The 57,671-nt window shown below is 42.3% G+C and carries 52 protein-coding genes and 1 other annotated feature (1 of these 53 running past the window's edge); of the genes, 1 reads left to right on the top strand and 51 read right to left on the bottom strand.

What is annotated here, in order from left to right; all coding sequences use genetic code 11:
* The 12 genes from ACQKKK_RS14465 to ACQKKK_RS14410 form a co-directional block, all read right to left on the bottom strand.
* Nucleotides 1-181: the beginning of a Stp1/IreP family PP2C-type Ser/Thr phosphatase gene (locus tag ACQKKK_RS14465; protein ID WP_427616827.1), read on the bottom strand. It extends 569 nt beyond the left edge of the window; 181 of the gene's 750 nt are visible here — the first part of the coding sequence; it begins with the start codon at nucleotides 179-181; its stop codon lies off the left edge, out of view.
* A gap of 4 nt (nucleotides 182-185) precedes the next feature.
* Nucleotides 186-1,280, bottom strand: coding sequence for a 23S rRNA (adenine(2503)-C(2))-methyltransferase RlmN (gene rlmN / locus ACQKKK_RS14460; protein WP_427616826.1), 1,095 nt, complete (start codon nucleotides 1,278-1,280; stop codon nucleotides 186-188).
* Entirely contained in the window at nucleotides 1,280-2,632 is a 1,353-nt protein-coding gene (gene rsmB, locus ACQKKK_RS14455; RefSeq protein WP_427616825.1) for a 16S rRNA (cytosine(967)-C(5))-methyltransferase RsmB, read from the bottom strand. Before rsmB ends, rlmN begins: the two co-directional genes overlap by 1 nt.
* The gene (gene fmt, locus ACQKKK_RS14450; RefSeq protein WP_427616824.1) at nucleotides 2,619-3,578 is read right to left on the bottom strand and encodes a methionyl-tRNA formyltransferase; all 960 of its coding nucleotides are present in this window, start codon (nucleotides 3,576-3,578) and stop codon (nucleotides 2,619-2,621) included. The genes rsmB and fmt overlap by 14 nt, the downstream gene beginning before the upstream one ends.
* Complete coding sequence (gene def / locus ACQKKK_RS14445) at nucleotides 3,575-4,060, bottom strand: peptide deformylase (RefSeq protein ID WP_125161805.1); 486 nt, start codon at nucleotides 4,058-4,060, stop codon at nucleotides 3,575-3,577. Before def ends, fmt begins: the two co-directional genes overlap by 4 nt.
* A 94-nt stretch (nucleotides 4,061-4,154) precedes the next feature.
* A complete protein-coding gene (gene priA, locus ACQKKK_RS14440; RefSeq protein ID WP_427616823.1) occupies nucleotides 4,155-6,566 on the bottom strand; it encodes a primosomal protein N' in 2,412 nt (803 codons plus the stop codon).
* Nucleotides 6,567-6,572: 6 nt separating this feature from the next.
* Complete coding sequence (gene coaBC, locus ACQKKK_RS14435) at nucleotides 6,573-7,781, bottom strand: bifunctional phosphopantothenoylcysteine decarboxylase/phosphopantothenate--cysteine ligase CoaBC (protein ID WP_427616822.1); 1,209 nt, start codon at nucleotides 7,779-7,781, stop codon at nucleotides 6,573-6,575.
* Between the two features lie 263 nt (nucleotides 7,782-8,044).
* Nucleotides 8,045-8,251, bottom strand: coding sequence for a DNA-directed RNA polymerase subunit omega (gene rpoZ, locus ACQKKK_RS14430; RefSeq protein WP_061462359.1), 207 nt, complete (start codon nucleotides 8,249-8,251; stop codon nucleotides 8,045-8,047).
* A gap of 3 nt (nucleotides 8,252-8,254) precedes the next feature.
* On the bottom strand, nucleotides 8,255-8,869 hold the full coding sequence (gene gmk / locus ACQKKK_RS14425) for a guanylate kinase (protein ID WP_061462358.1): 615 nt from the start codon (nucleotides 8,867-8,869) through the stop codon (nucleotides 8,255-8,257).
* Between the two features lie 10 nt (nucleotides 8,870-8,879).
* Nucleotides 8,880-9,143, bottom strand: a complete 264-nt coding sequence (gene remA / locus ACQKKK_RS14420; protein WP_034313813.1) for an extracellular matrix/biofilm regulator RemA — start codon at nucleotides 9,141-9,143, stop codon at nucleotides 8,880-8,882.
* Between the two features lie 54 nt (nucleotides 9,144-9,197).
* Complete coding sequence (locus ACQKKK_RS14415; RefSeq protein ID WP_427616821.1) at nucleotides 9,198-10,073, bottom strand: YicC/YloC family endoribonuclease; 876 nt, start codon at nucleotides 10,071-10,073, stop codon at nucleotides 9,198-9,200.
* A 155-nt stretch (nucleotides 10,074-10,228) separates the two neighbouring features.
* Complete coding sequence (locus tag ACQKKK_RS14410; protein ID WP_427617057.1) at nucleotides 10,229-12,907, bottom strand: calcium-translocating P-type ATPase, SERCA-type; 2,679 nt, start codon at nucleotides 12,905-12,907, stop codon at nucleotides 10,229-10,231.
* A gap of 401 nt (nucleotides 12,908-13,308) precedes the next feature.
* Between ACQKKK_RS14410 and ACQKKK_RS14405 the strand changes: the two genes are divergently transcribed.
* Entirely contained in the window at nucleotides 13,309-15,030 is a 1,722-nt protein-coding gene (locus ACQKKK_RS14405) for an Rqc2 family fibronectin-binding protein (RefSeq protein WP_427616820.1), read from the top strand.
* A gap of 53 nt (nucleotides 15,031-15,083) precedes the next feature.
* On the opposite strand, the gene pyrE is transcribed toward ACQKKK_RS14405, so the two are convergent.
* The 39 genes from pyrE to mraZ all read right to left on the bottom strand — a co-directional run bounded on the left by pyrE (nucleotide 15,084) and on the right by mraZ (nucleotide 57,339).
* Nucleotides 15,084-15,719, bottom strand: coding sequence for an orotate phosphoribosyltransferase (gene pyrE, locus ACQKKK_RS14400; RefSeq protein ID WP_427616819.1), 636 nt, complete (start codon nucleotides 15,717-15,719; stop codon nucleotides 15,084-15,086).
* Nucleotides 15,713-16,429 (bottom strand): orotidine-5'-phosphate decarboxylase, encoded by a 717-nt coding sequence (gene pyrF, locus ACQKKK_RS14395; protein ID WP_427616818.1) that lies wholly within the window; start codon nucleotides 16,427-16,429, stop codon nucleotides 15,713-15,715. The genes pyrE and pyrF overlap by 7 nt, the downstream gene beginning before the upstream one ends.
* Nucleotides 16,401-17,342 carry a dihydroorotate dehydrogenase gene (locus tag ACQKKK_RS14390; RefSeq protein ID WP_427616817.1) on the bottom strand — a complete coding sequence of 314 codons (942 nt, stop codon included), beginning with the start codon at nucleotides 17,340-17,342 and terminating at the stop codon, nucleotides 16,401-16,403. The genes pyrF and ACQKKK_RS14390 overlap by 29 nt, the downstream gene beginning before the upstream one ends.
* On the bottom strand, nucleotides 17,339-18,118 hold the full coding sequence (locus ACQKKK_RS14385; protein ID WP_427616816.1) for a dihydroorotate dehydrogenase electron transfer subunit: 780 nt from the start codon (nucleotides 18,116-18,118) through the stop codon (nucleotides 17,339-17,341). Before ACQKKK_RS14385 ends, ACQKKK_RS14390 begins: the two co-directional genes overlap by 4 nt.
* Nucleotides 18,115-21,321: a carbamoyl-phosphate synthase large subunit gene (gene carB, locus ACQKKK_RS14380; RefSeq protein ID WP_427616815.1), complete on the bottom strand. Its 3,207-nt coding sequence runs from the start codon at nucleotides 21,319-21,321 to the stop codon at nucleotides 18,115-18,117. The genes ACQKKK_RS14385 and carB overlap by 4 nt, the downstream gene beginning before the upstream one ends.
* The gene (locus tag ACQKKK_RS14375) at nucleotides 21,300-22,406 is read right to left on the bottom strand and encodes a carbamoyl phosphate synthase small subunit (RefSeq protein WP_427616814.1); all 1,107 of its coding nucleotides are present in this window, start codon (nucleotides 22,404-22,406) and stop codon (nucleotides 21,300-21,302) included. The genes carB and ACQKKK_RS14375 overlap by 22 nt, the downstream gene beginning before the upstream one ends.
* Nucleotides 22,403-23,689: a dihydroorotase gene (locus ACQKKK_RS14370; protein ID WP_427616813.1), complete on the bottom strand. Its 1,287-nt coding sequence runs from the start codon at nucleotides 23,687-23,689 to the stop codon at nucleotides 22,403-22,405. Before ACQKKK_RS14370 ends, ACQKKK_RS14375 begins: the two co-directional genes overlap by 4 nt.
* Nucleotides 23,652-24,587: an aspartate carbamoyltransferase catalytic subunit gene (locus ACQKKK_RS14365; protein WP_427616812.1), complete on the bottom strand. Its 936-nt coding sequence runs from the start codon at nucleotides 24,585-24,587 to the stop codon at nucleotides 23,652-23,654. The genes ACQKKK_RS14370 and ACQKKK_RS14365 overlap by 38 nt, the downstream gene beginning before the upstream one ends.
* 202 nt (nucleotides 24,588-24,789) lie before the next feature.
* Nucleotides 24,790-26,079, bottom strand: a complete 1,290-nt coding sequence (locus ACQKKK_RS14360; protein WP_427616811.1) for a solute carrier family 23 protein — start codon at nucleotides 26,077-26,079, stop codon at nucleotides 24,790-24,792.
* A 178-nt stretch (nucleotides 26,080-26,257) separates the two neighbouring features.
* Nucleotides 26,258-26,803, bottom strand: a complete 546-nt coding sequence (pyrR, locus tag ACQKKK_RS14355) for a bifunctional pyr operon transcriptional regulator/uracil phosphoribosyltransferase PyrR (protein ID WP_427616810.1) — start codon at nucleotides 26,801-26,803, stop codon at nucleotides 26,258-26,260.
* Between the two features lie 193 nt (nucleotides 26,804-26,996).
* The gene (locus ACQKKK_RS14350) at nucleotides 26,997-27,914 is read right to left on the bottom strand and encodes an RluA family pseudouridine synthase (RefSeq protein WP_427616809.1); all 918 of its coding nucleotides are present in this window, start codon (nucleotides 27,912-27,914) and stop codon (nucleotides 26,997-26,999) included.
* Complete coding sequence (gene lspA / locus ACQKKK_RS14345; RefSeq protein WP_427616808.1) at nucleotides 27,907-28,377, bottom strand: signal peptidase II; 471 nt, start codon at nucleotides 28,375-28,377, stop codon at nucleotides 27,907-27,909. Before lspA ends, ACQKKK_RS14350 begins: the two co-directional genes overlap by 8 nt.
* Nucleotides 28,378-28,616: 239 nt before the next feature.
* Nucleotides 28,617-31,385, bottom strand: coding sequence for an isoleucine--tRNA ligase (gene ileS / locus ACQKKK_RS14340; RefSeq protein ID WP_427616807.1), 2,769 nt, complete (start codon nucleotides 31,383-31,385; stop codon nucleotides 28,617-28,619).
* Between the two features lie 87 nt (nucleotides 31,386-31,472).
* Nucleotides 31,473-31,715 (bottom strand) — a binding site (T-box leader).
* 63 nt (nucleotides 31,716-31,778) lie between these two features.
* Entirely contained in the window at nucleotides 31,779-32,294 is a 516-nt protein-coding gene (locus ACQKKK_RS14335) for a DivIVA domain-containing protein (RefSeq protein WP_061144556.1), read from the bottom strand.
* Between the two features lie 85 nt (nucleotides 32,295-32,379).
* Nucleotides 32,380-33,153, bottom strand: coding sequence for an RNA-binding protein (locus ACQKKK_RS14330; RefSeq protein ID WP_427616806.1), 774 nt, complete (start codon nucleotides 33,151-33,153; stop codon nucleotides 32,380-32,382).
* A gap of 134 nt (nucleotides 33,154-33,287) precedes the next feature.
* Nucleotides 33,288-33,554 carry a YggT family protein gene (locus tag ACQKKK_RS14325; protein WP_427616805.1) on the bottom strand — a complete coding sequence of 89 codons (267 nt, stop codon included), beginning with the start codon at nucleotides 33,552-33,554 and terminating at the stop codon, nucleotides 33,288-33,290.
* 6 nt (nucleotides 33,555-33,560) lie between these two features.
* Nucleotides 33,561-34,025, bottom strand: a complete 465-nt coding sequence (locus ACQKKK_RS14320; protein ID WP_427616804.1) for a cell division protein SepF — start codon at nucleotides 34,023-34,025, stop codon at nucleotides 33,561-33,563.
* A gap of 21 nt (nucleotides 34,026-34,046) precedes the next feature.
* Nucleotides 34,047-34,718, bottom strand: coding sequence for a YggS family pyridoxal phosphate-dependent enzyme (locus ACQKKK_RS14315; protein WP_427616803.1), 672 nt, complete (start codon nucleotides 34,716-34,718; stop codon nucleotides 34,047-34,049).
* A 2-nt stretch (nucleotides 34,719-34,720) separates the two neighbouring features.
* Nucleotides 34,721-35,548 (bottom strand): peptidoglycan editing factor PgeF, encoded by an 828-nt coding sequence (gene pgeF, locus ACQKKK_RS14310; RefSeq protein WP_427616802.1) that lies wholly within the window; start codon nucleotides 35,546-35,548, stop codon nucleotides 34,721-34,723.
* Between the two features lie 55 nt (nucleotides 35,549-35,603).
* On the bottom strand, nucleotides 35,604-35,873 hold the full coding sequence (locus ACQKKK_RS14305; protein WP_427616801.1) for a YlmC/YmxH family sporulation protein: 270 nt from the start codon (nucleotides 35,871-35,873) through the stop codon (nucleotides 35,604-35,606).
* Nucleotides 35,874-36,104: 231 nt separating this feature from the next.
* Nucleotides 36,105-36,884: an RNA polymerase sporulation sigma factor SigG gene (sigG, locus tag ACQKKK_RS14300; protein ID WP_061462336.1), complete on the bottom strand. Its 780-nt coding sequence runs from the start codon at nucleotides 36,882-36,884 to the stop codon at nucleotides 36,105-36,107.
* Between the two features lie 150 nt (nucleotides 36,885-37,034).
* A complete protein-coding gene (gene sigE, locus ACQKKK_RS14295) occupies nucleotides 37,035-37,754 on the bottom strand; it encodes an RNA polymerase sporulation sigma factor SigE (RefSeq protein ID WP_053345247.1) in 720 nt (239 codons plus the stop codon).
* A gap of 59 nt (nucleotides 37,755-37,813) precedes the next feature.
* Complete coding sequence (gene spoIIGA / locus ACQKKK_RS14290) at nucleotides 37,814-38,740, bottom strand: sigma-E processing peptidase SpoIIGA (RefSeq protein WP_427616800.1); 927 nt, start codon at nucleotides 38,738-38,740, stop codon at nucleotides 37,814-37,816.
* A gap of 531 nt (nucleotides 38,741-39,271) precedes the next feature.
* Nucleotides 39,272-40,429, bottom strand: a complete 1,158-nt coding sequence (gene ftsZ / locus ACQKKK_RS14285; protein ID WP_061462334.1) for a cell division protein FtsZ — start codon at nucleotides 40,427-40,429, stop codon at nucleotides 39,272-39,274.
* 44 nt (nucleotides 40,430-40,473) lie between these two features.
* Nucleotides 40,474-41,772 carry a cell division protein FtsA gene (gene ftsA / locus ACQKKK_RS14280; protein WP_427616799.1) on the bottom strand — a complete coding sequence of 433 codons (1,299 nt, stop codon included), beginning with the start codon at nucleotides 41,770-41,772 and terminating at the stop codon, nucleotides 40,474-40,476.
* A 265-nt stretch (nucleotides 41,773-42,037) separates the two neighbouring features.
* The gene (locus ACQKKK_RS14275; RefSeq protein WP_427616798.1) at nucleotides 42,038-42,403 is read right to left on the bottom strand and encodes a small basic family protein; all 366 of its coding nucleotides are present in this window, start codon (nucleotides 42,401-42,403) and stop codon (nucleotides 42,038-42,040) included.
* Nucleotides 42,403-43,113, bottom strand: a complete 711-nt coding sequence (locus ACQKKK_RS14270; protein ID WP_427616797.1) for a DUF881 domain-containing protein — start codon at nucleotides 43,111-43,113, stop codon at nucleotides 42,403-42,405. The genes ACQKKK_RS14275 and ACQKKK_RS14270 overlap by 1 nt, the downstream gene beginning before the upstream one ends.
* A gap of 42 nt (nucleotides 43,114-43,155) precedes the next feature.
* Nucleotides 43,156-43,848: a DUF881 domain-containing protein gene (locus ACQKKK_RS14265; RefSeq protein ID WP_427616796.1), complete on the bottom strand. Its 693-nt coding sequence runs from the start codon at nucleotides 43,846-43,848 to the stop codon at nucleotides 43,156-43,158.
* A complete protein-coding gene (locus tag ACQKKK_RS14260; protein ID WP_427616795.1) occupies nucleotides 43,835-44,617 on the bottom strand; it encodes a cell division protein FtsQ/DivIB in 783 nt (260 codons plus the stop codon). Before ACQKKK_RS14260 ends, ACQKKK_RS14265 begins: the two co-directional genes overlap by 14 nt.
* A gap of 140 nt (nucleotides 44,618-44,757) precedes the next feature.
* On the bottom strand, nucleotides 44,758-45,666 hold the full coding sequence (gene murB / locus ACQKKK_RS14255) for a UDP-N-acetylmuramate dehydrogenase (RefSeq protein WP_427616794.1): 909 nt from the start codon (nucleotides 45,664-45,666) through the stop codon (nucleotides 44,758-44,760).
* 359 nt (nucleotides 45,667-46,025) lie between these two features.
* On the bottom strand, nucleotides 46,026-47,132 hold the full coding sequence (gene spoVE / locus ACQKKK_RS14250; RefSeq protein WP_245406448.1) for a stage V sporulation protein E: 1,107 nt from the start codon (nucleotides 47,130-47,132) through the stop codon (nucleotides 46,026-46,028).
* Between the two features lie 155 nt (nucleotides 47,133-47,287).
* Nucleotides 47,288-48,640, bottom strand: a complete 1,353-nt coding sequence (murD, locus tag ACQKKK_RS14245) for a UDP-N-acetylmuramoyl-L-alanine--D-glutamate ligase (RefSeq protein ID WP_427616793.1) — start codon at nucleotides 48,638-48,640, stop codon at nucleotides 47,288-47,290.
* Nucleotides 48,641-49,618, bottom strand: a complete 978-nt coding sequence (gene mraY, locus ACQKKK_RS14240) for a phospho-N-acetylmuramoyl-pentapeptide-transferase (RefSeq protein WP_427616792.1) — start codon at nucleotides 49,616-49,618, stop codon at nucleotides 48,641-48,643.
* A gap of 90 nt (nucleotides 49,619-49,708) precedes the next feature.
* The gene (locus ACQKKK_RS14235) at nucleotides 49,709-51,181 is read right to left on the bottom strand and encodes a UDP-N-acetylmuramoyl-L-alanyl-D-glutamate--2,6-diaminopimelate ligase (RefSeq protein ID WP_427616791.1); all 1,473 of its coding nucleotides are present in this window, start codon (nucleotides 51,179-51,181) and stop codon (nucleotides 49,709-49,711) included.
* Nucleotides 51,182-51,338: 157 nt separating this feature from the next.
* The gene (locus tag ACQKKK_RS14230; protein WP_427616790.1) at nucleotides 51,339-53,261 is read right to left on the bottom strand and encodes a stage V sporulation protein D; all 1,923 of its coding nucleotides are present in this window, start codon (nucleotides 53,259-53,261) and stop codon (nucleotides 51,339-51,341) included.
* A gap of 113 nt (nucleotides 53,262-53,374) precedes the next feature.
* Nucleotides 53,375-55,531 carry a penicillin-binding protein gene (locus ACQKKK_RS14225; protein WP_427616789.1) on the bottom strand — a complete coding sequence of 719 codons (2,157 nt, stop codon included), beginning with the start codon at nucleotides 55,529-55,531 and terminating at the stop codon, nucleotides 53,375-53,377.
* A 2-nt stretch (nucleotides 55,532-55,533) separates the two neighbouring features.
* Nucleotides 55,534-55,890: a cell division protein FtsL gene (gene ftsL, locus ACQKKK_RS14220; RefSeq protein WP_427616788.1), complete on the bottom strand. Its 357-nt coding sequence runs from the start codon at nucleotides 55,888-55,890 to the stop codon at nucleotides 55,534-55,536.
* Between the two features lie 32 nt (nucleotides 55,891-55,922).
* Entirely contained in the window at nucleotides 55,923-56,855 is a 933-nt protein-coding gene (gene rsmH, locus ACQKKK_RS14215; protein ID WP_427616787.1) for a 16S rRNA (cytosine(1402)-N(4))-methyltransferase RsmH, read from the bottom strand.
* Between the two features lie 52 nt (nucleotides 56,856-56,907).
* The gene (gene mraZ / locus ACQKKK_RS14210; protein WP_053345229.1) at nucleotides 56,908-57,339 is read right to left on the bottom strand and encodes a division/cell wall cluster transcriptional repressor MraZ; all 432 of its coding nucleotides are present in this window, start codon (nucleotides 57,337-57,339) and stop codon (nucleotides 56,908-56,910) included.
* Nucleotides 57,340-57,671 lie beyond the last annotated feature (332 nt).

Below are 57,671 nucleotides of genomic sequence, written 5' to 3'. Positions count from 1 at the left end.
CTTCCCAGCCCTTTTTCAAAAGGTCTATCGTCATTGCACTCGCTACATCCCCGGCACGGTGGCCGCCCATGCCATCTGCAACGATGGCAAGGCGAACGCCTTCCGAGTTCTTAAAAATCCCGCCATTATCTTCATTATGCTGGCGGACTTTTCCACGGTCTGTTTTAAATATTGCCCTCATAGGGTCACCTCGTCTCTTCTTTACGCTCCTTGGCCCGAAGCTGGCCGCAGGCTGCGTCAATATCACTGCCTTGTTCCCTTCGGATCGTTACATTAATGCCGCGCTTCTTCAATGTTTTTTCAAACTCAAAAATTTGGTCCCGAGGTGTACGTACATAGTTGCGTTCCGGTACATAGTTAACCGGAATTAAATTGACATGGCATTTTATCCCGCTTATTAAATCTGCTAATTCTTCGGCGTGTTCCACTGTATCATTTTCGCCACCGAATAGACCATATTCAAAACTTACACGGCGCCCTGTCTTTTCTGTATAGTATTTGATGGCTTCAATCAAGTCAGGAAGTTTGTAGGCCTTGTTGATCGGCATCAATTTACTTCTCAATTCCGTGTTCGGTGCATGCAGGGAAACAGCAAAATTGATTTGCATGCTTTCTTCGGCAAATTTGTAGATTTTTGGAATGATTCCACTTGTGGAAACGGTAATATGACGTGCCCCGATGTTCAAGCCTTGTTCATGATTTATATTCTTCAAGAATGACATCATATTATCGTAGTTATCGAACGGTTCACCGATTCCCATGATTACGACAGAACTAACACGTTCTTCCACTTCATCAAGTGCTTGCTGCACTTTTACGACTTGGGCGACAATTTCTCCCGATTCAAGATTTCGCTTTAAACCGCCAAGTGTCGAGGCACAGAATGTACAGCCAATTCTACACCCTACCTGTGTTGTCACGCAAATGGAGTTTCCGTATTCATGGCGCATCAGCACCGTTTCAATCGAGTATCCATCATGAAGTTCAAATAAAAACTTCATCGTTCCGTCATTGGACGTTTGCTGAATCAAAGTTTTCAATGTTGTGAAGGTGAATTGTGATTCCAGCTTATCCCGTAATGATTTCGAAAGGTTGGACATATCTTCAAAACTGGAGACACGCTTTTTATAAAGCCAGTCATAAACTTGATCGGCCCGGAATGCCTTCTCGCCATTTTGAACAAGCCATTCTTTAATTTGGTGAAGCTCTAATGAGTAGATCGATGGTTTTTCTGGTGTTGTGTCTTTTTTTACTCTAGATGATTTTGTGATTTCTGCCATTACAGCACCTTCTTTCTAAAACTCGCAATAAAGAATCCGTCACTGCTAAAATATTGCGGAAAAACTTGCAGCGTATGACCCTCGATAAATGGCTGAACGCTTTCAGGCATTCTTGCAGACAGGGTCGCATCGCTTTCAAAATCCGGATGGCTTTCCAAAAATGCTGCAGCGACTTTGTCATTTTCTTCTTTATCCACCGTACAGGTACTATATACTAACCGTCCGCCTTGCTTTACGAGCGGGGCAGCAGCTTCCAATAATTGTTTTTGTATACTTGAGAGTTTCATTATATCATCTTTTGTTTTTGTATACTTTACATCAGGCTTCCGGCGCATGACTCCCAACCCTGAACATGGTGCATCGATCAGGACCCTGTCGAACCCTTCCTTATTAAAGTGTTCTTGCACTTTTCTGCTATCAAGGGCCATTGTCTTAATATTGTTTCTTAGTTTTAGGCGCTCCGCCTGCTCTTTAATGAGCTTGACCTTATGCTCATGAAGGTCAAGAGCATATACTTGTCCAGTGGTCAAGCCTTCTGCGATATGTGTCGTTTTCCCTCCAGGTGCAGCACAGCAATCGAGTACAGCATCATTTTCATTTGCACCCAATGCATGGGCTACAAGCATTGAACTTTCGTCCTGAATCGATAAATACCCCAATTTATAGCTTTCTGAATGAGCAAGATTACCTTTATAGCTGACGATGGCTTCGGGAACGACTTCACTTGCTTCAACATCATATCCTTCTTCCGTTAAAATGCTGATTAGTTCACTGCGTGAAATCTTCTTTAAATTAGCCCGTCCCGTCTGTAATGGTGCAGTCAAGTTGATTTCACACATTTCCTTGGTTTTTTCATAACCAAATTGCTCTACCCATCGCTTGACCAACCAAATTGGATGACTTACTTCGATTGAAAGCCGTTCCAGATCATCTTTGATATCATCAAAAGACGGAACCCCATTCCTTTGAATATTACGAAGCACGCCATTGACCATTGAAGAAGTCCCTTTATGTCCGCGCTTTTTTGAAATTTCGACAGCCTCAAAAATGATCGCATGATCTGGCACTTTATCTAAATAGACCATTTGGTAAACAGAAAGTCTAAGTAAATTAATGACCCAGCTTTGCGTTTTTTTAGGTTGTTTAATAAACGGGTTCAAATAGTAATCTAAAGTCATCTTCCGCTGTATGGTACCGTAGCTTATCTCTGTAAGCAAACCGCTGTCCACACCGGATAACTGATGCTTTTTAATCAAGTTGTTCAGTAATAGGTTACTGTAGGATTGGTTTTTCTCCACAGATTCCAAAATATCGAGAGCGATTTCACGTACTCCCTTTTTAGTTTGCTTCATTCTGTTCTCCTAACTTCATGCCTGCTTTAATGAACGACCCGGCCCCGCGCAAGTAATCTTTGGCCGGCATTTTTTTCTTTCCTGAAGGCTGCAATTCAGTAACTAGTATTGCCGTCTCGTTGCCTGTCGAAACGATGAAACCATCATTTCGTACATCAATGACAGTGCCCGGCACTGCACGATTGCCCTCTTCAAGTTTCTTTGCCTGCCAAATTTTTAAAATGGATCCGTCTAAGGTTGTATAGGCAACAGGCCAAGGATTCAGGCCACGTACTTGGTTATAGATGACTTCCCCTGATTTAGACCAGTCGATTTTTTCCTCCGACCGTTTAATGTTAGGCGCGAAAGTCGCTTTATCCTCATCTTGCTTGATCGCCCGTAAATCCCCATTTAAAAGTTTCGGCAGAGTCTCTGCAAGTAAATCTGACCCAATCTTGCTTAATTTATCATGCAGTGTGCCAACATTATCTTCTTCCCCTATGGCAACTTCCGCCTGAGTCAATATATCCCCGGCATCCAATTTCTCCGCCATATACATGATGGTGATCCCAGTCTTTTCTTTCCCCTGTAAAATGGAATAATGGATGGGTGCCCCTCCACGTAGTTCAGGTAGCAGGGAGGCATGTACATTAATACATCCGTACTTAGGAGCATCTAACAATTCATTCGGAAGGATTTGTCCGAAAGCAGCCGTCACGACTAAGTCAGGATTCAATGCAATGATCTTTTCAAGTTCTTCTTTTTCACGGATTTTTTCTGGCTGATAAACAGGAATCCCCTGCTTTTCGGCTTCGACCTTAACCGGCGGCGGCGTTAGCACCTTTTTGCGTCCTACTGGACGATCGGGCTGTGTGACGACAGCGATCACGTCATACCCTTCATCGATGATTCTTTTCAATACCGGCACTGAAAAATCCGGTGTTCCCATAAAGATAATTTTTGTCATTCTTCTTCATACCTTTCTAACTCTTCTTCCGAAATATAGCGAGAAACCTTACTCGTGAATAAAACCCCTTGAAGATGATCGATTTCGTGCTGAAGGGCCCTTGCGAGGAAATCTTCCGCTTCTAACTCGAAAAAAGATCCTTTACGGTCTTGTGCCCGCACTTTTACGCGGTATGGGCGAGTAACTTCACCATATAAACTTGGGAAGCTCAAGCATCCTTCAACACCAGTCTGTTCGCCTTCCATTTCCAACACTTCTGGATTAATCAGTTCGATTACACCTGATCCTTCCTCTATTTCGACGACAGCCACTTGCTTTTTCACGCCAACCTGAGGTGCTGCAAGACCAACGCCATCCGCCTCTACCATCGTTTCGTACATGTTATTTAACAGCTTTGCCAACTTTTTATCAAAACTTGTTATTTTATCGCATTTTTGTTGTAAAATTTTTTCAGGAAACATGACAATCGGTAAAATAGCCAAAATTAAAGATACCCTCCTAGATATGAAAAACAGCAATTCATTATATAAAAAACAAGCATTAACAGCTCGCATAAACCATCCATCTCTTAATCAATTACATCATGATCTGTGGATTTAAATCTATTGAAATCTGCAGAAGATTTTGAGCCGTTTCTTTTTGATAATGCTCTAAAAGTGTACGTAAATGCTGATTAAGGTCCGGCTCTCGTTTGTATTTTATCAGACATTGATAACGATATCTATTGTTGATTCGGCTAATGGGCGAAGCAACAGGACCGAGAACAATAGAATCCCGATTCAATCGAGAACCTAAATAATTAGTTATTTTCTCAGTAACACTCACCGTCTTCATTAAGTCTTCATGTGAAACGGTTATAAGGACAACGTAATAATAGGGAGGATAATGACTTTGCCTCCGTAGATGCATCTCCCGTTCATAAAAAGCATCATAATCCTGCAAGGCAGAAAGCTCAATGCTATAGTGCTCAGGTGTATATGTTTGGATGACCACTTCTCCCGGAAGCTGATGACGTCCTGCCCTACCGCTGACCTGTGTCAGCAGCTGGAATGTCTTTTCCGAAGAACGGAAATCAGGCAGATGAAGCATCGTATCCGCTGAAAGGACTCCAACAAGCGTGATATTAGGAAAATCAAGGCCTTTGGCAATCATTTGGGTGCCTAGCAATATATCAGCCTTTCCTTCGCCAAAGGCATTCAGCAAACGCTCATGTGAACCCTTTTTACTCGTTGTGTCGACATCCATTCGTATTACCCGTGCATCAGGGAGAATTTTTGCAAGCTCTTCTTCAACCTTTTGGGTGCCTGTACCGAAGAACCTTATATGTTCACTTTCACATTCAGGGCAAACGGAAGGCATTCCCTCTTCAAACCCACAATAATGGCATTTCATTATATCATTAAAGCGATGATAGGTGAGTGAAATGTCACAATTAGGGCAGTTGATGACCAAACCGCAGCTTCGGCACATCACAAAGGAAGAATGTCCCCGTTTATTTAGCATCAATACTGTTTGCTCTCCCTTTTCAAGCCGGTCTTTCAGCTTGGTGAAGAGCAGCTCCGAAAACATGGAACGATTTCCCGTCCTTAGCTCTTCCCTCATATCTACAATATCCACTGCTGGCAATGCATTTTTATTCATCCTCTGACTAAGGGTCAGTAATTTATAGACGTTTTTCTTGGCTCGCGCAAAAGATTCAAGTGTAGGAGTGGCACTACCAAGAATAACCGGACACTGATATGATTTCGCTCTTCTTATGGCAACATCCCTAGCATGGTACCTTGGCGTTTCTTCTTGCTTATAGCTTGATTCATGCTCTTCATCGATGATGACCAGTCCCAGATTTTCAAAGGGAGCAAACACGGCTGAACGCGCGCCCACCACAACTTTTACCTCTTTGCGGTGAATTTTCCGCCATTCATCATATTTTTCACCTACGGATAAACCGCTATGCATGACAGCGACTTGCTCCCCAAATCGTTCTTTAAACCTCTTCACCGTTTGTGGCGTTAAGGAGATCTCAGGTACCAGCATGATGGCTTCCTTCCCTTTTTCAATGACAGAGGCAATTGCCTGCAGATAAACTTCCGTCTTCCCGCTCCCGGTTACACCATATAAAAGGAAAACATCATGTTCATCATGATTTATTTTCTCATGGATGGGCTTCAAGGCAGCTGCTTGTTCTTCTGTTAGAGTAAAGGGATTGGATTTTTTGAACACACGATTTTCATAAGGATCACGGTATATTTCCTGATCCATTTCCGCCAAGGCTCCTTTTGACACTAGGGTTTTGACGGTACTGCTTGATGTGTTGATCAATTCAAGCAATTCCTTTAACGGAACTGGCTCTTGATGTTCAATAAAGTATTGAAGGAGTTCCTGCTGTTTTTTTGCATGGCTGGAAATGGCTGATGCCATTTCTTTCAGTTCCTTAGAGGAAAGCAGAGATTTAATGACACGGACGGTCTTCTTATTAAGTCGATTTTTCACATTATACACAAGCTCTAGATTGCCATTTTGTATTTCCTTTTGAAAAAGTGAGGCATTCTCCCCTTCAATCACTTCTTTCCAAGATAATGAATCATTCTTTCCGAAAAGACTTTGAATGAAGGGTGGGAGCTGATTCTTTTTATCTTCAATGACATTAATCACTTTTTCATACTTTGCTTTCATTGCTGCAGGGAGCATGGCCTGTAGGGCTGAAATTTTAAAACACATGGCCTCTTTGGTCAACCAGTCACCCAGCTGAAGCAATTCATCATTAAGGATGGGCTCCAAATCCATTGGTTCTTTTATATATCGTAATTTCGCAAAGTCGCTTTTAGCTTTTAATCCGGTGACGAACCCCTGCACCATTCTTGGACCGAATGGCACAATGACCCGCATTCCGGGCTTGATGACTTGGTTCCACTTTTCAGGTATGCGATAGTCAAATTCTCGATCCGTTTGTTTAGCAGGTACATCCACTATGACGGATGCAATATCCATAAGACATCATTCCTTTTGCATGCGAGATACTTCTGCCAGGATGCTTTTAGCTATATCCGCTTTACTCATTTTTGGAAGTTCCGTAGCACTTCCATTTTTATCATAAATGGTCACGATGTTCGTATCCGTTCCAAAGCCTGCCCCTGCGACGGTTACATTATTGGCAACGATCATGTCTGCATTCTTTTTCACTAATTTCCCTCTTGCGTATTCTTCAACATTGTTCGTTTCAGCCGCAAAGCCTACCAAAATCTGATGGGTTTTATTTTCACCGAGTTCCTTAAGGATATCCTTTGTACGTTCAAATTCAATTACATTTTCCCCTGGCTGCTTTTTCATCTTTTGAGCATGATAATTCTTCGGTTTATAGTCTGCCACCGCAGCCGTCATGATTACGACGTCACTGGAATCGAACTGATCGAAAACCGCTTCATACATATCTGCTGCCGATTCCACTGGTATTACTCTGGCCTTGGAAGGCGGCGTCAAGTTCACGGGGCCACTTATCAATATCACTTCAGCGCCCAATTCAATTGCCTGCTCAGCTAAGGCATATCCCATTTTTCCACTGGAATGATTCGTCACGTAACGCACCGGATCGATTGCTTCACGAGTCGGCCCTGCCGTTATCAAATATTTCTTTCCTTTAAGAAGCTGGGGCTGTGATTTCCGTTCACCAAAATAATGAATGAGATGTGCCACAATTGTTTCCGGTTCCTCCAATCGACCCTTTCCTACATAACCGCAAGCCAAATACCCTTCACCTGGTTCAATGAATTGATATCCGAACGTACGAAGTGTCTCCATGTTTTTCTGAACCGCCGGGTGGGCGTACATGTGCACGTTCATTGCCGGCGCCACCCAAACAGGTGCCACTGTTGCCAGAAGTGTGGTCGTGATCATATCATCCGCGATTCCATTGGCTACCTTGCCAATGACATTCGCTGTAGCTGGAGCTACAAGGATTATGTCAGCCCAATCAGCCAAGTCGATGTGGGCAATGACTGAAGAATCCTTCTCATCAAATGTATCTGTGTACACATCATTTCTCGAAAGTGCTTGAAAAGTAAGCGGCGTCACGAACTTACGTGCCGATTCACTCATGATCACTTTAACATGCGCACCTTCTTGAGTTAATTTACTTGTCAGGGCAGCAGCCTTAAATACAGCAATCCCGCCGGTGACACAAAGAAGTACTTTTTTATCGATAAGCATGCAAATTTCCCCTAACTATACATTCTATTTTTATTAATTATGAACGATAACAGAAGATATTTCATTTGAAATGCGCAATAACTTATGGATTTCCTTAAAACATTCCATATCTATGCCTGCTTCATCAACGGCATCGTTATCTTTGAGAAATCAAAACAAACAGGCCTGACACCTTGGCCGCAGGAAGGAAGCAACTTTCCAAATGTAACGCATCCTGTTTGCTTTAGGGTGTCAGGCCCGATAGGTCAAGCTTATTTGTTCTCTTAGTTTTCCTCGTAAGAATTATCGTAAGTCAATTTACCAGTATGAATTTCTTCTAGTGCACGACCTACGGATTTATGGGAAACCGGTTTGGTTATAAGGCAATTATCTTTAATTTGCATTTCCCTTGCACGTTTAGCTGCCACTGATACAAGCGAGTATTTAGAATCGATCTTAAGTAATAGCGAATCAATTGATGGATATAACATAGTTTATTCCGCCTCCAACATTTTTTTATATAAAACAGCAACTCTTTCCCGACGGCAATGCTCGGCAATTACAATTGCATTAATTCTAGCACATGCGGCATCCACATGATCATTTTCAACAACATAATCATAAAGATCCATAAGTTCTATTTCTTCCTTGGCCACTTTCATCCGTCCTTTTATCGCTTCCTCCGTCTCGGTTCCGCGAGTAACGATGCGGCTTTCGAGTTCGGTCAAGCTTGGAGGAGCAAGGAAAATGAAAAGTCCTTCAGGGAATTTTTCCCGGACCTGTTTAGCTCCTTGAACTTCAATTTCCAGAAATACATCTTTTCCGGAATCAATTGTTTCACGGACATAATCCACGGGCGTTCCATAATAATTTCCGACGAACTCTGCATATTCTAGCAATTTTCCTTCTGCGATCAATGCTTCGAATTCCTCGCGTTTTTTGAAGAAATAGTCCACTCCGTCAACTTCTCCATGGCGAGGCAGCCGTGTCGTCATCGAAATTGAATATTCAAATGCCGTTCCAGGCTGAGAAAAAATCGCCTTCCTTACTGTTCCTTTACCAACACCGGATGGACCGGATAAAACGATTAATAAACCTTTTTCTCTCATATTGTTTCAGTTACCCCTCTTCTACGCTGTCATCTCTATCTTGAAGCCGTGCGGCAACCGTTTCCGGTTGAACGGCAGATAAGATAACATGGTCGCTGTCTGTAATTATAACGGCCCTGGTTCTTCTACCATATGTAGCATCTATTAAGGATCCGCGGTCTCGGGCATCTTGGATAATCCTTTTAATCGGAGCCGACTCAGGGCTCACGATGGATACGATCCGGTTTGCGGAAACGATATTGCCAAAGCCAATATTAATGAGCTTAATTGACATTTTTGTCCCCCATTCATATTCTATTGTCACCCTGTTAGGTTCATCATAAACCGACTACTCGATATTTTGAACCTGTTCTTTTAATTTTTCAAGCAGACTTTTCATTTCAACCACATCTTTGGTAATGGCCGAGTCATTTGCCTTTGATCCAATCGTATTGACTTCCCTATTCATTTCCTGGACAAGGAAGTCGAGTTTTCTTCCAATTGGTTCACTATGGATAAGCGTCCTTGAAAATTGCTGTACATGGCTTTCGAGCCTGGTCAGTTCTTCATTTATATCACACTTATCAGCAAAAATGGCCGCTTCTGTCACAATACGGCTATCTTCAATCAATCCTTCTGTCAACTCAGCTAGTTTGATTTCCAACCGGGCTTTATATTTCTCGACGACTGAAGGTGCATAGTTTTTGAGCCCTACAACAATCTCACCAAACTTTTCAAGCTGGTATTTCATGTCCAGGGCCAGTTCCTGGCCTTCCAGAATCCGCATTTTTTTCAGATTTTCCAATGCTTCCATGACAGCCTTCAATAACAAGGCTTCCAAATCGGCAGGAACTGCAGGTACTTCTTCCGTTATGAAAATCGATTCAAGTTGCAGCAAATCCTGTAAGGTAATGGAACTTTCCAGATTGTATTTTCCCTTGGCTTCATCCATCAATCCCACATACTGATCAGCAAGATCCCAATCGATCTTCACCTTTTTGGCAACCAGGCTCTCACCTTCCACCGTAATGAAGATTTCCACTCGTCCTCTTCTTATGTATTGATTCGCCGTTTTCTTCACCTTTTCTTCCAAAACCAAAAGCTGGCGCGGCATTCGAATCGTATATTCACAAAAACGATGGTTCACCGTCTTAATCTCGACAAAAACCTTGACCTGTTCGTTTTCCGCTTCCTCTCTTCCATAGCCCGTCATACTGGTAACCATGGGTTCCACATCCTATCAAGCATAATGTAGTAATTTCGCGTTTACATTCATTATATATTAGCTACAGCATGAAAACTTTAGCTTACAAATAAAATACTACAAAAATAAAAAGGCAATAGAGCAAAACTCTACCACCTTAATGATTATATCATATTTCATTGTGCTTTTCTTGCTAAAAAGGTTCCAGCCAGTAAAAAAGTTGGGATGGATGCCATTCCTATTACCAATAGCCAATCCCTTCCCGAAATCGGTACAGTATGGAAGATGGTTTGCAAAGGCTTCATATACATGACTGCTAGCATTAATAACAGGGAGGACAGTACTGCTCCCACTAGATAAAGATTACCGAATGGATTTCTCGAGAAGATCGAACTTTCACTTCGGCAATCGAAAACATGTATTAGCTGAGCTAGTACCAGTGTTGCGAACGCGATTGTTTGTGCATAAGCAAGGTTACCCGGATTCGTACGATAAACCACATAAAATGCTATCAATGTAGAAATTCCAATCAGAAAGCCGCGTGAGATGATCTTCCAGCCAAGCCCTCGTCCGAAAACACCTTCGTTTGCATTTCTTGGTTTTCTTTTCATAACATCTTCTTCTGGGGAATCCAGGCCCAACGCCATCGCAGGCAGTCCGTCCGTAACAAGGTTCACGAATAAAATCTGGATTGGTATCAAAGGTAATGGCAAGGCACATAGCATCGCAAAAAACATGACCAAAATCTCCCCAACATTGGAAGCAAGCAAATAACGGATGAACTTCCTGATGTTTTCATAAATATTTCTGCCTTCTTTGATGGCCGATTTAATGGTGGCAAAATTATCATCAACCAATATCAAGGAAGATGCTTCCTTAGCGACATCAGTCCCCGTTATACCCATTGATATACCAATATCCGCTGATTTTATCGCAGGTGCATCATTAACACCATCCCCTGTCATTGCGACGACATGTCCTTTATTTTGCAAGGCTTTTACGATTTTCAATTTATGTTCTGGGGAAACGCGGGCAAATACCGACACACTTTCAACAACTTCCTCAAGTTCCCCGACTTCCATATCAGCCAATTGCCGTCCTTCAAGTACACGGTCTTTTCCTTTTAAAATACCAAGTTCTTTAGCTATTGCCCTTGCGGTTATTACATGATCACCAGTAATCATGACTGTTTTAATCCCAGCATCCCTGCATTCCTTAACTGCCTGCTTCACTTCTGGGCGAGGGGGATCAATCATGCCCTGCAGTCCCATAAAGGTCAAATTGCGCTCAGCTTCTGCTTCATGAAGCAAAATCGTTCCTTTTGGAAGGGGTTTATAACCAACAGCAATCATTCGAAGTGCCTGTGAAGCAAGCTCATTCATGTCCTGTTGCACCCTTTCCTTACTCTCGCGATTCAATATTTCCGACTTTCCTCCCCATAGAATCGTGTCACTCTGGGCGATCAATACATCTGGGGCCCCTTTTACGATGACGAAATGATTATCTTTATCATCCTTCACTATGACACTCATCATTTTGCGGCTCGAGTCGAATGGAAACTCCTTGACTACCGTAAACCTCTTAGATAAGTGTTCCCTTGTCAAACCCGCTTTCATTGCCGCGACCAACATCGCCCCTTCTGTCGGATCACCGTCTAATATATATCGATCGCCATTCTCATTTAACTCAGCTTTGTTACAGAGCATGCCGAATGTAATTATTTGAAGCAAGGCATTTTGGTTTTTCGGAGCAACTGAAACTCCCTCTAAAGAAAACTCTCCGACAGGATTATAACCAGTCCCGCCGACATCCCAAGTTTTTCCCTCACTCCAAACCTTCGTCACCGTCATTTTGTTTTGCGTCAGTGTACCTGTCTTATCTGAGCAAATCACCGTTGCACAGCCAAGCGTTTCTACTGCAGGAAGCTTGCGGACAATCGCTTTTTGTTTGATCATACGTTGAACGCCCAAAGACAAGGCTACAGTCACAATGGCTGGCAAGCCTTCGGGAATCGCCGCAACAGCCAAAGATACCCCGGCTAAAAACATCGTATAGAGGTCATGCCCTTGAATGACGCCAGTCAGCACCACGATCACGGTTAATATTAAAGCCGTGACGATCAAAATTTTCCCTAACTGCTCCAATCGCCTTTGAAGAGGTGTTTCTTTTGTTTCTGCAGTCTGCAGGAGATTCGCAATCTTTCCCATCGCCGTATTCATTCCTGTAGCGATTACGATTCCAACCCCATTCCCTCTTGTAACCATCGTTCCCATAAAAGCCATATTTTCCTGATCACCGATATCTTCGACTTCATTCATCAATGGATCAGAACATTTAACAGCCGGGAGTGACTCACCAGTAAGGGCAGACTCTTCAATTTCAAGGCTTGAATGGTCGACAATCCGTAAATCGGCACCAATTCGGTCTCCGCTCGAAAACTTCAGAATATCCCCCACAACAACTTCTCTCGAAGGGACTTTCAGCCAGTGTCCATCACGAAGTACGTTGACTTGCGGCGCTGCCATTTCCTTTAGGGCATCCAGGGATTTTTCAGCCTTCCGTTCTTGAAAAAAACCAAGTAATCCATTCAAAAAAACAATCGCCATGATGGCAATCGCATCGATATATTCGCCCAAAATCCCGGAGACTAAGGTCGCGGCAAGTAAAACTATGACCATGAAATCCTTGAATTGTGCGAAAAATAACAGAATGGCTGACTGCTTTTCACCTTCCTTCAATTCATTAAAGCCATTCTTTCGCAGCCTGTCCTTTACTTCATCATCGTCCAAACCGTGTGTAACGTTTGTTTGAAGCGCTTTCTCCATTTCTTGATTATTCATTTTCCTGAACTCCATCAAGTATCACACATCCCTTTGAATAGAATGAAATAGGCTCCTGTATCCATCTCAACAGGCGCTCTCGCTTTACTCATCCAACAACACCTGCCCGCTTACCGATACATAAAACAACCTGCTCTTCTTCCATGATTATTCAGACTCGTCCAAAATAATGCTATAATTAAACAGAATTGCGGAAAGAAGAACGATCCGGATAATATAATGAATGGACAAACTTTGTAATATCACGAATCTATTAAAATCACATCCATTCAATATTCCTGAACTGCAACCCCAGCTTTTCACCCAGTTCAACTAAATTTGTGAATTCAGCTAAAATGGGCTGATTCTGATACATCGATAACGCCGTGCAGAATTTAGTAGCATAGAAAATCTTATGTAAAGGAAGTAAAAATAGAATGTCATTTGATGGATTATTTACGAAAGCGATGACGGAAGAAATCGCTTCTATATTAAAAGGTGGACGAATCAATAAGGTACATCAGCCTTATAAAAATGAAGTAATACTGGTTGTTCGTGCTGGAGGTAAGAACCATAAACTCTTATTATCAGCCCACCCAAGTTATTCAAGGGTGCAATTGACCGAAGAAAGTTATGAAAATCCTAAAGAAGCACCCATGTTCTGTATGCTTCTTAGGAAGCATCTCGAGGGCTATACGATAGAAGATATTTATCAATATGAACTTGATAGGATGATCATCTTTGAGGTGAAAGGCCGCAATGAGCTTGGAGATGTTTCTCAAAAGCAGTTAATCATTGAAATCATGGGGCGTCACAGCAACATTGTTTTAGTCGATAAAGAACGGAATATGATTTTAGACAGCATTAAGCATGTTTCCTATGCAGTGAACAGCTATCGGGCGATATTGCCCGGCCAGGAATATAAGGCGCCACCCGCACAGGAAAAGGATAATCCCTTCAATGCTACTGAGGACGATATCAGGAAGAATATTGACTTTAATGCAGGAAAACTAGATAAACAGCTTGTTGCCCATTTTTCAGGAATTTCACCTTTAGCTGCAAAGGAAGCCGTTTACCGAGCTGGATTGGCCAACAGCACCACCCTTCCATCAGCTTTTTCAAGGCTTATCCAAGAAATCTCGGAACATAACTATGCCGCGACGATCAAACAAGATGGCAATAAAGAAGTTTTTTATATGCTTTCACTAGAGCATTTGACAGGAAAACAGCGTACTTTTTCTTCATTAAGCGAGATGCTCGACCGTTATTATTTCGGAAAGGCAGAACGTGATCGGGTTAAGCAAAAGAGCCAGGATGTAGAACGTTTCATTACTAATGAAATGGAAAAGAACTCAAAAAAAATTGTGAAGCTTGAACGAACATTAAAAGATACGGAACGCGGGGAACAGTATCAGTTGTTCGGTGAGCTGCTTACAGCTAATCTATATCAAATGAAAAAAGGCATGAAGGAAATTGAAGTCGTCAATTATTATGATGAAGAACAAAGTACGGTCATCATTCCGCTTGACCCATTAAAAAATCCATCCGATAATGCACAAAAGTACTTCTCGAGATACCAAAAATCCAAAAATGCAGTCGGTGTCGTTCAAGAGCAAATCGAAAAAACAAAATTGGAATTGGCCTACTTTGATGCCTTGCATCAGCAGCTCCAATCAGCTTCCCCAAAAGATATAGAGGAGATTCGCGAAGAACTTCAGGAAGAGGGCTACATCCGGCAGAAAAAGAAAAAAGGCATGAAAAAGCCAGCCAATGCAAAACCTCAGCTTGAAACATATTATGCTACCGATGGAGATCTCATTTTTGTCGGAAAAAATAATAAACAAAATGATTACCTAACGAATAAGTTCGCACGCCGTGATGAGATTTGGCTTCACACCAAAGATATCCCTGGCTCACATGTAGTGATTCGAAATGAATCACCAAGTGAAAAAACGATTAAAGAGGCAGCCGTATTAGCAGCTTTCTTCAGTAAAGCTAGACTTTCGAGCTCAGTGCCCGTTGACTTTACACAAGTTCGCCATGTAAAGAAACCGAATGGCTCAAAGCCTGGTTTCGTGATCTATGATCAGCAGCAAACCGTATATATTACTCCAGATGCCGATATCGTCATTCACTTAAAGGAAGCAGTAAAGGATTAAATGGTAAAAAAATAGAGGTGACCCAATCCTGCGTGATTGGGCCACCTCTATTTTCATGCTGAAATCCAAGCGGTATCTGCCGGATTCTCCCGCCATTTTTTTAACTTTTCCAATTCATCTGCTGTGATGTATCCTTTTTCATTAGCGACTTTTATCAAAGTCGAGTAGTCACTCAACGAATGGTTAGTGATGCCCTCAGCATTGAATTTTTCTTTTCCCTTTTCCAACTCGTAAGTAAAAATTGAAACGACTCCAAGAACCTCACAGCCAGCTTCTTTAAGTGCGTTAACAGCAGTAATTACACTGCCTCCGGTTGAAATCAAGTCTTCCACAACTACAACTTTTTGTCCTGGCATAGCTTTGCCTTCGATTTGATTGCCCTTTCCGTGCTCCTTAGCTTTGGAGCGAACATAGCACATCGGTGCATTTAATTTTTCACTTACCCAAGCTGCATGCGGAATACCGGCAGTTGCTGTGCCTGCGATCAGTTCAGCCTCAGGGAAATGCTGTTCAATCAATCCTTTCAACCCTTCCGCTATTTCCTTCCGGACCTCTGGGTACGAAAGGGTCAAGCGGTTGTCGCAATAAATGGGTGATTGAATTCCAGATGCCCAAGTGAAGGGGTCATTCGGCTGTAGGTACACTGCTTTTATTTCCAATAAATGTTCAGCTATCTTTTGATTTAACATGATATTCCCTCCCAAGCTGCTTTCATATCCAAATAGGCCCTTAATGGATCTTTTGCTCCTGTTATAGCTCTTCCGACAACGATGGCATCCGCTCCAAAATCCCTTGCCTGTTCAGGTGTGGCAATTCTCTTTTGATCATGCGTCTGTCCACCTGCACTTCGGATTCCAGGTGTGACTGTTAAGAATTCAAGTCCGATGCGTTCATGTATGTTCTTTACTTCATGAGTGGAACAGACAACGCCATCCAATCCTGCCTGTTGAGTAAGTTTTGCATAATGGAGGACCGAGTCCTCCAAAGACCCTTCAATGTTTTGCTCAACGTTCATTTGTTCTTGTGACGTGCTTGTCAGTTGGGTAACCCCTATGCATAAAGGACGTTTTTTTCCAGCTGACGTTCCTTTATCCAGACCCTCCATAGCTGCTTCCATCATTTTCTGACCACCCGCCGCATGTACATTGACCATGTCAGCACCTAAAGTTGCCAAACCTGTCATGGCCATTTTGACCGTATTCGGAATATCATGAAGTTTCAAGTCCAAAAACACATCGTGGCCTTGCTCTTTTACGAAAGAAATAATTGCTGGTCCATTCTGATAAAATAATTCCATCCCCACTTTTACAGCGAGTTTTTCCGTGGGAAACTGACTCAGGAATCTTTCCGTTTGAATGAGGTCAGGGAAATCAAGGGCGATAATTAGTGACTGCTTCATTCTGCTTCCAGCTCCTTCCGGTACATTCTGAAATATGGGCAAACCCAAGCTCATCCAACAATTTCGGTAATTCTTCGATGATGGTCGGGCATACAAAAGGATCCACGAAGTTGGCGGTTCCCACCGCAACAGCACTGGCACCTGCATAGAAAAATTCAATGACATCTTCTGCTGTAGCGATTCCGCCCATTCCGATTATTGGAATCGACACTTGCTGGCTCACCTCATAAATCATCCGGAGCGCAACAGGTTTTATTGCAGGACCAGATAACCCACCCGTTCTGTTCGAAAGAATCGGCCTGCCAGTTTTTAAATCCAAACGCATGCCGACTAATGTGTTAATCATTGTCAACCCGTCGGCCCCGCCTTCTTCTACAGCTTTGGCCATTTCCACAATATTACTGACATTTGGAGAAAGCTTCACATATACAGGCACCGAGGAGACTTCCTTGACTGCCTTGGTTACCTCTTTTGCAACTTCTGGAACCGTACCAAAAGCTATACCACCTTCTTTTACATTTGGACAAGAGATATTTAATTCGAGGGCCTTTACATTCCCTACCTTACTTATGTCACTGGCAACCTTTACATAGTCAGTTATTTGTGAACCCGCAACGTTAGCGATGATAGGGACATCATATCCACCTAACCAAGCCAGTTCTTCACTGATGACTTTTTCTAAACCTGGATTCTGCAGACCGATGGCGTTCAGCATTCCCGAAGAGGTTTCCGCAACACGCGGAGTCGGGTTACCGAACCTCGGCTCAGGAGTGGTCGCTTTAATCATTATCGCCCCAAGAATATCCAAGTCAAAAAATTGACTGTATTCACGGCCGAACCCAAAGCAGCCAGATGCTGGCATGACCGGATTTTTTAAGTGTAATCCTGGTAACTCAACTGAAAGCCTGCTCATAATATCACCTCTCCTGCCCGGAATACAGGTCCATCGCTGCATACCTTTTTGTAACTGAAACCAGTTGGATCATCCCCTGTATGACATACACAGGCAAAGCATGCACCGATGCCGCAACCCATCCTTTCCTCGAGGGACAGGTAAAGCTTTTTATCCCGATAGCCCGCTTCCAATGCTTTTAGCATTGGTGTAGGCCCGCATGAAAAGATCGTTGCAAACTCCTGTTCCAGGTTGTCAATCACAGTCGTAACAAATCCTTTTGTCCCATATGAACCATCCACTGTGGCAATATGGGTATCACCTAATTCACTAAACTCTTCCTCGTAAAAGATGGCTGACTTGGTCTGGAAGCCCAATACATGGATCACCCTGACACCATTTGCAACCAACATCTTTGATAATTGATACAGGGGCGGGACACCAATCCCGCCGCCAACCAATAATGCCGTTTCTCCCTTTTTGGCCTCATGAACGGGAAATCCGTTGCCAAGGGGTCCAAGAATATCGACCGCTTCCGCCTCTTTACGCTGTGATAACAGCGTCGTTCCTTTCCCTTCAGCCCGGTATATCATCGTGAACTGTTTTTCACTGCTGTTGTAAGAAGAAATTGAAATCGGGCGTCTTAACAATGGCTCTGTGCCTTCTGTTGTCTTGACTTGGACAAACTGACCTGGTTGTTTCATCTCTGTAACCAATTCTCCTTGCAGAGTAAGTTCAAAGATGGATGGGGCCAGTTCTTTATGAGTTAAGACCTTCATTCTTTCCTTCTTGATCATATATAGCTCACCTCACGACTTTTTTCCGTTTTTCCCATTGCCTCTGCCGAGAAGGTCATGGATTCTATCACTCTTAAAATGGCTTCTGCCGTATCGAGGGATGTAAGGCATGTCACTCCATTCTCAACCGATTCACGTCGGATTCTGAAACCATCGCGTTCCGGCTGCTTCCCTTTGGTCAAAGTGTTTATGACGAATTGTGCTTCCCCGTTTCGGATAACATCCAAGAGGTTTGTGCCTTCTTCGCCAATTTTACCGACAATCGCAGTCGGTATGCCGGATTGCTCCAATAAGGCAGCAGTTCCGCTGGTGGCTATCAGCTTGAAACCGATATTATGGAAGCGTTTTGCTAAAAGAAGCGCTTCTTGCTTATCTTTATCAGATATCGTCAATAATACCGAACCATGCCCCTCAATCTTAAAGCCGGAAGCGACCAGTCCTTTATATAAAGCCTTTTCAAGTGTGCTATCTTTTCCCATTACTTCACCAGTCGATTTCATTTCAGGTCCGAGTGAAATGTCCACACCTCTTAATTTTGCAAAAGAGAATACCGGCACTTTTACATAGACCCCAGTTTGTTCTGGCACTAATCCGGATTCATACCCCTGGCTTTTAAGTGAGTGGCCCAAGATGACCTTAGTGGCTAAGTTAGCCATCGGCACATTCGTAATTTTACTTAAGAATGGAACGGTTCGGCTCGAACGCGGATTTACTTCAATGACATACACTTCTTCATTGCTGATGACATATTGAATGTTCAGGAGACCAATTATATTCAAGCCTTTTGCCAATCTGGTCGTATAGTCTATGATTACTTCTTTTTGTTTTTCCGTTAGATTTTGAGGCGGATAGACTGCAATCGAATCACCGGAATGGACGCCAGCACGTTCGATATGCTCCATTATTCCTGGGATTACAACCGTCTCGCCATCGGAAATACCATCGACTTCGACTTCTTTACCTGTTAAGTAGCGGTCTATCAGCACAGGATGATCTGGATTTATCTTCACAGCATTTTTCATGTAATGCAGCAATTCTTCTTGTTTATAGACGATTTCCATCGCTCTTCCTCCGAGTACATACGATGGTCTTACTAATACTGGGTAACCAATGTCTTCAGCAATGACGATTGCTTCATCAACCGATGTTGCGGTTTTACCCTTCGGCTGCGGAATGTCTAAATCTTTAAGTGCCTTTTCGAATTTATTACGATTTTCCGCCCTATCCAGGTCTTCAAGTGAAGTACCAAGGATCTTCACTCCTCTTTCAACAAGACCATCTGCAAGGTTGATCGCCGTCTGTCCACCAAACTGGACAATGACCCCTTCTGGTTTTTCCAAATCGATGACATGCATGACATCTTCAAGAGTCAATGGTTCGAAGTAAAGTTTGTCGGAGATACTGAAATCCGTCGAAACTGTTTCGGGATTGTTGTTGATGATGATCGCTTCATATCCCGCTTCTTTGATGGCCCATACTGAATGTACTGTCGCATAATCAAACTCTACACCTTGCCCTATACGAATTGGGCCAGACCCCAGGACAATGACACTTTTCTTTTCAGTAACGATGGATTCATTTTCATCTTCGTATGTCCCATAAAAATACGGTGTTTCCGATTCGAATTCCGCAGCACATGTATCGACCATTTTGTAAACAGGGATGATCCCTTGTTGTTTCCGGAACTCATAGACGTCAATTTCGGGAACTTCCCAAATTTCAGCGATCGTTTTATCCGAAAACCCTAGTTCTTTAGCCTTTTGTAATACTTCACGATCAAAAGAATGTTCTTGAAGCTCCTTCTCAAAGTCGATTATCTTTTTCAGCTTATGCAAGAAGAATAAATCGATCTGGCTCCATTCGTGAATGGTTTCGATCGTTTTCCCCCGTCTTAATGCTTCGCCGATATAGAATAACCGTTCATCTCCCGCTTTTCGGATCCGCTTCTCTATTTTTTCATCCTCAAACTCATCATTCAATTCAAGATGGTATATACCTGCTTCAAGGGAACGTACAGCTTTTAAGATGGATTCTTCGAATGTACGGCCGATTGCCATAACTTCTCCGGTCGCTTTCATTTGCGTCCCGAGCCTACGGTTGGCGCTCTCGAACTTATCGAAAGGCCAACGCGGAATTTTCGTAACGACATAGTCTAGTGCCGGTTCAAAGCTTGCATAGGTTTTGCCTGTGACAGGGTTCATCATTTCATCAAGCGTCAAACCGACGGCTATCTTTGCTGCAAGCTTTGCAATCGGATATCCAGTTGCCTTTGATGCAAGTGCCGACGAACGGCTGACCCGTGGGTTCACTTCAATGACGTAATATTGATAGCTGTTTGGATCTAGTGCAAGCTGAACATTACATCCACCTTCAATTTTCAAGGCACGAATAATCTTCAAAGACGTATTTCTAAGCATTTGATACTCTCTGTCACTTAATGTTTGGCTTGGTGCAGCAACTATTGAATCGCCTGTATGGACACCTACAGGGTCGAAGTTTTCCATATTACAAACGACTATTGCATTATCATTGGAATCACGCATCACTTCATATTCCACTTCTTTGAAACCGGCAATGCTCTTCTCAAGCAGACATTGGTGAACCGGACTGCTTTTCAGGCCACCTTCAACAATTTCGATCAGTTGCTCTTCGTTATCACAAATCCCGCCGCCTGTTCCGCCAAGTGTGAAGGCAGGACGTACGATGACCGGATAGCCGACTCGTTCCACGAATGTATAAGCCTCTTCCAAGTTATGAATAATGTCACTGTCAGGAACTGGTTCACCAAGATCATTCATTAGGGTACGGAAAAGGTCACGGTCTTCCGCTTGTTGGATGGCGGAAAGTTTCGTCCCAAGGATTTGCACATTGCATTCTTCAAGGATTCCTGCTTCGGCAAGTTCGACGGCCATGTTCAATCCAGTCTGACCGCCCAGGGTAGGTAATAGTGCATCTGGACGCTCTTTACGAATGATTTTGCTGACAAATTCCAATGTGATCGGTTCGATATAAACCGCATCGGCCATTTCACTGTCTGTCATGATTGTAGCAGGGTTAGAGTTAATCAGGATTACTCGATAACCTTCTTCTTTTAAGGCTATACATGCTTGGGTTCCTGCATAATCGAACTCGGCGGCCTGTCCGATGACGATCGGACCGGAACCAATTACTAGGATGCTTTTTATATCAGTGCGTTTTGGCATGTTTTTTCCCCCTTGGTAGTTGCAGTTTCTATCATTTGTAAAAATTCGTTGAATAAGTAGTTGGCATCTTCCGGACCTGGTGATGCTTCCGGGTGATATTGTACGGTGAAAGCTGGATATTCTTTATGGCGCAGTCCCTCAATCGTACCGTCATTCAACGCTGTATGTGTCACAATAAGATCAGTCTTTTCAATGGAAAGCTCTTTGACTGTGTATCCATGATTTTGAGATGTGATGGATACCTTCCCGGTACGAAGGTCTTTAACCGGATGGTTAGAGCCTCGATGGCCGAATTTTAATTTTTCCGTATCTCCACCGTTTGCAAGCGCGAATAATTGATGGCCTAAACAGATGCCGAATAATGGCACTTTTGTTTGGACTGTACGGATCATTTCAAGCGTCTCATGAACACTTTTCGGATCTCCAGGACCGTTTGAAAGCATCACACCATCTGGGTGATATTGCATCACTTCCTCGGCGGTAACGTTATAAGGTACGACTACGACATCACAGCCGCGCTTCGTCAACTCACGTAAAATCCCATGCTTCATGCCATAATCTACAAGAACAACCCGCGGGCCTCTGCCCGGGCTTGAATAAGGTGTTTTTGTTGAAACCTGTTTCACTTGATTAGAAGGAATTACCGTTGCTCTCAACTGGGAAACAACCTCTTCGGCATCTTTATTGATATTGCAGAGCGCGCCTTTCAATGCACCTGATTTCCTGATGATTCTTGTAAGTTTTCTTGTATCGATTCCGCTTATTCCAGGTATGTTCTTCATTTTAAGATATTCATCAAGTGATGACTGGTTTCGCCAATTTGAAGGAAGTTCTGCTGTTTCCTTAACGACGAATCCTGATATCGCTGGATTGATGGATTCAAAGTCATCCCGGTTTATCCCGTAGTTCCCGATCAATGGATACGTAAGTGTAACGATTTGACCGCAATAAGATGGATCGGATAGAATCTCCTGGTAGCCTGTCATTCCTGTGTTAAAAACGACTTCACCTATTTTTTCTACGTCCCCTCCGAATGCTTCCCCAAGGAAAACCGTACCGTCTTCTAAAATTAGTTGTCTTTTCATCCTTGAACACGTCCTTTTTCCCAAGCTGTTATTCCTTCTGCAATCGTCATGACTGGCCAGCCATAACATTTCTTTTCATTAAAAGGTGTATTTTTCCCTTTTGAAGCAAACTCTTCATTATCAATTTCTTTTTCCGTTTCCAAATCGATGAGCACTATATCGGCAGTAGCACCTTCCTTTAGCTCTCCATAAGGAAGCGAGAAACTTTCAGATGGTTTGATCGTCATGAAATCAACCAATTGCTTTAATGTTATGACGCCCTTTTTGACCAATTCGGTGTAAAGCAACGGGAAGGCCGTCTCCAATCCTACTATTCCAAAAGGAGCTAGCTGCATTCCCTGCGCTTTTTCATCTGCCGCATGCGGGGCATGGTCTGTTGCTATAAAATCGATGGTTCCGTCAAGCAGTCCTTCTATCAACGCGTCCCGATCTTCACGCCCCCTTAATGGCGGGTTCATTTTATAATTCGTATCAAGTCCCGGTATATCATCTTCACACAATAATAAATGATGCGGTGTAACTTCGGCCGTGACACGAATACCGGCACGTTTGGCATCCCTCACCGTTCTAACCGATTCCTTCGTGGATATATGGCAAACGTGATAATGGCAGTCTGCCGCTTCCGCAAGTAGGATATCCCGGGCAATATGTACAGCTTCACATACGGACGGAATTCCATTGATCCCCTGTTCCTTTGAGAATCTTCCTTCATGGACGGAGCCTTTATTGATTAAGCTATTATCTTCACAATGAGCGACTATGGCCATATCCTGAGCCGCTGCCCGTTTCATCGCTTCAAACATCATCCCGGCTTCTTGAATTCCTACGCCATCGTCCGTAAAGGCGAAAGCACCCTTTTGTTTTAATGAAGAAAAGTCGGTCAACTCCTTGCCGGCTTCCCTAATCGTTATGGATGCATAAGGGAGTACCCTGACATGCGCCGTTTCTTCAATTTTTCGGTTAAGAGCTTCAAGGTTTTCCACTGTATCAGGAACTGGCCTTGTATTAGGCATCGCCGCTACCGTAGTGAAACCGCCTCTTGCTGCTGCAAGCGTTCCAGTTGCGATCGTTTCCTTATGTTCCCCGCCCGGTTCGCGCAAATGGACATGCAGGTCAACAAACCCTGATGTAATAAGTAACCCTTCTGCGTCAACTACCTTACAATTTTCCGTTGATAAGTTCTCGCCGATTTTTGTGATGACCTTTCCTTCTATTTCAATGTCCGCTTTTTTGAATGAATTTTGATTATCTAGCAATACTCCATTTTTGATTACAGTTTTCATGGTTAATTCCCCCTTCGAATTGTTCAAGCACATTTTTTAATACGGCCATTCTTATAAACACGCCATTTTCCATTTGTTTGAAAATTCTTGAGCGGCTGCATTCGACTAATTCACTGTCTATTTCCACACCGCGGTTTATTGGTGCAGGATGCATGATGATCGCACCCGGTTTCATATTTTTTTCACGTTGTTTGGTCAGACCAAAATTCTCCAGATAGTCTCCATTTGCCTGGTCGTATTTTTCAATATGCCTTTCATGCTGTATTCTGAGCAGCATGACTACATCCGATGTCGCCATCGCTTGATCGATGTCTTCATATCTTCCTAAACTGTTTGTTCTGTCAAACCATTCAGGCGGACCTGAAAATACGACATTCGCTCCTAAACGAGTCAATGCTTCTGCATTCGATTTTGCAACCCGACTATGCCTTACATCCCCAATTATCGCAATCTTCAGACCTTCGAAACTTTTAAACTCTTGTTTTATCGTCAATAAGTCCAGTAATGACTGGGTTGGATGATTTCCGCATCCATCCCCTGCATTGATTATCGGAATACCGATTTTCTCTTTCAACTCGTCAAAATAATTATCCTGCTCATGACGGATGACCAAGGCATTGACGCCTATTGCTTCGAACGTTTTAACAGTGTCATATAAGGTTTCCCCCTTTAACACGGATGATGTACCCGCATCAAAAGGAATGACCTCAAGGCCCAGTTTTCTTTCAGCCATTTCAAAGCTTGATTTTGTTCGTGTGCTTGGTTCAAAGAACAGATTGGCAACAGTGGTCTGCTGTTTAGGATTCCAGCCAGATCCGTTGGCAAATCCTTCGGCCTCATGTAATATTTTTTCAATGTCAGTTATAGTCAATTCATTCATCGTAAATAACATTTTCATCGATCCTGCTCCTTTCACATTTGTGATGCGGGGCATAAAAAAACACCCCGCCATTAAGGATAGGGTGTAGGTCATAAAGAATTGTGAGTACGAGGAATGGTTCATCATTTTATCCCCGTTCTCATTCATCTTTATAGCAACACCCTTTTAAGCCTCTCTGGACTTCTTTTAAAAGGTGATCTATTGTTTGATGCAGTTTCACTTATTTTTCAAAGATGTCTCCGGATATTTTTTCCCGGTCCGGAAGAATCAAGTTAAGAAGGATCCCGACGATGGCTGAAAGTGCCATGCCGGAAAGCGATACTGTTTCCGATAGTTGTACGAACGCGCCTCCGATTCCTAACACCAGTATGACTGAAGCTATCATCAGGTTTCTTTTCTTGTCAAAATCAACCTTATTATCAATCAGCATCCTTAATCCACTTGATGCGATGATACCGAAGAGTAAGATGGAAATGCCGCCCATCACTGCTGTAGGTATCGAGCTGATGACTGCTGAAATCTTACCGTTAAAGCCAAAGATGATTGCAGTTAACGCTGCCCCTCCGATGATATAAACACTAAATGCCTTTGTCATGGTCAGGACCCCAATATTTTCACCGTATGATGTCAGCGGTGGCCCACCGATGAAGGAACCAATCATGATTCCTGCCCCATCTCCTAAAATCGAGCGATGCAAACCGGGCTTTTCCAAAAAATTCCTTCCGACTACTTTACTCAGTACCATCTGGTGCCCGATATGTTCTGATAAAGTGACGACGGCCACAGGGACCATGATGGCAATGACTTCCCATGAAAAGGTCGGTGTATAGGTTACATAGGGAAACATGAAATCAGGCATTTCCCACCATTTAGCCGACTTGATTGGTTCATAATCTATTATTCCTGCTACAGCCGAACAACTGTAGCCCACTATGATCCCCATTAATATAGGAATTAAGTTAATGAATCCTTTAAAGAACACGTTGCAGATGATGGTTACCGCTAAAGTTATTAGCGCTATTATAATATATGTGACACTGTAATTTTTTTGCGGATCATACATCGCCATGTCTACGGCCGTTCCAGCTAGGCTTAATCCGATTACGATAATGACCGGACCAACCACAACCGGAGGAAGCAAATTCATTAACCAGCGCAATCCTACTTTTTGGATAATCAAAGCTACTATCCCATATATGAACCCTGCTGCAAAGCAGCCGATCATGGCCGCTTCCGGTCCTCCTAAAGCCTTTGCCGCAATGATTGGCGTAATGAAGGCGAAAGATGAACCGAGATAAGCAGGAATTTGACCTTTGGTAATCAATAAGTATGAAAGTGTTCCTAATCCGCTTGAAACCAATGCTACCGCCGGGCTTAACCCCACCAAGAATGGCACCAGTACAGTTGCACCGAACATTGCGAATAGGTGCTGGATACTTAATGTAATCCACTGGCCAACTCTAGGTACGTCTTCAACATCAAGTACGACGTCCCTTTTTGCTTCTTCCATATTCGTATCCCCCTCATGAAAATTGCATCAAAACTGCAAAAACCCTCTTTGCAGTATATACAAAGAGGGTTTCTCAGAAGGCGGAATGCCTATGCATAGACACAACTCTCCCGATTGACTCCCTTTGCCAGCCTCTCTGGACTGTCTTTAAAAGGGTTATATGAAATTTTCATGTTGTTTATTTTTCTAATATAGTGACTTGATCTACTTCATCTACTTCTGTTAAAGCAACTGTAATTTTTTCAGATTGGGAAGTCGGAACGTTTTTCCCGACGAAATCCGCACGTATCGGCAGTTCCCTATGTCCCCTGTCAACTAATACCGCGAGCTGGATTTGCGAAGGTCTTCCCAAATCCACCAGAGCATCCATTGCCGCCCTAACGGTTCTGCCGGTAAAAAGAACATCATCCACTAAAATCACTTTCTTGTTGCTGATATTGACCGGAATGTCTGAACCTTTTACGACGGGTTCCCCATCATTGGACTTTTTCGAGAGGTCATCGCGATAAAGTGTAATATCCAGTTCACCCAGCTCTATTTCCTTACCTTCTATTTGATTGATGCGCTTTGCAAGCCGGTCGGCAAGGAAAATCCCGCGTGTACGGATCCCGATTAAGACGCAATCCTCAATACCCTTATTTTTTTCAATAATTTCATGAGCAATTCTCGTCAAGGCTCTGCTAATGGCCTGTTCATCAAGTACTATGGCTTTCTCATTCAACATGTCGGCCACCCCGATTCCTTATTTCTGATTGGTTTTCTTCAACAAAAAATCCTCACACCAAGAAGGCATGAGGATTTTATCGCCATGGGTAGAATTACCCCACTTTGCGCATCCGTTTCCTTCTCAGTCTCTCTGAACTGTGTTAAAGGTTCTTATTAAGTTGTTATTATAATATATCAGAAAAACGTATTTGTCAATCCTTACTTCTACGCAATTGATTAATTAGGTTTTCAAACTCTTCCGGAATCGGAGCTTCGAATTCCATATACTCATTTGTACGTGGATGAATGAAACCAAGAAGACCGGCGTGCAATGCTTGTCCATCTAATTTCAGGGTCTTTTTCGGACCATATTTCGGATCTCCTGCAAGTGGGAACCCAATGTATTTCATGTGAACACGGATTTGATGCGTCCTGCCTGTTTCAAGCTGGCATTCCACCAAAGTGAATGCATTGAAACGTTCAATGACCCGGAAATGTGTAACAGCATTTTTGGAGTTTGAATCTGTGACAGTCATGCTTTGGCGATCCTTTTTATCCCGGCCTATCGGTGCATCGATAGTTCCGAAGTCATGAGGGATCACTCCATGAACTACAGCTTGATACTTACGGGTAACCGTTTTGTCAACAAGCTGCTGCACAAGTTTTTCATGTGCCATATCATTTTTTGCAACCATCAATAGTCCTGATGTATCTTTGTCGATTCGATGGACGATTCCAGGCCGCATCACACCGTTGATTCCAGAAAGATCGTTGCAGTGAGCCATCAAGCCATTTACAAGCGTGCCTGATACATGCCCTGGAGCAGGGTGGACAACCATACCGCTCGGTTTATTAACAACCAGCACATCTGCATCTTCATAATAGATGTCCAAATTCATTTCTTCAGCGACTGCATCCAATTCCTCAAGTTCAGGAATCGTTACTTCGATCGTATCGCCAGGAATAGCTTTGTAATTCGTCTTTATAGCCGAGCCATTTACTAAAACATGGTCATCTTTAATCCATTGCTGGACTTGAGTACGTGACCATTCCTCATTCAAAGTGGAAAGAGCCTTATCAATCCTAACTCCTTTTAGTGTTTCATCGATGCTGTATAACCTTTTATCCATTATCTTTCTCCTTACCTTTTTTTTCTTCTAAAAACATATGAATCACGAGCAGTCCGACACCAATTGAAAGCGCAGCATCAGCAACATTAAATACCGGGAAACTGTAGCTGAAAATATAGGTATGAACGAAATCCACTACTCCCTGACGAGCAACACGATCGATGAAATTACCAATCGCACCGCCTAGCATGAGAGCAAGTGCAACTCCAAGCAAACGGCTTTCCTTCGCCATTTTCTGAATATAATAGACAAGTCCAATAATGACAGCGATGGTGATGATGTAGAAAAACCACATTTGACCTTGTAGAATTCCCCATGCTGCCCCACGATTACGATGCGAGGTGATATATAGAAGGTTTTCAATAATTTCAATGCTTTCTCCGTACTCCATTTTTTGCACAATCATCCATTTTGTCAGCTGATCGAAAGCTATGACCAAAAGGGCTATTAAATAATAAAACACACTTTTTCCCCCAAACTAATCAAATCTTCACTTTTGAATTGTAGCATAAACTAGAAATAATAACTAATACGAAAAACAGAAGTCTGTTTTTATATCATGGGATAATATTGGGTAATTAAGAAAAGATCAACATCCCCTAATGCAGGATGCTATATTTCTAAAAATGTTTTTAGCCTTATCTGTTCTCATTCCCATAAAAAAGCCGATCCCTTCATTAGGGACCGGCCTTCCTTTTGGAATTATTGATTCACATAATGCTCCTTCACGACTGTTGCACAACGTGGGCAAAGTGTTGGATGTTCTTCCACTTGACCTACTTCTTTCGAAACATTCCAGCAACGTTCACACGTTTCACCTTCTGCTTTTGTAACAAGGATCGCGATATCCTCAAGTTTAACCGCTTCTGCCGGGGCATTTGTCACATCGCCAGCGATTTCAAATTCGGAAACGATGAATAACTGTTCAAAGCTTTCCTTAATGCTATCAAGCAAATTCTTCGTTTCTTCATTAACATATACCATCACTTTTGCGTTCAGTGATTTTCCGATGACTTTTTGGTTCCGGGCTTCTTCTAATGCTTTCAGTACATTATCACGGACATTCATGAATGCCGTCCATTTTTCTTCAATGATTTCAGCATCATCGATGGAAATTTCCTCAGGCATCAATGTCAACTGTACACTTTCATCCATTACTCCCGGAATGAAAGCCCATACTTCATCAGCTGTATGAGAAAGGATTGGTGACACCAATTTCGTTAAGCTGACCAATGATTCGTAAAGAACCGTTTGAATGGCCAAACGCTCTTTACCATTTGGTGCTTCACAATAAAGAATGTCTTTCGCATAATCAAGGTAGAACGAACTTAAATCCTGTGTGCAGAAATTATTGACCATATTATAAATTGTGGCAAACTCATAATTTTCATAACTTAGCTTCGACTGTGTGATCAACTTATTCAATTTAACTAGCATGTATCGGTCGACTTCAGGTAATTCTTGGACTGCCACTTTATCGGTTTCTGGATTGAATCCATCCAAGTTCCCTAACAAGAAGCGGAATGTATTACGGATTTTCCGGTACACTTCTGAAACTTGTTTTAAAATAGGATCGGAAACCCTGACATCCGATTGGTAATCCACCGAAGCAACCCAAAGGCGTAAAATATCTGCACCAAGTTGGTTCATGACCTTAGATGGCAGGACGACGTTCCCAATCGACTTACTCATTTTACGACCTTCGCCATCCAATGCGAACCCGTGGCTCAGCACGCCTTTATATGGCGCTTTGCCTGTAACCGCAACACTTGTTGAAAGTGATGAGTTAAACCAGCCGCGGTATTGATCGGAACCTTCTAAATAAAGGTCTGCAGGGCGCTGCAGGTCGTCTCTTTCTTCAAGTACCGCCTGATGAGAAGAACCGGAGTCGAACCATACATCCATGATATCCGTTTCTTTTGTAAAGATACCATTCGGGCTGCCTTCATGTGTATAGCCTTCAGGCAGAAGTTCTTTCGCTTCACGCTCAAACCAGATGTTTGAACCGTGTTCGCGGAATAGGTTTGAAATATGGTTGATGGTTTCATCCGTAATGATCGGCTCGCCATTTTCTGCATAAATGACTGGAATCGGCACGCCCCATGCACGTTGACGGGAAATACACCAATCCCCGCGGTCACGGACCATATTGAATAGACGCGTTTCACCCCAAGCGGGTACCCATTTGGTTTCTTCAATTGCTTCCAGAAGTTCACCGCGGAAGTCTTTGATTGACGCGAACCATTGTGCTGTTGCACGGAAGATTGTTGGTTTCTTCGTCCGCCAGTCATGTGGATAAGAGTGTGTAATGAACGTCAAGTTCAATAACGCGCCTGCTTCTGTTAATTTTTCAGTAATTGGTTTATTCGCTTGATCATAAAATAATCCAGCAAATTCTCCTGCCTCTTCCGTCATGACTCCTTTTTCATCTACAGGACAAAGTACGTCCAAGCCGTATTTTTGGCCAATGATAAAGTCATCTTCACCATGTCCAGGTGCAGTATGAACACAACCCGTACCAGCTTCAGTTGTTACGTGCTCACCCAACATCACTAAAGATTCGCGGTCATAAAGAGGGTGTTTGGCAACAGCGCGGTCCAACTCGCTCCCTTTTACTGTTTTCATGATAGACGGGTTATCCCAGCCTAAAGTTTCTGTAACCGATTCAAGTAGCGCTTCGGCAATTAAGAATTTTTCATTTTCGACAGCCACTACTACGTAATTTAATTGCGGATGCAATGAGATACCAAGGTTAGCCGGAATCGTCCAAGGAGTTGTCGTCCAGATGATGATCTTTACGCCTTCTTCGATTACACCTTTGCCATCTGTGACTTCAAAAGCAACATAGATCGATGCAGAACGTTTGTCTTGATACTCAATTTCAGCTTCGGCAAGGGCCGATTCACTTGATGGAGACCAGTAAACAGGTTTTTTCCCTTTATAAATATAGCCTTTTGTCGCCATTTCACCGAAGACCTTGATTTGCTGTGCTTCATATTCAGGCTTTAATGTGATATAAGGATTATCCCAATCACCACGGACCCCAATTCTCTTAAACTGCTCACGTTGATTGTTAATCTGAACATAAGCATATTCTTCACAAAGCTTTCTGAATTCGGCAACGCTCATTTCTTTCCGTTTCACGCCTTTTTTTGTCAATGCCGTTTCGATTGGAAGGCCATGCGTATCCCAGCCAGGTACATACGGTGCTTGAAAACCGCTCATTGATTTAAATCGGACAATGAAATCCTTTAAAACCTTATTCATTGCATGGCCCATATGGATATCACCGTTAGCATATGGTGGTCCATCATGTAAAATGAATAAAGGCCGTCCTTCCGTTTGTTCTTGCACTTTTTTATAGATGTTCATTTCTTTCCATTTTTCTTGGATTTCCGGCTCACGTTTCGGTAAATTCCCCCGCATTGGAAATTCAGTTTTAGGCATCAATAAGGTATCTTTGTATTCCATAATAAAATCCTCCATCCGTCTTTACAAAAATTCATTCGAACCGATGACTTGATATCCGGCCAAAATAAAAAGCCCTCTCATCCCTAAAAAAGGGACGAGAAAGCTTTGCTTCCCGCGGTACCACCCTGGTTAGAAAGATTCACAAAGTGAATCCAACCTCTCGAACATTCGTAACGTGAATGAAACGCTTCATTTACTTACTGCAAAAGCAGGTTCAACTCAGAACTCAAGGGTGATCTTCAATATCTTCGCTTATTCCGGGCTTTCACCATCCCCGGTTCGCTAAAAATAAGTGTGTGAAGAATTTACTTTCCCTGTCATCGTCTAATGTCATAATGAATAGTATTGTTAAAAAATTATATGCGAAAAAAGTGTTCAAAGTCAAGGAATCGTTTAAATTTCCTCTTCCACTCTCTCATTTAATTCTATTTCAGTCGCATCTACTTCATAATCAAGAAGATGGTCCCAATCGTCATTGTCCAGCAAATCCAGCTGTGCTCCGACAAGCATTTTAAAACGTGTCCGGAATACTTTGGATTGCTTTTTCAAATCTTCGATATCCATCGCTATTTTCCTTGCTTTCACAAGTGACTCATTGACGATCCGGTCCGCATTTTTCTCTGCTTCCTTTATGATCAGTTTCGCTTCTTTTTGGGCATTGCGCCTTAATTCTTCGGCTGCCTCCTGTGCGACAATAATCGACTTATTAAGTGTACCCTCGATTGTCGTAAAATGTCCCAAACGATCATAAGTCTCGTTCAGCTTATCTTCAAGTTCTTTCTTCTCCCTCAAAATCAATTCATAATCCTTAATGACCTGATCGAGAAATTCATTTACTTCATCTTCATCATACCCTCGAAATACTTTGTTAAATTCCTTGTTATGTATATCTATCGGGGTTAAGGGCATTACGGCACCTCCAGAACGGTTTCTACTCTAGTATGTTAAAACTCTATATTCGACAATAAATGTATGAATCCTGCTTGATATTGAATTATTTTTGTCTGCCTAACGAGATTCTCCACTTATCCTTCTTGGTTTTTCCATCAATTGAAGCTATTTTACATCTGCCAAAACCTCTGATAGAAAGTGTATCACCCTCACGGCACTCTTCCGAGACGTTTTCCGATTGCTTGAAATTGACCTTTACTTTTCCTGATGTTATCAAGGCCTGCGTTTTTTGACGGGACATATTCAGGACGGACGATAGCACACTATCAAGCCTAAGGGAACTGACTGTGGTGACTTGCTCTTCCCATTTTTCATTAACTTGAATGATATTCTCGATTGGAAGCCTTTTGATGGAAACGGAAGCGCTACCTATTTTCTCCAGGTTTCCTGTGAGGTATAAATCCATCTCTCCGGCAGCAATAAATTGAATATGCTCCTCCGTCACTATTATATCACCAAATTTTTCACGTTTTACCCCTAGTGACATCAAGCTTCCAAGTATTTGCCTATGTTCAAGCGTAACAAACTTTTTTGGATAGGAGATATCGTATAAGGAGATATTGAAATCCGATGGTTCAGGAGAGTAATAATCAGGGAAAATGAGCACACGCTTTCGCTCTACGAAATCGCTTCCGCCATTAAATTGCAGTTTCGCATCCGGGTCATTCCCTAATAAGGAAGTAAGGATTTCCTGCTGGCGCGGATCAAGAAAATCAGATAGTTTCGGAGCGTAGGAATTCTTGACCTGATCAATCCAATTCATTGCCTGATCAATAAAATCTTTTTCCTCAGGCCTGAAATGCTGATAAATACTCATGATTGAATAAATGCTCCTTAGTTATCAAATTAATGGTCGATCATAAGAAATTGATTAAATTGTTCTTCGTTGCTACTACACAGCGGAAATTTTCCGCCTGTGTAGTAAGATGCTTTCAGGATAATTTTTGTTAATCATCCTATTAAAGTCTGTAGGTAATAGATTCCATAACCGCTGGCAAAGTTAAGCACCAGCAGGGCCACAAGCGGTGAAAGATCGATCATGCCGAGTGGCGGTATGAACTTTCTGAACGGTTCTAAATACGGTTCGCAAATCTTTTCCAGGAATTGACCAATCGATGTCTCCCTTGCGTTGGGGAACCATGACATCAATATGTAAACGATTAATGCCATTGAATAAAATTCAATTAAATAATTTAAACCTTGAAGCACTAAACCCATTAACCATTACCACCTCGCTTCTTCGTACTCCTCATCGGCGGCGAAGCCGGTAATATTACCGGAAACATCGACGTTGTCTGGGGTACATAAGAATATATCTGTTCCGATTTTTTGGATGTCCCCGCTGATTGCATAGACAGTCCCACTTAGAAAATCGATGATTCGCTTTCCTTGATCATGCTGGATTCGTTGAAGGTTCACAACTACTGCACGTCTATTTTTTAAATGGTCAGCTACCTCCTGGGCTTCTGCATAAGCTCGAGGTTCCAATAATACTACTTTAGAAGATTTCTGTACGCTTTGCAAACTTACGATATTCTGATTGGTATTATTCCCTGCAGAAGCGGGCTGCTGGTGTTTAGCTGACTTCACGACTTTAGGTTCAGCCTCCTCTTCTTCCATCACTTCATCCTTGTACTCATACTCATCATCCAGCGCGAAATAAGATTTAAATTTTGATACGAACGACATCTTTAGCGTACCTCCTTAAAATTATTCGCCTACAAGTGCAGTACCAATCCTAATCATTGTAGCGCCTTCCTCAATGGCAATCATGAAATCATTGGACATCCCCATGGACAATTCAATGCAGGGAGCATGCTTCAAACCGGCATTTTGTATTTCCACCTGGAGGCCCTTCAGTTTCCGGAAGCACTCCCGCAAAACCTGTTCATCATCAGTCAATGGAGCCATCGTCATCAATCCTGCAACATTCACCATATCAAAATGAGATAACCCTTTTATGAAATCCATTGTCGCTTCAGGATTCAAGCCATGTTTTGATTCTTCACCTGAAACGTTCACCTGCACTAAACAGTTTATCGGCTCATTTGCGCGTTTTTGAATTTCTTCTGCCAAAGAAATGCGATCCAACGAATGGATATACGCAATTTTATCGATGACATTTTTTACTTTACGTGTTTGCATTGAGCCAATATAATGCCAGTTGGGCTTGTCCTTCAGCACTTCATATTTATTCAATAGCCCTTCGTCACGGTTTTCACCCAAATCGCTTATTCCCGCTTCCAATGCTTCCTTTGCTCTCTCGACCGAAACATATTTTGTCACAGCGATTAACTTTATATCTTTACGGTCCCTTCCACTATTTTCACATGCTATATTTATTTTTTCTTCGATGTTTTTTAAATTGTCCACTACTTTCACTGTTACCCTAAATCCTCCTTCCAACCGATAAAACTCATCAATCTACCTGTCTTTCCGTTATCACGGCGATGTGAAAAAAACAATTCATGATCACAGCTTGTACAGTATGATGAAACGTCGATCTGACTTTTTGGAATTCCTGATTTTTGAAGAATCAATGCATTAAGTTGCTTAAGATCCAATCGATATTGTCCTTCACTGATTAAATTATAGGGCTTTTCGTCATTATCTACCAGCAAATTCTGCACTAAATCGATGACTTTAGCATCAACTACATAGCACTTTGAACAAATCGACGGCCCAATAACAGCAAATATCTCCGTTGCCTTTATACCCTCATTTAGCCATGCTTCAACCATTTTTCGTGCAATTCCATTAACCGTACCCTTCCAGCCGGCATGTGCCACCCCAATCATCCCATGTGCCGGAGCAAGAAAGTATAAAGGCACGCAGTCCGCATAGCAAAGAGTCAATAAAACATTTTGATCCTTCGTATAGAATCCGTCAGTTGCTTTAAAGGCTGAACCATAATCCATTGCACCCCTCCCGCCATCGCGTTCGGTAACCTGATGGATTTTCGTTTCATGCGTCTGCTCGGCCCCTACCCATTCATTAAGCGGAAACAGCAGCTTATCGGCTAAAATCCTACGGTTTCCCTGGACATCTTCAAGCTTATCCCCGACATGAAAACCGGTATTCAATGTTTGGAAATCCCCTGAACTGACTCCCCCATTCTTTGTGGTGAAGCCCGCTACAAGCTGGAGATTTTGTTGTCTCCAGCTGTCAATGAGCATATATTGGTCTTTTATTAAAACAAATGGCTCCTTCATCCTTTAAACCTCTTTATTTTTTAGTCTAGTGTATCATATATTTGCGCCATGTACCTTAAAACCGTTCATCTTTCAGCTCAGCTTGAAATACTGTCTGATGTTCAACAAGAATGACATCCGCACCTATTTTTTTTATTTTGCGCCATGGGATTACTATATCCTGTTCCCTGCCAAAGAAGCCCATTAGCCTTGTTCCATTTGAAACGATGATGGCCTCTATTTTCCCCGTGGCCGTATTGATTTCAAGATCTGCCATATTACCCAGTTTCTTTCCATCTGCTATATTGACGATATCCTTAATTTGAAATTCGGAAATCCTGGTCACATCACTCAGCTCCTCAAAATTTCATCATAGATGTTGGTCCTATTCCTATGTATATGACATGATTCACTCAAGGATGAAGAATACGATAAATAAACGTCCATTCATTTCATGACTTACCTTCTGAAAGGGGTTTTTCACAAAATAAAAAAGCCGCTATGGAAAAGTTGCTGATAAGCGGGTAATCGGCATTTGCCCTACCCGCTTCAGCTAACTTTTTCTCATGTCCAGCTTCTACTGTTGGATATTTTTATTCATTTGCTTGATTGCCGCTTTTTCCAATCGGGAGACCTGCGCTTGTGAAATGCCAATTTCCTCGGCTACCTCCATTTGCGTCTTTCCTTGGAAGAAACGTTTGCGAAGGATCATTTTTTCCCGGTCATTCAACCGTCTCATTCCTTCATTTATAGCTATTTCATCAATCCAGGTACTATCTTTATTTTTTTCATCACTCAGTTGGTCGAGTACATAAATCGGATCCCCGCCATCATTATAAATCGGTTCAAAAAGGGAAACTGGATCTTGTATAGCATCTAGTGCAAAAACAATTTCTTCATGAGGTACTTCCAACACCTTGGCGATTTCTTCAGCTGTCGGCTCACGAAGGGTCTGGCTTATGAGCTTTTCTTTTACCTGTAAAGCTTTGTAAGCGATGTCTCTCAAAGAACGGGATACCCGAATAGGATTATTGTCACGAAGATATCTTCTGATTTCTCCAATAATCATCGGTACAGCATACGTTGAAAACTTAACATTTTGACCTAGGTCAAAGTTATCTATCGACTTCATCAACCCTATACAGCCTACCTGAAATAGATCATCTACATACTCTCCCCGATTGTTGAAGCGTTGAATGACGCTTAGAACGAGTCGAAGATTCCCGTTTACCAGTTTTTCTCTTGCTGAAATATCGCCATTTTGCAGTTCTTTAAAGAGTTTTCTCATTTCTTCATTCTTTAAAACCGGTAATTTTGATGTATCCACACCGCAGATTTCAACCTTATTACGAGACAAAATTATTCCCTCCTCACAGGAGCGCTGTACAAAAAACAGTATTTCCGCGGGAGGAAAAAATATGCACATGGCTAGAACAGAAAATCACCATTTTTTTTCATTATTGCTGCCAAAGTATTGATTTAATTGGCATTTTTCCACTTTATTTTTTTACACCATTTTATTAAATTCTTTTCGAAGCCTCTTAATAATCCTTTTTTCCAAACGTGAAATGTAAGATTGGGAAATCCCCAGCATATCGGCAACATCCTTTTGGGTTTTCTCCTCTCCACCTGCAAGTCCAAAACGGAGTTCCATTATCTGTTTTTCACGCTCGGATAACTGCGTAAGTGCTTTCGTCAACAGCTTGCGGTCAACGTTTGCCTCGAGGTCTTTCGTAATAATGTCATCGTCAGTTCCAAGTACATCGGATAACAGAAGTTCATTTCCATCCCAATCAATATTCAGGGGTTCATCAAAAGAAACTTCAGAACGGATTTTATTATTTCTACGTAAATACATTAATATTTCATTCTCGATGCATCTCGAAGCATATGTAGCGAGTTTAATTTTCTTTTCAGGATTGAATGTATTCACAGCTTTGATCAAACCTATGGTACCAATGCTGATTAGATCTTCAATATTGATGCCCGTATTTTCAAATTTCCTGGCAATATAAACAACCAGCCTTAAGTTCCGTTCAATTAAGATCGATCGTGCAGCTTCATCGCCCTTGGGTAATTTATTGATCAGTATTGCCTCTTCTTCCTTTGAAAGGGGCGGTGGCAGTGCCTCACTACCTCCTATATAAAATATTTCGTCCGTTTTCAATCCGAGCTTGAACAATAGTTTGTACCAAAAATAAGTGAGCCGAAGAATGAATTTCTTCAAAATAATTCTCCCTTCTAATAAACGGATTATGGGTCTAAATTTAGAGTGAATCAAAAAGTTCAGGAGGCATTTTGCACCGGTATCCCGGTTAACATTTTCGGGTGAACGATAGATTGATAGCTATTGTCGGGAGAGAGTTGCTGAAAGGTAAACGATACGAGACCCTGCTTGACATGATATTCTTTTTCTCCTTTTAAGATTTTAATGTAATCCGGTTTGATTGCGGTTAACAGCTGGTGTTCATGGCCCACGACTTTAAAAGGGATGACACGCATTCTACCAGTCCATGAATATTCGGGCTGTACTTCCTGGCTAATCAAGTTATCAGGATTTTTAAAGAGCTCTAGCATATCGTCTGGAATTCCTGCCTCCCCGCCTGAAAGTGAAATGATCATTACTGGGGAACGTGTAATTGGATCATATAATTGATTGCCGCTATCCACCAATCCATGAAACGTACCTTCAAAGTCAGAAATTTTAACCGAGACCGAAACCATTTGTTCATGTGTAAGCTTTGTCATCTCCATCCCTTCAAGTGTCCTCTTGGAAAATTGCCAAGCGAGCGGGAACCCAATCATTACAAATATCCAACTGACAGGGTCACCAAAACGATTGATTCCTGCATATTGACCAGGGTCCTTGGAAACGATTTGAAATTCAAATAGATAGTGAAGTCCCAGAAGGATTCCTCCCGATAAAAACGTCACAAAATATAAAGTGGCCACCGATTTCATGAAAAGTTTTAACCTATTAAACCCAAAGGTTGCCAGCACCATGACCAGGGATACTAAAATCTTCATGTACACTCGGTCGGCAATTGCATAAAAAGGAGTGAATGCCAATACGATAATGAGGGAACCGATCAGCCCGCCGATGCATACCCGCCAAAGAGCTACCCTTCGTTTGAGGATGATGGCGGTCCAATATAAAAGGAGGCAGTCAAATAACCAATTCAATAACCAGATCACATCTAAATATAAGGTCAAACACCCTCCCCTCCTTTTATGAGCTAACCTTCCACTAGCAAAAAGTATAGCGTACCTGCCCTAAGAAAGTGTGTCACTTTTTGTACTGAAAACTTAAGAGTTTTTCAGTCATTTTTACCCTTTTTGTAGAAAAACAGCTATTGATATTTTCAATACTGTCTTAGAGACTATCCTGCTCCCTTTTACTTCTGTCGATTTATGTTATAAAAGTTTAATAATTTCTCGATGCTTTTTTCTTTTACGTATGAAAAGCGAACAAAAACTTAATGACCCCTAGCCGTTAACAAAAAGAGGGTACTTGCCCCAGATACTCCATCATGCAGTAGAAACCGGTCTTCCACCGCACAGGGACATTTAGACATCAATCAAGGATGCTAATATAAGATTTCGGCTAGCCTTCGAACTGAGTGACACCGCTCAAGAAAAGCCCCATTATTCCAAAGTCATTGGACCCAAGTGCTTTTTTAGGCAGGCATTTTTTTAACGGCAAAAAAAACCGTCCCCAAATGGGAACGGCATATGACGTCGATATTAACGACGTCTATTACGGTTACGGAGGAAGGTTGGAATGTCCAAGGCCTCTTCACCTTGATTGGCATTACGTGCAGGTTGTTCATTGACTTCTTCTCTCTTCACTTCACGCTTCACGTTTGACTGTGGCGTTTGTTGTGCCTGAGGTCTTGATTGCTGCTGTTGTCCGAGTGTGGGACGTCCAGTAGGTCTTATTGAAGCTTCAACCTCGTTAAAGCCTGTAGCAATCACTGTAACGACGATTTCATCTTTAAGGTTCTCATTGATAACCGAACCAAAAATCATGTTTACGTCTTGATCGGATGCAGTAGCCACGATATCGGCCGCTTCCTGGACTTCAAAAAGACTTAGGTTCGTTCCACCTGTTATATTCATCAGTACGCCTTGGGCACCATCAATCGATGTTTCAAGCAGCGGACTGGAGATGGCTTTTTTTGCCGCTTCTGCTGCACGGTTTTCCCCGGAGGAAATCCCGATTCCCATAAGAGCGGAGCCTTTGTTGGACATGATGGTCTTAACATCGGCAAAGTCCAAGTTAATAAGACCTGGAACCGCAATTAAATCTGAAATCCCTTGTACCCCTTGACGAAGAACATTATCGGCTTCACGGAACGCTTCAAGCATCGGCGTGCTTTTATCGACGATTTCAAGAAGACGGTCGTTCGGAATGACGATTAGTGTGTCAACAGATTCCTTCATGGATGAAATGCCGCCTTGTGCCTGTGTTGCACGTTTTCGGCCTTCGAAAGTAAATGGACGAGTAACAACACCCACTGTAAGAGCCCCTAAATCTTTAGCAATGCCAGCGATGACAGGAGCTGCTCCCGTCCCCGTACCGCCGCCCATTCCAGCAGTTACGAATACCATATCGGCACCTTTTAGCGCTTCTTCAATCTGCTCTTTGCTTTCTTCTGCAGCTTTTTTTCCTACCTCCGGATTGGCGCCTGCACCTAAACCGCGTGTAAGCTTCCCACCGATTTGCATTTTAATTTCTGCTTTTGATAGATTAAGAGCCTGTGCGTCAGTATTGACAGAAATAAACTCGACACCCTGTACACCATGCTCGATCATTCTGTTTACCGCATTGTTTCCGCCGCCGCCAACACCTATTACTTTTATCGTTGCTAATTGTTCTAAATTAGAATCAAACTCCAACATGACAATCCTCCTATTTTGACGAAATTCCCGATTATTAATGATTGTTATTCAAAAAAGTAACCCAGGATTTTTTTGAATTTAGATTCACCTTTTTCACCTTGATTTTTAGCCGTGTTCTCTTTGACTTTCTGAGAAACTTTTTGGCTGCGCTGGTCATTATCTTCTTGTGCTTGTCCAGCTGCTACAGGAGTTTTATTAGCGGTGTTTTTTTGCATTCTCTCTTTCTTGCATGCGTGTTTAATCAGACCAACAGCTGTCGTATATTGTGGTTCCCTAACACCGATGTAGTTCGGTTCAGCTGTCCTGACGCGGTTTTGGAACACATATTGAGCAAGCTCCAGGACTCCCGGCATCTTGACTACGCCCCCGGTCAACACGAAGCCGCCCGGTATATCCTGGAAGCCCAGTCTCCTCAAGTCATCTTGAATCAACTCGAATATTTCGGTCACACGCGCTTCAATGATATCCGAAAGCATTAACTGGTTGCAGGGCTGCTGCTGGTCGCTGCCGATGATCGGTATTTGGAATACTTCATCTTCAGACGCATCATCATAAAAGGCATGTCCATGCTTTACTTTTATTTTCTCAGCTTCTTCCATCGTTGTCCTTAGAACGATTGAAAGATCCTTCGTAAGTGTTTCCCCGCCTATTGGTATCACAGACGTATATTGTAAATAGCCTTGTTCGAAAATTGCAAGAGTCGTGGAACCTCCCCCAATATCGACAAGTGCCACACCAAGTTCTTTTTCATCCTTGGATAAAACAAGGGAACCTGCGGCTAAGGGCTGAAGAGCGATATCGGTTATTTCTAACCCTGCCCTTTCCACACAACGCAGCGTATTATGTAAAATTGTCCGAAGACCTGTGATTAAAATCCCTCTCATTTCCAACCGAACACCTATCATGCCCCTTGGATCACTGATTTCATCAAGTTCATCAACTTTGTAATGAATCGGCACCACGTCGATAATTTCCCTGTCGGACGGTATCGTTATTAACTCCGCCGCTTCCCTAACACGGAAAACGTCATGCTCAGTAATTTCTTTATTGTCACTGGATACCGCTACTACCCCATGACAAGGCTGTAGCGTCACGTGATTTCCACTTATACCGACGATTACCTTTGTTATCTCCATCCCAATCATCCGTTCTGCTTGTTCGACAGCCTTTTGAATGGATTGGACGGTTTCATCTATACCGACGATCGAACCCTTTTTGAGCCCTTCTGATTTAACATTTCCCACGCCGATTATATTTAATGTGTCATTGACCATTTCCCCAATGATAACTTTTACACTGGATGTACCGATGTCAAGACTTACGTATATTTCGTTGCTGTTCATTCCATGGCACCTCCTTCAGTTTTATACATGTATTAGTAGAATAACATTTTTATATCGAAAGACTTATTCATTATAAAATAACAGAACTGATTACAACAACTCGCTAATTTCATATTAAGCGGTCCATGTCTTATTTCTTAAACAAAACTCGTAGATTCTTTTCTTTTCAAGTGCTTATTGTTCGCTTCTCAACATAACTGATATCATTTCTAAACTAGATACTGCCATAAACTATTCGTCATTTATAACTTAATTCCCTTTAAAATTATAGATTTTTTTTCTGCTTTTTCCGGGAAATGGACCATTTTTCAATTAGTATCCTTCTAATCAGGGCGATATTTTGAAAGAGCCTTACGCCGAACACAAAGATTGCGGCTAAATACAAGTCTACACCAAGATGTACACCTAGAAAAGCCAAACCTGCGGCCAAAATAATATTAAAGAAGAATCCTGTTACAAATACAACCTCATCATAAAGATTTTGCAGATGAGCCCGTACGCCTCCAAATAAGGTATCAAAAGCAGCAAGCACGGCAATGGAGAGATAATTTGAATATTCATGGGGGATATCGAAATCCACCAAAAAACCAAGAGTGATTCCAATCAAGAGTCCAAAAACCGGCAACCACATTACGATTCCCCCCCATCCATAATGGGTTCCATATGTTCCACATTAATAGCATTTTGGTAGGCCGGCAATGTCAACTCACCAGAAGGTGCCTTAATCTGCACTTCAAAATTATCTATAAAGAAATCATCCATTAGTTCAGATCCTTCAATACGCTGCTTCAATTTCGTTGGATTAACAGTAATTGCCTTCATTTCGACCGGGTAATCAACTAGAGGGTATCCATCTATTTTCGGCTGCCCATTTATATCACGAATAACCGATGTTGAAATATACCTTTGTCCTGAAATGGAAATTTCGTCAGCGCCAAACCTATACATTTCATTTATGAGCCGAATGATCAATACAGGTGAAATATACTCGACCCTCTTACCAAGAAGCATATCTTCTTTTATAGGCTGTATAGACACGATTACCCCTTTACCTTTTATTTCGGTCAAACCTGCATCAGTCTTTAATTCGGTTAGGGTGTCACGTAATACTTCTTCTTTACTCTCATTTTTTTTTGTTTCATAGGATGCAATTTTCCCCTCAAGCTTACTGATACCCTCTATTAATTCCGCCTGGGTCTGCTGTTCTTTCAATAAATCATTTTTCAGCTCCCACATATCCCTTGTATCGGAAACGACAGGGTGATTCACTAAATTGAATTGAATTGCGAGCATGAAGCCAGCAATCAACGTAACCAAACTAAAAGAAAGCTTTTTTTTCATTTCCAGTTTCTCACCAATCTTTCATCGAATCCGGCGATCTAATCACCCTCCAATAATTGGATCAAAAATGATATTCTTTTGCTTTTCCACGGTAAAGATAATATTCTCATTAACCAGCTGCTCCTTTATGCCACCGGGTAAGTCCAGTGAAGCACCCAGGACATCGGGGTCCCCAATCGCAGAAATGATAAATGGAGCAGGATGCTGATGGCCATCGATGGTGATCACAGGCCCATTACATACTATATAGGAATCATGATTTAACCTTTGACCGTTAATCGCAACAGCCTCTGCACCTGATATGTATAGTTCATTGACGACCTTGAAGACATGCTGTTCATGAACCAGGTAGTTATTAACATTGGCTTCTGAGTCCATATCTGTACCATCTTCTAGAGTCACCTGAAGGCCTGTGCCTTTCACTTTCACTTTTCCGAGAAACATCCGGTATTTCTCCGTATCCTTTGCCAAATTGAAAAATAGCTGCTTTTCCTGCGCTAGGTCTTTTTCAATTTTGGATACATTTTCTTGCTTTTGAAGGAGTTCATTCTGAAGATCCCTGTTCTGTTTCTCTTGTTCGATCAGTTGCTGCCTTAGCTCATATTCCTGATCCCAGGCTTTATCCTTCACTACTCCTTTACCATCTTTGGTCAGATTGTAAGAGAAGGCAATCATAAATCCGAGAACAACGCAAACTAGGGATAAAACCACCCGTTTGCCATTAATTTTCCTCATTGGTGTCTTCCTTTTTTTCAGCGTCTTCATATGCTTTAAAATAAGAACCCACTTCCAGATCAATGACTCCCTTTACCTTTGGATCCAACTGGCTGACAATCGATGGATAGTGAATCATTTTCTCGTATAAAGTCCGGCTTGTCGCACTTACTTCAAACCCATCGTTCATAAACATGACGATATGGTAGTCATCGGTTTTGGTTGGCGCATAATGAATTTCGGATATGGCATTCTGAATCTCGACAGGAAGCTTGTCCAGCTCTTTTAAAAGCAACTTTAATGCTTTACCCTCTTTGAAACCAATTAAAACCGGGGCAAATACTGGAATTTCGCCTGTTGCTAATTCGTCCAAAACCGACCCGTTTTCCAAAATAGGGGCAAACTTCCCATTATTGGACAGATATGCCATCCTATTATGTTCCGAAACCGTAATTTTAATGGAATTAGGAAATACAGGTGTTACCTGAGCGCTTTTTATTTCCTTATTTTTTTTGATATTAGCGGCGGCTGCCCCTGTATCAACCTTCCAGATACTTCGATCCTTCTTTACCTTACTCAGCTTAATGATCTGCTTGGAAGTAAAATAACGATTCCCCTCCACCTGCACGGATTTCACATAGCTTAATGGGGATAAGAAATATAGCACACAAGCAACCAGAATGAAGAAAAGGGAAAGCAGAAGAACTAGTCGCCTGTTTGCTTTGCTTTTTCTTAATTGTTTTAATTTCGGGATGCGGTCCTCAATGGAAACGATTTTTCCCTTTTCCATCCCTTTCACCTCTTCCTGAAAAAATGGATGGTTTATGACACAGTACGAAATCAAGAAAAACTCAAAATTTGTTTTTTAATAAAACTTTAAAAGGTAACACATTATAACACAATATTTGGATATAAAGAATAAATCCTCTGTTATTTCCGGCCGATAATTTCCACTTCTGTTTCCATTTCAATTTCAAATTTATCATACACAGTATCCTTCACATGCTGTATCAAGGCTTGAACATCCGCGGCACTTCCAGTACCTGTGTTTACGATAAAGTTTCCGTGCATCGGTGAAATCTGCGCTCCGCCAATCGAGTGTCCCTTCAGGCCTGCATTCTCCACCAGTTTACCTGCATGATGTGGAAGTGGATTCCTGAATATGCTGCCGGCACATGGCAGATTATACGGCTGGGTTTCTTTACGATAATTTTTGTTATTCTGCATTCTTTCTACGATTTCGGTTTTATTCCCCTCTGTCAATTGAAAAATTGCTTCCAGTACGATTCCAGGTCGTTTCTTTTGAAGTAGGGAGGTTCGATATGAAAACTCCATTTCTTCCTTCGAAAGCCAAGCTAGGGTTCCATCTTCAAAAAGAACATGCGCCTTCTTGAGGATTACACTCATATCGGAACCGTGTGCACCGGCGTTCATATAGACAGCACCGCCGACCGAACCAGGGATCCCACTGGCAAATTCCAATCCTGCATACCCTTTTTTACTGATTTGAACGGAAAGGCTGACAAGTGACACCCCAGCTCCCGCTTTAATCTCGCCGCCATTCAACTCAAGGTGATCAAGTCCTTTACCCAATTTAAGTACGGCACCTTCAATCCCGCCATCACTTACAAGTAGGTTCGAGCCCCTGCCAATCGCCCTCCATGGTATCCCATGTTCTTTGATGACCTGCATCGTTTTTTCTATATTTTCAATGGATGATGGCACGATGAATAAATCAGCCGGCCCCCCAATTTTCATAGTTGTATGATTCGCAAGCGGTTCTCGTTCAAGAACTTTGCCGATTTTCATTTCAGTTAATTGCTTTATCACTTTATCCATGATAAACCTCCTTGTTGTTCCGAAAATTCCAAATTATGATTTTTATTTCCTCTTTCATGAGGTCATTTATTTTACAAGATTGATAACACCTTTTAAACAGAAAAATAAGCAGAAGCAAGCCCCAGTACGGCCTAACCCTCTTATACTATAGTCTAAACAAAGCCGTATTGCCAATATTTATTATGGATTCCCCAACATTCATACATGGTAATATTTAAGCGGCATTTCATTTATTTCTAATTTCCGGAAAGGTATCCTCCAAAATCGTTTTCCTGTAAGGGTTTTCATCATAAGAATAAAAAAGGAAAACCCTGCATTTAACAGGGCTTCCCTTTGCCAACCATATATTTTCCTGACCTTTAGAACCTTGAATAACGGCTAATATTCAGGAGCACCCCGATTGCCATCAACATAAGTGTCAAAGATGAACCGCCATAACTTAAAAGAGGCAAGGTGATACCCGTAACTGGCATCAATCCCGTTACTACCCCTATATTGATCATCACTTGAATGGCGACCATTGCAATGATTCCCACCGCTACAAGGCTCCCATATAAATCAGGGGCCCCAAGTGCGATCCGAATGCCCCGCCAAAGCATGAGTGCAAATAACAATATGACCAGAGAGCCTCCGATGAAGCCAAGTTCCTCGGAAAGTATGGCAAAAATGAAATCGGTCTGCGGTTCTGGTAAATAGAAAAACTTTTGGCGGCTTTGGCCGAGTCCCAGTCCGAACAATCCACCGGGCCCGATTGCATAAAACGATTGAATCATTTGAAAGCCACTGCCCAATGGGTCTTCCCAAGGATCCAGAAAAGATGTGATCCTTTTTATCCGGTACGGCGCTGACAAAATCAGACCGATAAAACCTGCTACCCCTATTAGTCCCAAGCCGACAAAATGGCTGATTTTTGCCCCGGAAATAAAAATCATAACGATGCATGTTCCTACCATTACCGTTCCCGTTCCAAGGTCGGGCTGTAACATGATCAATCCAAATGCCAAAAACACTAAACCCAAGGATGGAAGCATCCCTTTTTTAAAGGAGGTGATTAGCTTTTGCCGTTCGGATAAAAACTTAGCCAAAAAAGCGATCATCGCTAGCTTCATGAACTCAGATGGTTGTACCGAAAAGGCACCCACACCAATCCAGCTCCTGGAACCATTTCTCGCCATCCCTATACCTGGTACAAGAACTGCCAGTAACATAATGAAACAAATGATGATGAGGATCTTGGCCCAAGTCCGCCACGTCCAATAATCCACATTCATGATGAAAAACATGGCTATGACACCAACGCAGGCAAACAGCAACTGCCTTTTAGCAAAATAAAACGAATCATCAAATTTATATGTTGCCCAAATGGCACTCGCACTGTAAACCATGATTAATCCAACGGTCAAAAGACTTAAGGTGACGATAATGAGAATGAGATCGGGATTCGATTTTTTTAATGGCACGGACATCCACCTCGAGGAAGTTTTTCGAGCCTGTACGAATATAAACATCAATGCTGATTGCTTGTCAGCACTTTAGTCAAAAAAAAAGCGATAACGGCTCATTATCGCTTTTTTCCAAGGTGTCAACGTAGAAGCAGGTTCACTTCTCTCTGCGAAAGCTCTTACTTAAGTTTATGCACGGCCTCCATAAACATGTCTCCTCTTTGCTCAAAAGTTTTATATTGATCCCAGCTTGCACAAGCAGGGGAGAGAAGTATGCAGTCGCCTTCATTTGATAATTCAAATGCAGCCGGTACGGCCTTTTCTACATTATCGACACGTTTTATATTCGTTATTCCTATTTCTTTGGCTACCCGTTCAATTTTTTCTGCCGTTTCGCCAAAAGTTATCACGGCTTTGACATTTTTCATAGCCGGTTTTAACTCATCAAATTCATTTCCGCGATCCAACCCGCCTGCCAATAAGATGACAGGTTCCGTAAAGGATGTTAGCGCTTTGGATGCGGCTAGGATGTTCGTCGCTTTCGAATCATTATAAAATTTACGGTTTTCGATCGTCGCTACATACTGCAGACGGTGCTCCACACCAAAAAATGTTTTCAGTACAGTCTGAATGGCTTCGTTTGCGACACCCTTCAGTTTGGCCGCCGAGATGGCTGCAAGCACATTTTCCAAATTATGTTTTCCAGGAAGGGCTATCTCTGAAACATCAATGACTTTTTCTCCTCGGAAATAGACGGCACCTTCTTCCACATAGGCGCCATTCTCATGTTTCACTTCAGTTGAAAAAGGAACAAGTTCAGCCTTGGTCTTTTTCGCCATGGATAAAACGGCATCTTGATCTGCATTAAAAATCATGAAATCTGAGCCTATTTGATTTTTCGTAATTGCAGCTTTTGCTTCTGCATATTCCTGCTTGGAGCTATGATAATCCAAATGCGCATCATACAAATTAGTCAAGATCGAGATTTCAGGACGAAACTCCTCTATCCCCATTAACTGGAATGATGATAATTCAATGACGATCGAGTCATCGGATTTTGCTTTTTCAGCAACACCAGAAGCAACTGTACCGATATTCCCAGCAATAAGCGGGGATTTTTCACCGATCTTCAACATTTCGAATACCAATGTTGTCGTAGTCGTTTTACCATTTGTACCTGTGATGCCTATGAAAGGGGCCTCACTGATCTGATAGGCCAGTTCAACTTCAGTGATAACTGGAATCTCTTTTTCCAATGCCCCTTTTACAATAGGATTCCGATAGGGGATTCCCGGGTTTTTCACGATCAACTCGAAACCCTCATCAAGTAGCTCGATCGGATGACTGCCGCAGATCACTTTGATTCCCTGTTCAAGAAGTCCTTGTGCTTCAGGATTTTCCGATAATGGCTTCATGTCATTAACCGTCACGAAAGCACCTAATTTATGTAGAAGCGAAGCTGCCATCACTCCGCTTTTTGCCAATCCTAATACCAATATCTTTTTCTCTGAATACTTTGCAGTCTCTTTCAATTATATCCACACCTCTAAATAGATTCCGAGTACCGCACACAGCAGCCCCACTGTCCAGAAAGTCACGACGACACGCCATTCCGACCAGCCAGAAAGCTCATAATGGTGGTGAAGCGGACTCATTTTAAAAATACGTTTACCAGTCGTTTTAAAAGATCCTACCTGTAAGATGACAGAAAGGGTCTCAATGACGAAGACTCCTCCAATGATTACCAGGAGGATTTCAAGCTTGGTTAACAGGGCGATGGTAGCGATGGCTCCTCCAAGTGCCAAGGAACCTGTATCCCCCATGAATACCTTTGCAGGATGGGCATTGAATACTAAAAATCCTAGTACTGCACCGACAACCGCAACAGAAAATATAGCGACATCATATTGTGACTGACTCCAGGCCAAAATGGCAAAAGCACCAAAAGCAATGGCTGATGTGCCTGAAACAAGTCCATCAAGCCCATCCGTCAAATTGACGGCATTCGAAAAACCTACCAGCCAGAAAATAACGATAAAGAGATAAAACCAGCCAAAATTAACAGCAAAGTCTGTACCTGGAATCGTCAATTCAGGATTAAAATGGTCTGTCTGCTTAAAGACAAAGTAAAAGATGACCGAAATCACAATTTGTCCAAGCAGTTTTTGCTTAGAAGTCAGTCCCAGATTACGCTTCATGACCACTTTGATGAAATCGTCCAAGAAACCTAATAAACCAAATCCTAAAGTAACGAATAATAATAAATAAGTTTCAGTTGAAGGTTCCGAAAATTTAAAAGTCATGACAAGTGTAGCGATAGTAACAGATAGTAATATGACCAAACCGCCCATGGTGGGTGTTCCAGTTTTCTTCAGATGCGATTGTGGGCCTTCTTCCCTGATACTTTGCCCGAATTTCAATCTTCTTAAAAACGGGATGAAAATCGGCGAAAGAAGAACGGTTACTAAAAACGCCACCAAAATCGTATAAAAAATTACTTGTTCCAACATTCCTTACTCCCTCATTCCTAACACAATTCAAAAATAAAATTCTGCTTGTTGTCATTTCTTGTTTGTTGACGGGGCAAATTCACCGATGGTTCATACTGAACCCAAACGACTTTGAATCGCCTTTTTTGCTTCTTCACGGTCATCGAAGTGATGCACTTCGTCACCGACTTGTTGATAAGTTTCATGTCCTTTTCCCGCTATTAAGATAACGTCGCCTGCTTTGGCTTTGGAAACAGCATAATCGATTGCCTCTCTGCGTTCTTCGATAACCGTATATTCTTTACCAACTACACCAGCTTCCATATCCCTCAGGATCTGGGCAGCATCTTCACTGCGTGGATTATCCGAGGTGAAAATCGGGTCAGTCGCCAACCTGCATGCAATTTCGGCCATGATAGGACGCTTTGTCTTGTCTCGGTCCCCGCCGCAGCCCACTATCACAAAAATTTTCTTTTCGGCAAACTCACCAACAGTCTTTAGGACATTTTCTAAACTGTCCGGTGTATGGGCATAGTCAACTATGACCGGGAAGGCCTGATTCGCTGTAATAAGCTCAAAACGGCCTGCAACACCTTTTATTTCCTCAATCGATCCAATGGTCTCATCTAGATCGTTACCCGCGCACAGAGCGGCAGAGATAGCTGAGAGAACATTATAAACACTGAATTTACCAATTAGCTTCAGCTGAATGTAACGCTCTTCTTTACCAGCTGTCAAGGTGAATGATGTACCATTTGCATCAATTTTTATGTCCTTGGCCCTGATATCCGCTTCTTTGTCTATGCCGTATGTAACGACTGTAGCAGCGGTCGCTTTAATGAAATCAGCTGTTGCCTCATCATCAACATTAAGAACAGCATATTTAGGACGATTTTCTATGTAAGCATTGCCGAGCTGTGAGAAAAATAATGATTTTGCCTGCCTGTATCTGTCCATGGTTTTATGGAAATCCAAATGATCCTGTGTGAGATTAGTAAAAACGGCAATATCATAATCACAGCCATGAACGCGTCCAAGCTCAAGTGCATGCGAAGAAACTTCCATAATGGCCGTGGAGACAGACGCTTCGGCCATTTCATGAAAAGCCTTCTGCAGTGTAACGCTATCTGGCGTCGTATTCTTAGTTTCATATACCGTATCGGCAATTTTTGTATACATCGTGCCAATCAATCCTGTTTTTTCATTTCGATCCTCGAAAATCTTTTCCAATAAGTGACTGGTGGTCGTCTTTCCATTTGTACCTGTAATTCCAATCAAGCGCATCTTTTGCGTGGGATGGCCATAAAATGCATCGGCAAGCATTGCCATCGCCCTGCTTGAATCCCTGACAACGATCACGGGAACTTCGAGGTCAAGCGGCCTTTCGGCAATGACTGCTGCAGCTCCATGTTCTACTGCGGATTGGGCAAAATCATGACCATCGACTGTATAACCTTTTATACAAACAAATAAACTTCCGTCTATGACTTTACGGTTATCATTTTCAATGGAGGTGATTTCAGGATTTTCTCCTTCATACGTAAATAAGGAGTGTAAATAAGATAGTAATTTGTGAAGCTTCATTTTTCCATCCCTCTCAACTTAATTTGAGGATTCATTATATGTGATAAGTCTTGGCTTGTCGAGAAACCAATTTCAATTATACGGGGTTATCACGACTCCGTAAACAAAGCGGCTGATGATTTTCAGCCGCTTTAACTATTCATATATTATATTATACTTATTCTGTATTTTCGCCAAGATAAATTCTTATCGTAGACCCTTCTTTTACTTTAACACCTGGATCCGGAGCTTGATTTATGACTTTATTCCCATTACCGGCAATATCCAGCTTAAGGTCGATGAGCTGGGTTTGCAACTCTTTTTTGCTGAGTCCCACAACGTCAGGCACCTCAACCATGACGGGATCCGTCCAAACAGTTTCCTTCTCAATCTGGTTTTTTCTTGGCTTGACGCCCATGGCCCTAAGTGAATCCTCCATGATATTCCCAACGATCGGTGCAGCAACGACCCCACCGAATTGCACGGTTCCTTTCGGATTATCCACCGCTATATAGACAACGATTTGCGGATCATCCGCTGGAGCGACACCAATGAATGAGAGAATATAATTATTTTCAAGGTATCGGCCATTTTCAGCTTTTTGTGCTGTACCCGTTTTCCCGCCGACTCGGTACGACTCCACAAATGCTCCTTTACCGCTCCCTTGAGCAACAACGGATTCAAGTGCTCCACGGACTTTCTTGGAGGTTGCTTCTGAAATTACCTTTTTCTTCGCCTGTGGGGTCTTTCGCATCAGTACTTCTCCATTTTTTGGATCCACCAGTTCCTTTGCGATATAGGGTGTATACAAAGTACCGCCATTCACAGCCGCCGATACCGCTGTCACCTGTTGAATGGGCGTTACGGCAACACCTTGTCCAAATGCAGTGGTTGCCTGCTCAACAGGACCCACTCGATCCATGTTGAACATGATTCCTTTTCCTTCTCCGGTTAAATCAATCCCCGTTTTTTGTCCAAACCCGAAATCATTTATATATTTAAACAGCTTGTCTTTACCAAGCCGGTTCCCTAATTCTACAAAACCAGGGTTACATGAGTTCTCGACGACTTCAAGAAAAGTTTGATCCCCATGTCCTCCGCTTTTCCAGCAATGCAGTGTAGAACCTGACACTTCCACATGTCCGGAATCATAAAAATGTTCCTTTTGTAAGTCGACCTTCCCTTCCTCCAGCGCTGCAGCAAGGGTGATAATCTTAAAAGTCGAACCTGGTTCATATATACTCCAAACTGGTAAATTGCGATTATACACTTCTGAAGGCACATTTTGAAAATTAGCTGGGTCAAAGGTTGGCCTGCTCGACATCGCCAATATTTCCCCTGTATTCGGGTCCATGGCAATGGCAATTAGACCATCGGGGTCATATGTCGCCTCCGCATTATCGAGCTCCCTCTCCACGATTGTCTGGATTTTGCTATCGATCGTAAGCTTCAAGTTATCACCATCAACAGGGGGCTTATAGTCATCGGCCATATTCTCGAGCCTTTTCCCTTTCGCATCGGAATAAAATTTAACAAATCCTTTTTCCCCACTTAGTTCCTTATCATAAGACAATTCAATTCCCATCAACCCTTGATTATCAGAGCCCGTAAAGCCAAGAACATGCGAAAGATATTCACCAAATGGGTAATGACGCTTTGAATCTTCAGCGATATAAACACCTTTTATCCCTAATGCTTTAATTTCCTTCGCCTTTTCATGAGATATCTTTCTGCCTTCCGGGATTCTGACGCTCATCTCCTGTTTCGTTAACCATTGATAAGCCTTTTCCTTTGTCATATCCAATATTGAAGCAAGCTGTTCCGCCGTTTCCCCAGGATTCTCAATCTGTCTTGGAATGACATAGACTGTTGGCGCAGAAATATTCGTTGCCAGCTCTACACCATTCCGATCCAGAATTTCACCTCGTTTAGCTTCAAAAGGAATATTCCTGCTCCAGGAATCTTTAGCCAGCCCCGTCAACTTATCCCCTAAATAAAACTGTACAATCCCCAAACGGATATCAATGATAAAAAAAACAACGATACCCACTGCCAATGCGATTGCCAGCCGTTTTCGGACAGTAACATTCGAAACACGCAAAAACAGGCACCTCCATTTCATACATGCTTCAATATATGCTTGTCTGCTCGATGCTAGACTAAGAAACTTTTAAAGAAATAAAGAGGGGATCCGTTTGGATCCCCTCTTTATCATCACTCTGTTTTCTCTTCAGTCGGCATATCTTCTGAAGCCCCTTTAGGCTGGGATAATTCAATATTGAAGGTATCTCCTTCCTTCATCGTTTTCCCGGCTTCGATACCCTGTTTACTCACATAGCCAGTTCCTATAGTTTTCAGATCTAGTTTTGCAACCTTAGCTAATTTCATGACATCGCGCAAGGACCATCCCTTCATCTCAGGAACTTTCATTTCGCCTTCGGTTTTCAAGATTATTTTTTCACCCTGTAATAGGGTACTACCGGCTTTCGGGGATTGATCGAGCACTTTACGCCCACTTCCGATCGTACTTACATCATAGCCAAGTTCCTTCAGCTCTTTGACCGCTGAGCTCTCGGTTTGATTCGTATAGTCAACGATTTTATTGGCTTTTTGTTTTTTAACATCAGAAGGTTTTATGTTCAGATATTGCAGGCTATTTTGCATGACAGGATTAAATATCTCTGACAAAGGATCAGCCCCGACATAAGATACACCTAATTTCGGCTGCTTGACCGCCACATAAATGACCAACTGCGGGTCATCTTTTGGAGCCATACCTAAAAAGGAGAATACATAGTTATTTTTCCCTTCTAAATATTTACCTGTCGGACCAGGAATTTGTGCCGTTCCCGTTTTCCCTGCTACTTCATATCCATCAATCGCATATTTTTTCCCTGTTCCTTTTTCCGCAGAAATTACCGTTTCCAAATAGTCACGGACTTGTTTTGCAGTTTCTGCCGAAATCGGTTCCCCTGCCACTTTCGGCTTTGTCGTTTTCAAAACTTTTCCGGTATCCTGATCGGAAATGCTTTTTATCACGTACGGCTGCATCATTTTACCGTCATTGGCTATTGCGGAAGCAGCCTGGATCTGTTGAATCGGCGTAACCGTCGAACCTTGTCCAAAGGAAGTGGTAACTTTTTCAAGCTTATACTTGTATTGAATTTTACCGGTTATCTCGTTCGGCAGGTCAATTCCCGTTTTTTTATCGAAACCGAACTTAGTCAAATACTCACGGAAGGTATCCGCTCCAATCTTATCCATAGCAAGAGTAGCAAAAGCTACGTTGGAAGAACGTTGTACCCCTTCGAGAAAGGTCATGCTTTTTCCTTTTTTAATGCCACTATGATCACCGATTTTACCCGATCCGGCTTTGTAGGTTCCTGCAACAAAACTTTCATTCGGATTAAAGACCCCTTCCTCAACAGCCGCGGCAAGGGTGAATGCTTTCATGGTTGAACCCGGTTCGAAGGTTTCTTCAATAGCCAGGTTACGCCATGTATCCGTTAGCCCGACTTTCGTTGTTGGATGGAAGGTGGGTCTTTGCCCCATCGCCACAATCTCCCCCGTTTTGGGGTTGGATACAATCGCTATGATTTGCTCGGGGTCGTATTTTTGTTGCACTTTGCTCATCGAATCTTCCAGGAACGTTTGTATCTTTTTGTCGATGGTAAGCATGACATCATTCCCATTATCCGGAGCAACAACCTTTTCCTCCTTATCAGGTAAGAGGAAGCCCCATGAGTCACTGTCATATGTCAGTTTCCCGTCCGTTTCCTGCAATTCTTTATTGAGGTACTTTTCAATGCCGAACTTACCGGCCATTTCTCCCGTTTCCTCATCTTTTTCTACATAGCCAATCAGATGAGATGCGAAAATTCCATTAGGATAAAAACGTTTATTGGTTCTTCCGAATGTAATTCCCGGCAGTTCCAATTTTTCTATTTTCTGCTTGACGACCTGAGTCAAATCCTTGCCGGCACTACCGAACTCCACCTGGTATGCTTTTTTATTCGTTAGCCTTTCATAGATGTCCTGTTCATCCATGTCGATATATTTAGCAAGCTTAGCAGCGGTCATCTCCGGATCTTTGACATGCTCAGGTTCCTTTTCATTGAGTACAGCCCTTAAGATATAGGAGGAAGTATCCTCGGCGATGACTTCACCCTTTGTATCGAGTATGCTACCTCTTTTTGCTTCTATGACCTGTTTTTTTTCATATTTCTTGTCGATTTTCGAAGCCAGTACTTCCCCGCCTGCAGTACCAGTCACCTGAATATATAAAAAGCGGCAGATTAATACAAAAAAGAGCAGGCCGAATAAGAAAAATAATCCGGCTGCCCCATGCTTCATATTTTTTTGTTTCTGCATTATCACTGCACACCCTTCACATTATTCTCATTTAACTTGAACCCTAGAGCTGCAGCTTTTTTCCAAATTCTTTCGTATGTACTAAGTTCAGCAACCTGCACTTTCAAATCATCATTCACTTTACCTTGCTCTTCAATTGAAGTTTCGACTAGCTGTATCTCTTTATTGGTTTCATAAATGTCAGCTTGATTAGAGACTATTTTCACTCCCATAAAAGTAACCATGATAGCAAGGGCACATAGTAAGAAAACTTCACCAATGGATATCTTCGCTTTACGGATGACCACTTTCTGATGTGTCTGTTGCTGCTGTTGGTCTTCATTTTGCTGTTCTTGTATTTTTTTGGCTATGGAACTCATTCATGTTCCCCCTTACTGATTTTTTTCTGTAATTATTGCTTTTCGGCGACTCTTAGCTTTGCCGATCGGGAACGATTATTTCCTTCCAATTCTTCTTCTGAAGGTAAAATCGGTTTTCTCGTAATTATTTTCATAGGCGGTTTGAATTCATCCGGGATAACTGGAAGTCCCGGCGGAAGGTCAGGCAAGCTACTTGCTTTTTTAAATACCGTTTTACAAATTCTATCTTCAAGAGAATGGAATGTAATGACAGATATTCTTCCTTCTTTATCCAAAAGCGATATGGCTTGCTCTAAGGAATCTTCAAAAACACCAAGTTCGTCATTCACAGCGATTCTTATTGCTTGGAACACTCGCTTCGCAGGGTGTCCGCCTTTGCGTCTTGCCGGGGCAGGTATCCCATCCTTAATTAATTCCACAAGCTCAAACGTCGTTTCAATCGGTTTAATTTCACGTGCCGCTTCAATTTTCCTGGCAATTTGCTTTGAAAACTTTTCTTCTCCATATTGAAAGAAAATTCTCAGCAAATCATGGAATGACCAGGTATTCACGACATCATAGGCAGAAATGGCTGCACTTTGGTCCATCCTCATATCCAAAGGGGCATCATGGTTATAGCTGAAACCACGCTCCGGTGTATCCAATTGTGGGGATGACACGCCTAAGTCATATAGGATCCCGTCCACTTTCTCGATTCCCCTGGCATTCAACTCTTCTTTTAAGTATTTAAAATTATTAGGAACAAGAACAACACGATCGCCATAGCTTTCCAATTTTTCCTTAGCATTCCTAATCGCCGTTTCGTCCTGATCAAAAGCATAAAGCCTTCCCTTGTCAGAGAGCTGTGAAAGTAAGTATTCGCTGTGACCGGCTCCTCCTAAAGTACAATCCACATAAATTCCATCAGGTTTGATGTTCAATCCATCAACCGTCTCTTTTAATAACACTGTTGTATGTTGAAACATGCTAGACATCCTTCCAATCAGTTATTGAGTGACTCTATTTTTGAGGGCAGCTTTAAATATCAAAGCCAATCATATTTTCTGCTATCTCAGCGAAAGAATCCTCCGAAGCTGAAAAATAGTTTTCCCAAAGGGATTTGCTCCAAATCTCAATACGATTGGTAACACCAAGAATTACACATTCTTTTTCCAATTGGCCATATGAAGTAAGCGGCGTGGGGATATTAATTCGCCCTTGTTTATCAATTTCGCATTCTGTAGCTGCAGAAAAGAAAAAACGGGTAAAGGCACGGGCATCTTTTTTTGTTAAAGGCAGGGCTTTAAGCTTTTCTTCAAGCAGCTTCCACTCTTCCATAGGGTAACCAAATAAACATTGATCGAGTCCGCGGGTAAGGACAAATTGCTCCCCCAGATTGTCCCTGAATTTCACTGGAACTATCAAACGGCCCTTTATATCGATGTTATGATGGTACTCTCCCATGAACATACCCATTACCCCCACATTCTAATCTCAATGTACCACATTCCCCCACCTTTCTCCACTTGTTTTTACTTTCTCCTTCCAAGTAAAAATTACCTTCTTTTCTACTCGAGTTTATTTAGTCAATTTATTTATTGAAACCTGCATTTCACTCGAATGGACTCAGACTAAGACGCAGTCCCACTATTTCTGTCGAAGTACTGCCAGTCAAGTTCCCTGCAACCAAAAAAAAGACAGGGGTTAACGAGGCTGCTGAAAAACTCACGTTTTTCTAACTAGTACGGTAAATCAAATTAAAAAAAGACGATTCTCATTCGATACTTGAATGGAAATCGTCT

Source organism: Peribacillus sp. NPDC006672 (assembly GCF_050274955.1).
Taxonomy (GTDB): Bacteria; Bacillota; Bacilli; order Bacillales; family DSM-1321; genus Peribacillus.
Note: the sequence above shows the minus strand (reverse complement) of the source record. Positions and strands in the feature narration are given on the sequence as shown.

Excerpts from the sequence above, each read along its gene's own strand:
- rlmN (WP_427616826.1), bottom strand. The coding sequence starts at position 1,280 with ATGGCAGAAATCACAAAATCATCTAGAGTAAAAAAAGACACAACACCA.
- rsmB (WP_427616825.1), bottom strand. The coding sequence starts at position 2,632 with ATGAAGCAAACTAAAAAGGGAGTACGTGAAATCGCTCTCGATATTTTG.
- fmt (WP_427616824.1), bottom strand. The coding sequence starts at position 3,578 with ATGACAAAAATTATCTTTATGGGAACACCGGATTTTTCAGTGCCGGTA.
- priA (WP_427616823.1), bottom strand. The coding sequence starts at position 6,566 with ATGGATATTGCATCCGTCATAGTGGATGTACCTGCTAAACAAACGGAT.
- coaBC (WP_427616822.1), bottom strand. The coding sequence starts at position 7,781 with ATGCTTATCGATAAAAAAGTACTTCTTTGTGTCACCGGCGGGATTGCT.
- rpoZ (WP_061462359.1), bottom strand. The coding sequence starts at position 8,251 with ATGTTATATCCATCAATTGATTCGCTATTACTTAAGATCGATTCTAAA.
- gmk (WP_061462358.1), bottom strand. The coding sequence starts at position 8,869 with ATGAGAGAAAAAGGTTTATTAATCGTTTTATCCGGTCCATCCGGTGTT.
- remA (WP_034313813.1), bottom strand. The coding sequence starts at position 9,143 with ATGTCAATTAAGCTCATTAATATTGGCTTTGGCAATATCGTTTCCGCA.
- ACQKKK_RS14415 (WP_427616821.1), bottom strand. The coding sequence starts at position 10,073 with ATGGTTACCAGTATGACGGGCTATGGAAGAGAGGAAGCGGAAAACGAA.
- ACQKKK_RS14410 (WP_427617057.1), bottom strand. The coding sequence starts at position 12,907 with ATGGAGTTCAGGAAAATGAATAATCAAGAAATGGAGAAAGCGCTTCAA.
- ACQKKK_RS14405 (WP_427616820.1), top strand. The coding sequence starts at position 13,309 with ATGTCATTTGATGGATTATTTACGAAAGCGATGACGGAAGAAATCGCT.
- pyrE (WP_427616819.1), bottom strand. The coding sequence starts at position 15,719 with ATGTTAAATCAAAAGATAGCTGAACATTTATTGGAAATAAAAGCAGTG.
- pyrF (WP_427616818.1), bottom strand. The coding sequence starts at position 16,429 with ATGAAGCAGTCACTAATTATCGCCCTTGATTTCCCTGACCTCATTCAA.
- ACQKKK_RS14390 (WP_427616817.1), bottom strand. The coding sequence starts at position 17,342 with ATGAGCAGGCTTTCAGTTGAGTTACCAGGATTACACTTAAAAAATCCG.
- ACQKKK_RS14385 (WP_427616816.1), bottom strand. The coding sequence starts at position 18,118 with ATGATCAAGAAGGAAAGAATGAAGGTCTTAACTCATAAAGAACTGGCC.
- carB (WP_427616815.1), bottom strand. The coding sequence starts at position 21,321 with ATGCCAAAACGCACTGATATAAAAAGCATCCTAGTAATTGGTTCCGGT.
- ACQKKK_RS14375 (WP_427616814.1), bottom strand. The coding sequence starts at position 22,406 with ATGAAAAGACAACTAATTTTAGAAGACGGTACGGTTTTCCTTGGGGAA.
- ACQKKK_RS14370 (WP_427616813.1), bottom strand. The coding sequence starts at position 23,689 with ATGAAAACTGTAATCAAAAATGGAGTATTGCTAGATAATCAAAATTCA.
- ACQKKK_RS14365 (WP_427616812.1), bottom strand. The coding sequence starts at position 24,587 with ATGAAAATGTTATTTACGATGAATGAATTGACTATAACTGACATTGAA.
- ACQKKK_RS14360 (WP_427616811.1), bottom strand. The coding sequence starts at position 26,079 with ATGGAAGAAGCAAAAAGGGACGTCGTACTTGATGTTGAAGACGTACCT.
- pyrR (WP_427616810.1), bottom strand. The coding sequence starts at position 26,803 with ATGTTGAATGAGAAAGCCATAGTACTTGATGAACAGGCCATTAGCAGA.
- ACQKKK_RS14350 (WP_427616809.1), bottom strand. The coding sequence starts at position 27,914 with ATGGATAAAAGGTTATACAGCATCGATGAAACACTAAAAGGAGTTAGG.
- ileS (WP_427616807.1), bottom strand. The coding sequence starts at position 31,385 with ATGGAATACAAAGATACCTTATTGATGCCTAAAACTGAATTTCCAATG.
- ACQKKK_RS14335 (WP_061144556.1), bottom strand. The coding sequence starts at position 32,294 with ATGCCCTTAACCCCGATAGATATACATAACAAGGAATTTAACAAAGTA.
- ACQKKK_RS14330 (WP_427616806.1), bottom strand. The coding sequence starts at position 33,153 with ATGAGTATTTATCAGCATTTCAGGCCTGAGGAAAAAGATTTTATTGAT.
- ACQKKK_RS14325 (WP_427616805.1), bottom strand. The coding sequence starts at position 33,554 with ATGGGTTTAGTGCTTCAAGGTTTAAATTATTTAATTGAATTTTATTCA.
- ACQKKK_RS14320 (WP_427616804.1), bottom strand. The coding sequence starts at position 34,025 with ATGTCGTTCGTATCAAAATTTAAATCTTATTTCGCGCTGGATGATGAG.
- pgeF (WP_427616802.1), bottom strand. The coding sequence starts at position 35,548 with ATGAAGGAGCCATTTGTTTTAATAAAAGACCAATATATGCTCATTGAC.
- ftsZ (WP_061462334.1), bottom strand. The coding sequence starts at position 40,429 with ATGTTGGAGTTTGATTCTAATTTAGAACAATTAGCAACGATAAAAGTA.
- ftsA (WP_427616799.1), bottom strand. The coding sequence starts at position 41,772 with ATGAACAGCAACGAAATATACGTAAGTCTTGACATCGGTACATCCAGT.
- ACQKKK_RS14275 (WP_427616798.1), bottom strand. The coding sequence starts at position 42,403 with ATGTGGTTGCCGGTTTTTGGACTCTTGATTGGAATCACTCTTGGTTTT.
- ACQKKK_RS14270 (WP_427616797.1), bottom strand. The coding sequence starts at position 43,113 with ATGAAAAAAAAGCTTTCTTTTAGTTTGGTTACGTTGATTGCTGGCTTC.
- ACQKKK_RS14265 (WP_427616796.1), bottom strand. The coding sequence starts at position 43,848 with ATGAGGAAAATTAATGGCAAACGGGTGGTTTTATCCCTAGTTTGCGTT.
- ACQKKK_RS14260 (WP_427616795.1), bottom strand. The coding sequence starts at position 44,617 with ATGGAAAAGGGAAAAATCGTTTCCATTGAGGACCGCATCCCGAAATTA.
- murB (WP_427616794.1), bottom strand. The coding sequence starts at position 45,666 with ATGGATAAAGTGATAAAGCAATTAACTGAAATGAAAATCGGCAAAGTT.
- spoVE (WP_245406448.1), bottom strand. The coding sequence starts at position 47,132 with ATGTCCGTGCCATTAAAAAAATCGAATCCCGATCTCATTCTCATTATC.
- mraY (WP_427616792.1), bottom strand. The coding sequence starts at position 49,618 with ATGTTGGAACAAGTAATTTTTTATACGATTTTGGTGGCGTTTTTAGTA.
- ACQKKK_RS14235 (WP_427616791.1), bottom strand. The coding sequence starts at position 51,181 with ATGAAGCTTCACAAATTACTATCTTATTTACACTCCTTATTTACGTAT.
- ACQKKK_RS14225 (WP_427616789.1), bottom strand. The coding sequence starts at position 55,531 with ATGCAGAAACAAAAAAATATGAAGCATGGGGCAGCCGGATTATTTTTC.
- ftsL (WP_427616788.1), bottom strand. The coding sequence starts at position 55,890 with ATGAGTTCCATAGCCAAAAAAATACAAGAACAGCAAAATGAAGACCAA.
- rsmH (WP_427616787.1), bottom strand. The coding sequence starts at position 56,855 with ATGTTTCAACATACAACAGTGTTATTAAAAGAGACGGTTGATGGATTG.
- mraZ (WP_053345229.1), bottom strand. The coding sequence starts at position 57,339 with ATGTTCATGGGAGAGTACCATCATAACATCGATATAAAGGGCCGTTTG.